This is a genomic window from Nonomuraea sp. H19, from assembly GCF_052068215.1.
Lineage (GTDB): Bacteria > Actinomycetota > Actinomycetes > Streptosporangiales > Streptosporangiaceae > Nonomuraea.
In genome coordinates this window covers 1-55602 of the sequence record NZ_JBQHCV010000009.1, presented here as the reverse complement: position 1 = coordinate 55602, position 55602 = coordinate 1, and the positions used below count along the sequence as shown (strand labels likewise).

The window sequence follows — 55602 nt, the reverse complement described above, 5'->3', positions numbered from 1 at the left end:
CATCCGTTCGTGACTGGTCGGGTGCCGACCACTGAACGGATCGTCAGCCAGGGTTCCTGATCGCTCCGGCAACTTCGTCCCCTTCCTGTGACTGATCTCGCCACCTCGGGCGTGGCACGCCCCGGCCTTGACCATTCCTCGGCGAAGCGTGACCTCGTGACGTGGAGCGAGGGATCCGCCGCCCGCGGACGCGGGGAAGGCATGCCTCCGTCACGCCGATCGAGCGCGAGGTGTGCCGGCCATGAGGGGGACGCTACGCGCCGCCCGCTTTGACCTCACCCGTGGCGGAGCCCGTTCTCCTTGGAATCATCAGATGCTGATCCTTGCCGCGGCCATAGGTGTGGCAGAACGACCGGCCCGGCGAGGTGGACACACCGGGCCGCAGCCAGGAGCTGGCATCGACGGCCACCACCCTTCTCCTCGAAGCGTTCCCGCGACGAAGATGAGGGTGATGGCCGCCCCACGCTAGGCGACATGCCGTACCGAAACAGTGGCAATCCCGGGAACCTAACGCCTGTCTCGCTCACCGCGACCGATGTGGCCGCGCCAGCGCGTGGAATCGGTGATCGAAACGCTCAATGACCGGCTCGGTATCGAGCGTCCCGGGGCTCACTTCGCGCCGCGCAACCGCGGCTCACTGCTCAGGCGCCAGCACCGGGCTGTTGTGATAGGCGGCGATCAGCCACTGGCCGTCCCGCTTCTCGAAAACCCAGGTCGCGTTCACCTTACGCAGGTCGTCCGGAACCTCGGTCTCGCCGGCGAACAGGATGGCGGATTCGCTGACGACGATCGCGCCGTCCCTGCCGACGAAGCGGATGCTGAGCTGCTTGTTGTAGGTCGAGCTGCCCTTGAGCGGCCCCTCGAAGCCCAGAGCCATGTTCTGACGGATCACATCCCGGCTGTCGCGGAGCGAGCCGGTCATGATGGCGGTCGCGTCCGCGGTGTAGTTGGCGACCATGCCGTCGGCGTCGCCGGCCTCCCACGCCTTGTAGGAATCAACCAGCACGGCCTGGATTGCGGCCTCGTCCTCCACACGACTGTTCGACATCAGATTCTCCCTTGTGATCGGCTCGCCCGGGGTATTCCGGCGAACTCGCTAGTACATACCGGCGGCGGAGTCGGAACTCATCGCGCCCGCGGTCAAGAGATGTTGAGGCGTGCTCGGGTCCGCCGGCTGAAGGGTGACGCTCCCGCGCGAGCGCGCGCGCCGGGCCACCGCCATGACCCCGAACACGATGCTGCCGTCGGCATCCTTGCGCAGCTCCGGGAAGTGGTGCGCCAGGTCGAAGCGGTTGACCATCGATGGACGCCCGAGCAGGTCGTGCGCAGCACGACCTGCTCGGGCGACGCGCCCTCGTTCTACCAGCCGGCCGTCCACGACGACGCCGACCGCCCGGCCGCGCGGATCGCTATCCGCTCCACGTGGCTGTCGGGCGAAAGACGTCGAGGCCGGCCCTGTCCCGCGCCGGCCCGATCTCCCGTCCCATCAGCCCGGACCAACCCATAGTCCAAGCGTCACGGCCACGTTCGACGAGCCGTCCCCCACCCTCGCCCGGCTAGGCGTCGGCGATGGCAAGTCCCTGGTCGTCGAGCCTGGCCGCCAGGCGGAAAGTCGCGTAGACGTTGGAGTCCTGGAACACCGAATTCCGGCTGATGCCCTCGTCGGTGACGGTGAAGATCTGGAGCGTGTGCAGGGCGTACCCGTCGCCGACGCGCTGATAGGCGGCGAATCCGGGCTGGCCGCCGTTGGCCGCGACCTCCTTGAGAAGCCAGTCCTTCCCGGCCGCCCCGAAGACCCATTCCATGAACAGGCCGTAGTTGCTGCGGCCGGAGAACCAGTTGAGCATCGGCGGCATCTCCATGAGCACGTCCTCGGTGAGCAGCCGTTTGAGGCCCTCGACGTCGGCGCGCTCGAACGCCTTCATGTAGCGTTCGACCCAGGCGCGCTGCTCGGCCGCGGACGGCTCGCTGACCCGTTCCTGCTGGACCCCGACCTCCTTCACGCGGGTACGCGCCCGCTGCAGGGCACTGTTCACCGACACGACGGTGGTGCCGAGGATTTCCGCCGTCTCGGACCCGGAGAAGCTGAGCACGTCACGCAGGATCAGCGCACCGCGCTGACGCGCCGACAGGTGCTGCAGGGCGGCGGCGAACGCCAAGCGCAGGCTGCTGCGGTCGATCACGGCCCCAGCCGGATCGCCCGCGTCCAGCAACGAGTCCGGCAAGGGCTGGAGCCAGGCGGCGTGCTCTCCCTGGACGAGCGGCCCGAGCGGATCCGACGCGGCCACCAGCCCCGACGGCAGCGGGCGGCGGCCGTGCACCTCCAGGGCGGTCAGGCAGGCGTTCGTCGCGATCCGGTAGAGCCAGGTGCGTAGCGAGCTGCGAGTATCGTCGTACTGCTCCCGCGCCCGCCACGCCCTCAGGTACGTGTCCTGGACCAAGTCCTCTGCGTCGTGGGCCGAGCCGAGCATCCGGTAGCAGTACGCCAGCAGCTCCGTCCGGAACGGTTCGATCCGACGATCGAAGCCTTCTTCCCCCGCCATCACGCCACGCCCCATCTCCACTGCCGCCACAAACACCGTACCTGTCGACTCCAGTGACAATCCGCTATGGGCGGATAGATCACCACGCGGTCGGCAACGGCCTGGCCACGGCATACGTCCCGGATTTTGGATAAAGAACAAGAAGGGCCTGCAGATTATCAACACGCGGGTTTGATCTTGTTGGCAGCGTGGGTGTCTTCGTCGAGGACTCGTGCGTGCACGACGCGCAGCAGACCTGGCGGGGTGGGCGCGGAGGTGATGTGCGTGCCGTGCTGGTCGAGCAGGCCCGTAAGGGGACACAAGGCCCAGTGAGGGCATCCCGGAGCTCCTGGCGGCGGGAAGAAGATCCCGGTGTTCGGCGAAGGATGGATGTAAGCACTGTTCACCATTCCGGAAGGCACACTCATGACGGAGACGGGCACGTGACCGCCGACGTGGGCGAGCAGGCGACCGACCGCCAAGGTGGCCGCGTCCGCGCACGGTCGCGGCCGTCCGGCTGCGCGCCGCGCGCTGCTCATCGGTCAGCCGACCATCCTGCCCCGTCATGGCGGCCTGGTCAGCGAGGGTCATCGTTACTGAGTATCCGTCGACGCGGCGTATCGGTGTGGTAGATCTGGCGCACCGGCTGAAACATCAGCCAGGCAGATTGCGAGGTTCCACCGGAGCGCTGGAGCGCTCGACCACGTCGATCGCGGCGGCCGCCAGGGCCAGCACGGGGAAGATCACGTGTGGCGGCACCCGGTAGACTCCCCGCTCGGGCTGCTCGACCAGCCCGGCCGAGGCCAGCGTCTTGAGGTGGTGGTACAGCTGGCCCGGGGAGGCGAGGGCCAGCTCGGCCTGAAGGTCGGCGACCGGCTTGGGCCCGACGACCAGCAACTGCAGGATTTCGAAGCGCGCCGGGTGCCCGGCGGCGGCCAGTACGGCGGCCAACGGCCCCGTCGGCTGCTGAAGCAACCAGCCGGGGCTGCGGTTTATCTCCCATAGCCACTGGTGGTCGCCGAGTTTGGCCTGGCCGCCGTAGGTGATCAGGCCGGTGTCGTCGCCGACCGCCGGTGCCTTAGGGGCGATGAGCGCGGCCTCGAGGGCGGCGACTCGCGCCTCGAGGTCCTGGAGCCGGTCGTTGGCACTGGTCAGGGTTGCCTCACTTCAACGCTGTGCGGACTTTCTCGAAAAAGACCGAATCGGTCGCCATCCGCACGATGAACTGCTGATGAGCATAGCTGCGCATCCCGGAGAACCAGGTCGCCTCAGGCAGTCGCCGCAGTGCGAGGACGGTCTCGCGCGGCTTCTCACCTGGCCGGATTGTGTACATGGCCTCGCTGATGACGCCGGGCAGCGCGCCGCCCTTGGTGCCGATGAGGAGTGTGCGGGGGTCGGCTCCGGGCTGGCGCATCGGCCACTCCAGGTGCTTGCTCGCCGTCTTGTCCTTCCTGAGTTCGGCGAGCACTCTGCGCAGAACGCCAGGTTCGACGCGGGTCACGGTTTCGGCCCAGGTAGCTTGCTGGGCAAAGCTGGGGAGCGTGGGCTGCACCTGCTTACCAGCCTTGACGTAGTTCTTCAGACAGACGTCGGCGGGCAGCGTGCAGCCGCCGACGGCGCGTAGCATCTCGCCGTTGATGGTACCGACGCGAGTCTGCGCGATCTTGCGCAGCACGCCGGGGCCGAGGCGGTCGCGCAGCAGGTCGGCGGCGGCGTTGTCACTCTCCTCGATCATGGCGGAGACGACCTGGTCGAGCGTGACGGTCGCACCGGGCTTGAGCCGTTTGAGCGCCGCCTCGTGGGCACCACCATCGGTGCCGGGCAGGTGGTAGGCGTTCCACAGGGCCACGGAGACGGGCTCGCCCGGCTTGGCCCTCCCCTTGCGGACGGCGTCGGCGTAGGCGGCGAGATGGATGATCTTGATGGCTGACGCCACAGGGGTGAGGCGATCGGCGTTGTGACTGATGCCCTGTGTCACCAGCGCGACGTCGTCGGGATGAGCGCGGATGTAGGCGAGTACGGCCTCAACGTCCTTGAGGTCGGCGGGGGCGGCGACGGCGCCGGTCATCGGGGCCGCCAGCACGGTGGTCAGCAGCATGCTGAGGATGGATTGCATTCCTCGATTCAACCATAAAACCGAAATTTCGGAATATTGAATTTTGAGGTTGACGGCTGATCACGTGTCGCTACCAAGCATGATCCAGCCCCGCAGCGCCAAGTCCCCTGGCCCGAAGGATCAGCAGCGATCAGACCCCACCGTCCGGGCCCTGGCCGCCGGGGGCGCGGTGACGGCCAGGGCGGGTGGAGCGGCCGGGTCTCAGCTGCGGTTGATGCTCGGCGCCAGTTCGGTGGGGGCCTCCTGTGTGTCGATCGGTTCCGGGCGCCGGCCAGCGGCCCGGATCCGGCGGAACACCATGCCGGCGGCCACGGCGGAGGCGATGCCCAGCAGTGCGAGCGCCAACGGAACGATGGTCTCCGGCCACGGCCAGGCGTTGCCGGTCAACTGGACGTTCATCACCGGATACTCCAGCGTCTTGGCGGTGAACCGGGCCGTCTGCACGTCGTGGGTACGGGCGATGTCGCGCAGCACCGGATCGAACGCGAACTCCTCGCCGAGGTGGAGATACTCGGGCCGGAGACCTCCGGTGTCCGCGGCCGGCCCGGTGCCCGCCACGTGGCGGCGCGCCGCGTCCAGACCAGGCACGAGCAGGCGGTCGAGGTCGTCCGCGGCTGCCGCGACCGTCGAGCGGGGGATGAACGTCAGGCCGTGCCGGGAGCGGACCGGACCGTCGCCGACCGCGACCGTGCGGCCGATCATGGACTGCTCGGTGTAGGAGACGAACGCGGAGGCGAGTTCCAGTTCGCCGACGCCCTCGATCAGCCGGACACCGATGGTCGACGGCCCGACCTGGTAGGAGGCGTTGAGTGCGGCGACCACGTCCGGCGCCGCCCAACCGGACCTGGGGATCTGCGCGGCGCTGCCGGGCGAGTAGTGACGCCAGTGGACTCTGGCCGCCGCCGCGCGAGCGGTGTCCACGTCGGTCAGCCGTTCGACGATCCGCAGGGCGCCGTCGATGCCGGACAGCACACCGGCGGTGGTGATCAGGTTTCCGTCGTCGACGTACCGCAGGCCGCTCGTCCACTGGACGTTGCGGAAATCCGCCCGCAGACCGGGTAGCCGTGTCCAGTGGGAGGTCGCGGGCCTGCCGTCCAGCAGCCCGGTGGCGGCGAGGGCGCGTGCCCCGTTGCAGACACTGACCACCAGCGCGCCGGCGGCTGACTGCTGCCGCACCCATGTGGTGATCGCACCGGCCTCGGCGGGAACCGGCTGCTGGAGGGCCGGGATCACCACGGCGTCGAGGCTGTCGTGCCGCTCGCCGAGCAGCCGGGCCAGCTCGGCGAAGGTCAGGTCCGGCACGACGTCCAGGCCACCGGTCAGAGGCGCAGGTCCAGGGCGGGCCGAGACGACGTAGGTGTTCACCCGGCCGGTGCCCGCCAGCACCTCGTACGGCCCGAGCAGGTCGGCGGCGTTGGCGCCGCTGCCGTTGACCAGCAAGGCGACTGTGGGCTTGGCCGGATCATGGTCGGCGGCCTTCGGCGCGGGCTCGGCCGTCACCGCGTCCGGGCGCGGCTCGTACAGGTCGCCGAACTTGCCCATGGTGTTCACCGCGGAGACCGCACCTGGGATCAGCAACGCGGCCAGCACGACGGCCGCCCTCCCGATCCACTTCGACCGAAGGATGCCGAGGCGGTGCCGGTGCCGTACGTACTCCTCGCGCCGCCTCAGCATGACCGCGGCCATGAGAACGAACATGAGCACGTGCCCGATCGACATCACCAGGTGGCCCGGTAACACCCCGAACCCGTACGGGACGAGGAGAACGAGGAAAGGCGCGAACATCGCCACGCTCATCTCGGCGATGCCGGGCCAGCCGTGGCGGCGGACACGCATACAGACGGCCATGCCGATGGTCATGTCGGCGGCCGTGATCAACATGTTGACGTCGATCCGGGTGATCTCCGGCAGGACCGCGTCCCGCACCAGATCGAGCAGCAGCATCCCCAGCATCATCGCGATGACCATCTCGATGTAGTGCCAGAGGAACCGGCCGACCAGGCGCGTACGTGACGTGTGGACTGTCATTGCTGTGCTCCTGACACGAAGGACGTGACATCGCCGGCGTTGCCGTCATGGCAGGTGGTGGGCGCCCTGGCCGGACGATGCCAGTCCAGCTGTCTCGGCGGGCGCGGGCAAGCGATCAGCGGTCGGGTTGTCCGGATAGGAGGGCTGTGTGTCCGTTGCGGTGTGGTTCATGACAACTTCCGGGGAACGCTCGGCACGGCGCAGGCCCGTCTCTCTGCTGCCGGGTGTGTGCCGATCACGGCGGAGGCAACCAGTACCTGGGGCACGAGCTCGGAGACATGCGCAACCTGTGCGACACGCTGGTCACCCTGCAGAGCTGGAAGACGACCTCGAGGTCGTCGCCGAGCCGGCCTCCGGCGATCACATCGTGCCGGCGGCGCTCCGCCACCGCACCGACGTGGCGGTGATCGACGTCGGCTTGCCGGCGTGAGCGCTATGGGAGCAGGCTCGCGGCCGTGTCGATCCCCTCTCTACGCTGGCCGGATGACGTGGCGTTCCGCTCCCAGAATCGGACACCCGAGGAGTCGACCGAGCAGGGGCAAAGGGAAGGCACCGGGTAGCAAACAAGCCCCTGAGCAGCGCAAAGGCCCGTCCGATTACCCGGACGGGCCTTGTTTACCTCTGGTGGGGTGTTCACAAGTGCGGCTGGCTTGGGGCGGAGCAGGCACTCGGAAGATCGTTTCCCAGACCGGATTCGGCGCACGTCTCGGTACCGCACGCCCACAAGTCGCCGTTGGCGAGGCTGACGAGTACTCGGGGATGCGGCACAGCTTTGTCTCGCTGCTCTCCGATTCCGGAATGCCACTCGAGGCCATCTCACGCCTGGTCGGACACCGCAACACCACTGTCACCGAGATCCGGGGCGGCCTTCATCCTGGGTGACTTCAGAGGACAGGACTCCTACGTGCGCAGGGCACGCGGCTCGCCTGACGGACGTCCCCCTACGGCCAGCACATCGGCCAACAGCTCCGCAAGTCCCACAGGCCGCAGAGTCTCCGTGGTCTCGGCCGCGACAAGCTCAGCCAAGGACCACCATCGGTGGTCAATGATCGCCTGCTGTTCGCCCGGCTCCAGGTAGGCGCGGGTGATGGTCTGCGTACCGCGCGCCCGCGCAAGGAAGTACCGCTCGTGCATGTGCACGGGTTCGCCGCCCCATCGGACGTCCGCATCCAGAGTCCACAGGCACGGCCCCCACTCGACCTCCGTCAGTCCGGTCTCCTCCAGCAGCTCTCTGCGAGCGGCCTGAAGGAAATCCTCGTCCTCCTTCAATCCTCCGCCTGGCGGCACCCAGAACAACTCCCGGACCGGAAACCCCGGGACGACGATGGCGCCGTCATCCCTGTGCCGGATCATCAAAATCCGATCGTCCTGGTCCAGCAGCACAATCCGGGCACCTCGTCGGGTCCGCATCGCCTGCTCCCATCCGGCGTGGTCACTCAGTTAGTCACCCAGCAACGCAGAAGGCCGCCTCCCATAACCAGGAAATGGCCTTTGACCTGAGTGGGGTGTTCACGAGTAGGGCTGGCCTGGGGCGCGAGAAGGGTTGAGAAGATCGCTTCCCGAAGGGAGAATCATCGCACATGCCGCTGCGGGCCCTGCCCGGAAGGAGATCCAGTGGCACCCCGCCCTCCGACCGCAACGTGGTCTGGTCGGTCGACGTCGGATCCCTGGGGCTCAATCGCCTGGGTCGGGACGATTCCGCCGCGGTGAGGGATCATGCTCGGGAAGCCAATCGCGGGTGGGATCGTATTCCAACCAGCGGTTGCGCTTCGCCTGCGCCGTGAAGGCGCTCGTCAAGGCTTCCAGCAGTGGATGGCCGCCGTTGTCACGCCACAGCAATGACCAGGCGTACAGGGGTGTCGGGTCCACCAGCGGGACCGAGCGGATCGCCGGGCCGGACGGGAGCGGCACGTCCGCGGGCAGCAGGCAGAAGCGGCGCGGATCCGCTGCCAGATCCACCAGGAAGTGGTCCAGCCCCAGATTGGTGCCCTCGGCCTGATCGCGGATGCCGAAGTGCTCGGCGAAGCGGTGCAGGAAGTCCAGCCGATGGAGCGGCCCGGGGGTCCACAGCACGCCGTCGTGCAGTTGCTCGGGCCGGATGGCCGGGGCGTGCGCCAGTGGGTGGTCGGCGCTGAGGATCGCATCCACCGGCTCCAGTCGCACCAGGCGATGCGTCAGCCCGGCGGGCAGAGGCGCGTGAACGCGGCCGAAGGCGGCGTCGATCGCGCCGTGCAGCAGCGCGGCTGCCACCGCAGGAAGGTCACGGCCATGCCCGAGTTCCAGCCGCGGCTCGTGGGATGCCACTTGCGCCAGCGTGCGCATGGGCGCATACAGGTGGCCCCACACGTCGATCCGCAGCGGACGGTACGCATCCAGCACCGTCGCCACGGCCAGGTCGGCGGCGGCCAAGGCCTGTCGGGCAGGCTCCAGGAAACGTTGCCCGGCCTCGGTGAGCCGTACCCCGTGGCCACCACGTTCGAATAGGCGCCTGCCGAGCATGGACTCCAGGCGGGCGATCCGCTTGGACAGCGCCTGCTGGGAGATCGACAGTTCCTCGGCCGCGTGACCGAAGTGCAGCTCTTCGGCGGCCAGGACGAACGCGCGCACCTGCGCCAGGTCGAGGTCCACGTCTTTCACCTTAGGTGACAACCGGTGGTTGTCGGCTTGTCCCGTACGTTGTTGGATCCCGCGGCTCGTGCGCCGGTTTCATGGCTGCATGCGAAGATTGATCCCCACGGGAGATCCAGCGCGTCCGGTGGAGTTCGCCCAGGACGTTCAGCCCGTACCCACCGCAGGGGAAGCGCTGATCAAGGTCGAGGCCTTCTCCCCGAACCGAGGTGAGACCTTCCTTCTGGAAGAGCCGAAACCCGGCCTGCTGCCCGGCAAGGACGTCGCCGGCCTGGTCGTGCAGGCCGCCGCCGACGGCTCGGGACCGCCGGCCGGCACCCGCGTGGTGGGCCATCCGCCGATGGGCGGCTGGGCCGAGTACGTGGCCGTGCCCACTCACTCGCTGGCCGTGCTGCCCGACGAGATCAGCGCCGTCCAGGCGGCCGCGCTGCCGCTGGCCGGGATCACCGCGCTTCGATTGCTCCGTACGGTCGGCGCCCTGGCGGGCAGGCGGGTGCTGGTCACCGGCGCCTCTGGCGGGGTGGGCCACTACTTCACCGAGATGGCGGCCGCGGCCGGGGCGGAGGTGAGTGCGGTCACCGCCACTGTGGAGCGTGGTGCACGCCTGCGCGAGCTGGGTGCCGCGGCGATCGTGCACGACGTGGCCGACGCGGGCGGGCCGTTCGACGTGGTGCTGGAGTCCACCGGCGGAAGCGCGTTCGCGACCGCGCTGGCCAGGCTGGTCCCCGGCGGCACGCTGGTCTGGTTCGGCCAGGCCAGCCGTACCCCGGCGACGATGAACTTCTTCGACCTGCTCGCCGGGCCGGAGAACGCCGTGATCCGGCACTTCCACTATGCGGGCGCGCCATACGGTCCCGATCTGGCCACCTTGGTACGTCTGATGTCCGGAGGCCGGCTTCACCCGGAGATCGGCCGTACCGCCGATTGGAGCCAGACCGCCGATGTGCTGGTCGACCTGCGGGAACGCCGGATCCGCGGTAACGCGGTCCTGACGATCGGAGCACCACGATGAGCGCCGCCGACTTCGCCGCCGCCAACCTGACGCGGGCCACGGGAGCCGGGCTGGACCCGCACGAATACCAGCGGGTCACCGGTGAGCTGGCCGACCTGGGCCAATGGGGCGAGGTCTTGATGCGCGCCGCACACGGACACCTTGCGCGCGCCGAGCAGGCGGGCACGGCGATTTCCGCGGGCGAGCACTGTCAGGTCGCAGCGCGCTGGTTCCACTTCGCCACCCTGGGGCCGAATCCTGAACACGCACTCGCCGCCGCCAAAGCCGACTCCGCCATGGGCCGCGCCCTGCAACTGCTGGAGCCCGGCGCGCGCCGGATCGAGGGATCGGGCTTCGCCGGCTGGCTGCGCGGCCCGACCGACGCGGCGGCCACGGCCGTGGTGGTGCCTGGGCTGGACTCCAGCAAGGAGGAGTTCCACGACGTGACCACCGCTTTGCTGCGCCGGGGCCTGGCCGTGTTCGCCATGGACGGGCCGGGCCAGGGGGCGCTCGCGGCCACCTCCACGATCACTGCGGCCTACCACCAGGTGATCAGCCGGGTCATCGACGCACTCGGCGTCGAGAGCGTCGGACTGGTCGGGCTCAGCCTCGGCGGCTACTACGTCGCCGAAAGCGCCGCCCATGAACCGCGCGTCGCGGCCGCGGTCACCGTCAGCGGTCCCTTCCGCCTGGATTGGAACACCCTGCCGTCCCCCGTACAGGAGATTCTCATCCAGCGCGCCGGCGGAGAGGAAGCCGCCCGCCACTTCGCCCGCCAGGTGGACCTGTCCACCCTCGCTCCGCGCATCACCTGCCCTCTCATGGTGGTGGACGGCGGCCAGGACCTCATCCCCGGCGTGACCAACGGCGAACCCCTCGCCCGCCTGGCGCCACGCGGACAGTACTTGCACATCCCTCACGGCGACCACCTGCTCGGCAACGCCCGCCCCGACTGGCTGCCGGCGGCCGCCGACCGACTTTCCGGAGCACTCACATAATGCGCTTCATCGACAAAACCGCGTTGATCACCGGCGGCACGAGCGGCATGGGACTGGCCACCGCACACCGCCTCGTCGCCGAAGGCGCCCACGTGATCGTCACCGGCCGCACCCAGCGGCGTGTGGACCAGGCCGCAGCCGTGCTCGGCTCGCACGCCCTCGGCGTGGTGGCGGACGCGGCCGACCTCAACGATCTGGTGGCCCTCATGGATATGATCAAGACTCGGTACGGCCGGCTGGACGTCGTCTTCGCCAACGCCGGCGTGGGCACGTTCGCGCCCTTCGCCGACATCACCGAAGCCGACTTCGATCAGGCCATCGGCGTGAACGTCAAAGGCGTGTTCTTCACGATCCAGAAGGCGCTGCCGCTGCTGGCCGATGGCGGCTCCATCGTCATCAACGCCTCCTGGACCCTGCATCGCGGCAACGGCATCCTCACGCTCTATTCGGCCACCAAGGCGGCCGCGCACAACCTGGCCCGTACCTTGGCGGCGGAACTCGCGCCGCGTGGAATCCGCGTCAACTCCATCAGCCCGGGGTACATCGACACGCCGATGTACCCGGCCGCGGCGTTGAGCGAGACAGAGTCGACGGCCATCACCGGCCGGGTGGCGGCCGGCCGATTCGGCCGGGCGGAGGAGGTCGCCGCGGCGGTGACGTTCCTGGCCTCCTCAGAGGCGTCCTACATCAACGGCCAGGACCTCGTCATCGATGGCGGCCTGGTGACCGCGATCCCCGCCTGACCATGCCCGCCCATGCCCGCCCATGCACGAGAGACGGGCACCCGCAGCCCAGCGGCCGATCTCTCACGTCTCCCAGCGGCCCGGCACCACGAGCGCCCAGAAGATCGCTTCCCGGCTGGTCCGAGATGGTTTCCCAATTCCTCGGACTTCAGGCGAGGTCGAGAACCGGGATCAGTTGCTCCTCCTCATACGTCAGGTGCGCTTCGAGCTCATCGACGAGCCGTTCGATCTCGGCCCGCACCTTTAGCGGATCCCCACCGGAAAGGGCCTGCTTCAGCTCTTCCAGGAGTACGGTGATGCGCTCGTGCTCCTTGGCCAGCCGCTCCAAGGTCGGAGCGAGCGAGGGATGCTGCTCGGCCAGGCCGGGGAACATCATGGTGTCCTCGCCCGTGTGGTGATGGTGCAGCCCCTGGCAGACGGTCAGGCAATTGATCCTGAGCTGTACGCCCAGGTCTGGCCGTCCTGAATCGGACAGCTCCTTGCGGATCAGCGCGAGTTCGCGGCGGAAGCCGTCGTGCACCAGCTTGAGGTACGCACCGCCCGACGGTGCGCTATCCCGGGGCGGACCAGTCACGCGAAGTGCGACGACCGGGATGGTGCGCGTCGTCTTGGCCTGATAGTCGGCCCAGCCGGGGTCGCCTTCCACCGCGCGGGCGAACGCCGTGTCACGCTCGGTGCCCTCCAGGACCTCCGCCTCGACATCGAAGATGAGGACGCCAGTCTCGACGGTGGCGCGCGGGCTGGCCTTCAGATTGTGGTACCAGGCCGGGTTGTTCGGCGCTTCCCCGGCGAAGGCGATGACCAGCATGCGCTCGACGCCGTCGGGCAGGTAGGCGAGCGGGGTCGTGTGTGGCTCGCCCGAGCGGGCGCCCGTGGTGGTGAGCAGGAGCAGCCTCGCTCCCTCGAAATGGCCACCGACTTGGCCGTTGTTGGCGCGGAACTCGTCGATGACCTGCTTGTTGAAATCCATTCTTCTCCATTGGTGGTTCCTGATGTGCCGTACTGAATGGAGAAGAAGACGGCGGGCCACGGGCCCGCCCGGCGATCAAGCGTCAGCCGGGCTGCTCTCTGGTGCGTGGCCCAAGGCCGACCCGGCAGTCAGGCAGATCACGCTACTTCATCAAGATATTTTCCGCAAAAGTGGCATACCTGCGTGCCGGCAATTTTCAAAAGGGCGGGCATCCCGCCGATGATCACGTGGGAGACCATGGAGAAGATCTTGGGCGAGTCGGCTCAACTGGCCCAAGAGCCCGCATGTGATCAGTGAGGTCGTCGATGTGATTGCGGCCGACGCGGCCTGGAACGATCGAATATGGGTTCGCAGACAGGACCGGAGATCCCTCAGCAGGGCCCATCGATCCGGACAAATCCGGCCATATGTTGAGGCCGAATGCACTGACAACCTTACACACAGTTGACTATCGTGACTAAAGGGGAATACTGGGTTTCCCGTTCGGCCGTCGTTCCACTGAGACCGAGGATGCTCATGTCGCTTGGCCTCGCCATGCCTCAGGCAGAGCCGCAGCAGGCACACAACCGTGCCGACGTCGCGGCAGGGCGTGTGCCACGCCGGCGTGATCCTCGCCAGCCGCCGTGCGAGGCCGACACGCGCCGTTAGCGGGCTCTTCGGCGGTCGACATCTCCCCGCCGGCTCTTCTCGACCCCCAGGACTGTCATGCCGCCAGACTCCTTCAGCGTCCCCATAGTGATCGGCGCCGCCGTTCTCGCCCTCGCCCTCGCGGGCGTCCTGATCCTCCACTTCCGCGTACGCAACGACCTCACCCGGGCCCGTGGGCAGCTGGTTCAGGCCCGTCAGGCGCAGGAGCACCTGACGCGCGAGACCAGCGCCAGGGACCAGCGGCAGGTGCAGGCGGAGCGCCAGACCCAGGAGAGCGAGGCACTGCTGCGCGAGGCGCGCGCCCAGCAGGACCTCGTGCGCGCCGAGACCGAGCACCTGATCTCGAAGCGGATTCCCGCCCTGCTGTCCCACCTGCGCGCGCCGCATGTGATCGTCCCCGGCGTGCACAACCCGGCACTCGCCGGCACGGACGTCGACAGGCAGCACCGCGCCATCCTCGACGCGCTCACCCGCGGCGTCCGCGCGGAAGGCGAGCGCATCGACGAGGCGGCCCAGTCGATCATCAGGGGCGCGATGTCCCGCGTGCAGACCCAGGCACTGCGCGCCCAGGACCTGCTCTCCGGCGTACAACAGCGCTACAGCGGCGACGAGCACACGGCGCTGCTGCGCGAGGTGCTGGGACTCGACATGTTCAACGAACTGATCATCCGTCGTGCGCAGGTCACCGGCATCGCCTGTGGCGCCACGCCCGGCCTGTCGCGTGACGACACCTATCTGGTGGACCTGATGGTGGGCGCGATCTCCCGGGTGGAGAACTTCGAGCAGCGCATCGAGGGCCCGGCCAACCACCTGCGCCGCCGGATCGGGGTCGCCGCCCGCGCCGCCGAGTCGATCCTGTTCGTCACCGCCGAGCTGCTGGCCAACGCGGTCCACCACTCCCATGGCACGCTCAAGGTGACCATCGCCGTGCACGAGACCAACAACGGCGCCGCCATCGTCATCGACGACGCCGGTGTCGGCCTGAACGAGGACCAGTACGCCCGCGCGAGCCGCCTGCTGAGTGGCACCCACCCGGTCCGCCTGGTCGATTTGGGCAACCCGCCGCACACCGGCTGGGCCGCGATCGGCCGTCAGGTCGCCCACTACGGCATGCAGGTCACGGTCAAGAAGAGCGCCTTCGGCGGCGTCCAGGCCGTGCTGAGCATTCCCACCGCCCTGCTGGTGGAGATGCCGGAGGACAGCCGACCGTCGGTGCTGGCACCTGAGCCGGTCCGCGTCACTGTCCCGGCCGCAGCCATAGGCATCCGGCCGGATCTTGCTGCCGCCGTCCCAGCCTCCACCACAGCCATCCGGCCGGAGCCTGTGGCCTCCGTCCCAGCCTCCACCACAGCCATCCGCTCGGAGCCCGCGGCAGCGCTCCGTCCGGAACCCGCGACGGCGTCCGAGCAACGACGTCCCCCTGCGGAGAATCTGGCGCCGCTACCGCAGCGCCGCCGCCAGTCGTCGCCTGCCGGGTCTGGCTCTGGGCCCACCGGCGGATCGAGCGGCTCTGGCGGTTCTGCCGACTCGGGCGGCAGGTCGCTCACCACCCCGGAGGAGGCCCAGAAGCGGTGGGGAGATTTCCAGGTCGGGGCCGAAGCGGGCCGCCGCGAAGCGCTCCCGCCGCAGCAGCATGACATCACCGAAGGGAATTGACCGCTCCATGGACACTCGCAGCGCTTCCAACCGTGTTCAGGCCAAGGGTCGCCCGCTGTCCCTCGACGTGTCCTGGGTCCTGTCGCCCCTGCTGGCACTGCCTGGTGTCGCCCGCGGCGTGGTGTTGAGCCGTGACGGGCTCATCCTCGGCGGCTCGGCCGACGTGACCGCCGAGAGCGGCGAGCGCGCCGCCGCCATGACGAGCTCTGTGCTGGGAGCCGCCCGCGCCCTGTGCGACGGTCTCAGCAACGGCGTCGACGGCGAGGTCGTGGACATTGTCATCTCCGCCGGCAGCGGCTACTACTACATCGCCCCGGCCGGCGACCGCGCCGCCATCGTCGTCGCCGCCACCGGGGCAGTCAACGTCGGCGCGCTGGCCTACGAGGTGCAGCTCCAGGTGCAGAAGCTGATCAAAGCTCTCGACGAGGCCAGTGCGGCCAGGGTGCCGGGCGTCCGGGCATGACCTCCGGACGGCAGCGGCGGCGCGTCGTCCCGGATTACATGGCCGCCGCGAGGTTGACCGTGCCCGAGTACATCAGCGTCGAGCGCACGACCCTGGTCTACATCGCGCCCGACGCCGCCACCAACGGGCTGGACCCTCCGGGATCGTACCTGCTGGCCCTGCTGCGGGATGGGCCGTTGTCGGTGTATGAGTGCGCCGCGCATCTGGGCCTGCCGTACTGCGTGGTGCGGTTGCTGGTCGCCGGGCTGGTCGGTGGCGGAACGCTGCTGACCCGCGATCCGCCGGCCGCCGACCTGCCCGACATCGAGATCTTGGAGTTGGTACTCAGTGGCCTCCGCGCTCTCTGACAGCCGTATCAGTACCGAACACATCCCGGTCAAGCTGGTCATCGCCGGGCCGTTCGGCGTGGGCAAGACGACCATCGTGAGCGCGCTCTCGGAGATCAAGCCCCTCAACACCGAGGAGGTGCTCACCCAGGCAGGCACGCTGGTGGACGACCTCTCCGGCGTGAACGAGAAGACGACCACGACCACCGCGATCGACTTCGGCCGCCTCACCCTGCCAGGCGTGGTGCTCTACCTGTTCGGAGCGCCGGGCCAGACCCGATTCCAGGTCCTGTGGGACGAGCTGGTCCGCGGCGCGCTGGGAGTCCTGGTGCTGGCCGACACCCGCCGCATCGACGACAGCTTCGCCGTCCTCGATTTGGTGGAGAACGCCGGCATCCGCTACGCGGTGGCCGTCAACCACTTCCCCGACTCGCCGGATTACCCGCCGGATGCCCTGCGCAAGGCGCTCGACCTGGACCCGCGCACGCCGCTGGTGGTGTGCGACGCCCGCGACCCCGCCTCCGCCCGCGCCTCGCTGATCGCGCTGGTGGAGCACATCAGAGAGCTGGTGTTGTCATGACCCTGCGCTATATGCCCGACTCCGGGCGCCTGTACGGGCCCGAGTACGCCAGGGACCCGCAGGCGGTCTATGCGGAGCTGCGCCGTCGGCACGGCGCGGTCGCGCCCGTCGAGATCGCCCCGGGCATCGAGGCCCACCTGGTGATCGCCTACCAGGCCGCCGTGGACGTGCTCACGAACGCCGGCGGCGTCTGGAGCAAGAACCCCACCGCCTGGCAGGCGCGGCTCCCCGACACCCCGGAGGCCACGGGGATGATCGCCATGCTCGGCTACCGGCCCAACGCGCTGTTCTCCGACGGGGCCGAGCACGCCCGCTACCGGAAGGTGATCTCCGACTGCTTCCATCTGGTCCAGCCGCACAAGCTGCGCCAGATGGTGATCGAGGTGTGCGACTCGCTCATCAGCCAGTTCGCCGCAAAGGGCGAGGCCGACCTGGTCGCCGATTTCGCCAGGGCCATCCCGGCGCGCGTCTTCAACCTGCTCTTCGGGCGGCCCGACTCCGACAGCGCCGGCCTGACCCAGGCCCTGTCGGACATGATGGAGGCGGACGGCGAGACGGGCGCGCGGGGCAGCGACGCGTTCAGCCGCTACATCGGCGAGCTGATCCAGGGCAAGTACACCCAGCGGGGCGATGACCTGACCTCCTGGTTCATCGACCATCCGGCCGGGCTGGGGAGCGACGAGCTGGCGCAGACCATCGTGCTTGTGGTGGCCGCCAGCTACGAGCCCACGGCCAACCTGATCTCCAACACGATCTCCCGGATGGTCAGCGACGACCGCTACTACAGCTCGCTCAGCAATGGAGCGCTCAGCACGTACGACGCCCTGATGGAAGCCCTGCGCGCCGAGCCCGCCATGGCGAACTACGGCCCGTACTTCGTGCGCCAGCCCGTGCACTTCCACGGCACCTGGATCCAGCCCGCCGAGCTGGTCCTCGTCTCCTATGCCGCGGCCAACACCGAGCCCAGCAACGTACCCGAGGAGATGCGCTCCGACGGCGGCGCGTACCTGGGCTTCGGCGCCGGGCCACACCGCTGCCCGGCCAGCGACCCGGCTGTGCTCATCGCCATGACCGCGATCGAGCGCCTGACCTCTCACCTGTGCGACCTCGAACTGACCGTGCCGCGCGATGGACTGCTGTGGCGGCCCGGCCCGTTCCACCGTGCGCTGGCGCACCTGCCGGTGCGCTTCACCCCCATCCGCCCCGATCAGCCGGGAGAATCCCCTTGGGCAGTACAACCCCCGTCGTCCTCGATCCCTTCGGAGCCGACCTCCCCGGCGAGGTCCGCCGGTTACGTGACCTCGGCCCCCTGGTCCTCGTAGAGCTCGCGGGTGGCATCCCGGCCTGGGCCGTCACCCGGCACGACCTGCTCAAGCAGCTCATCCTCGATCCGCTGGTGAGCAAGGACAAGCGGCACTGGCGGCTGCTGCCTCAGGTGGCCGACGAGCCCGGCTGGACCTGGATCATGACCTGGATCGGCGTGTCCAACATGCTCAGCGCCTACGGCGAGGAGCACCGGCGACTGCGCAAGCTGATCGCCCCGAGCTTCACCGCGCGCCGTACCAAGGCCATGCAGCCGATCGTCGAGGGTATCGTCGCGGACCTGCTGGACGCCATGGCTGCGCTGCCGCCGGGCCAGGTCATCGATCTGCGCAGCGCCTATGCCCACCCGCTGCCGATGCGGGTGATCTGTGAGCTGTTCGGCGTTCCCGCGGACATGCGGGTGGAGATGGCCCAGATGATGGAGGCCATCATGGACACCACCGCCACCCCGGAGCAGGCAACGGCCACGGCGGTCCAGATCGGCACCGTGCTGCCCGCCTTGGTCACCTACAAGCGCGAGCACCCGGGCGATGATCTGACCACGGAGCTGATCAACGTCCGCGACAGCGGCGACTCGCTCAGCGACGACGAGCTGCGCGACACCCTGCTCCTCCTTATCGCGGCCGGACACGAGACCACCGTCAACCTGATCGGCAACGCCGTGCACGCCCTGCTCACCCATCCGCACTACCTCCGGCGTGTCCTGCTGGGAGAGATCTCCTGGGAGGCGGTGATCGAGGAGACGCTGCGCTGGGCGCCGTCGATCGCCAACCTGCCACTGCGGTTCGCCATCGAGCCGATCGAGATCGGCGGCGTACGCATCGAGGCGGGCGACGCGATCATCGCCAGCTACCTGGCGGCCGGGCACGACCCCGACCAGCACGGCCCGGACGCCGACCGGTTCGACCCGACCAAGGAACGCGACGAGCACCTGGCCTTCGGCATCGGCGTGCACCGCTGCATCGGCGCTCCACTCGCCCGTCAGGAGGCGCTCACCGCCCTGCCTGCGTTGTTCGCCCGGTTCCCGGACCTGCGGCTGGCCGAGGACGAGACCGAGCTGGCGCACGTCCCATCCTTTATCGCGCACGGCTGGGGCAGGCTGCCGCTCCTGCTGCACCGGTGACCCTCACAGGCGACACGCGTTTCCCGTGAGGGGATGTGGAGGAGGTTCCGGCCGGTGCCGTCAAGGCTGACCACAGGGTCGGCATGGCCGCCTGGCCGGAACACGGAGTCCCGCGACGGTGGATCAAGGCGCTGGCCGGACATCCGGTCCTCGTCCAGAGGCCGATACAAGCGCCGGCACCCAAACGGCGTCCTCAACGGTGCCGAGCGTGGCCCGGTCGACCGCGGCGTGGTCGACCGGGCCGGGCAGGTTCGAGAAGTACAGCCGCCACGCCGGGACCGTGGCCATGCCGCGTAGGGTCCGCAAACGCATGGTGGTGAAAGTGGCAGCGGTCATCTTGTACGCCCGATCGTCCTGGGCGGACGCCTCTTGGCATCCGAAGATTATCGAGGGTCACGTGGGACCGTCAGAGCACCACATAGTGAACGCAACGCCAGCTCGGCGTACTGGTGGGCGATCTCGTCGGCGGTGAGTCTGCCGCCTGGGTCGTACCACTGGTACACGGTGTCGGCCATGGTGACCAGCGCGTAGGTGGCGACTGTCACGTCGGTCACCTGGAAGTCCCCACTATCTCGGCCGGCTGCGATGATCCGCCGCGGGATGTCCACGATCCTGTTCTGCAGTTCAGCCAGTTCGGCGCGCTGGGCCGGGCTGAGGTTGTCGCGGTAGCCGGTGGTGCGCAGCGCGTCGTAGCTGGCGGCGCGCGTTCGGTCGGTGAGTTGCGCCCGTACATGCGCGGTGATGTAGGACGTGAGCCGCTCCACGGGTGTGTTGCCGTGTACCTGGCCTTGCATGGTCTGGAGGAAGTCCTCGAGGCAGTTGCGCAGGAATTCGACCAGGATCGCCTGCTTGTTCTCGTAGAACCAGTAGATCGACGGGGCTGCGATCCCCACGCGTTCGGCGATGGCTTTGACGCTGGTCCTGGCGTAGCCGCGCTCTACGAACAGGGCGGCGGCATGCTTCAGGATCTCGGCGCGGGTGCCCGGGTCTCCGATTTTCCGGTCGAGACTGGACGCGGGAGCCATAGGGCGGATGTTACCAAGCGGCCCAAGCCGTCCCTTGCACGGACACGACCTTGACAGGTGTGGGGTGAGAACACCTAGATTCTCCCTAATGACGTTAGGGAGATGTTGAGCTCTCGGGACTGGGTGGGTCAGCGCGTGCGTGGTGCTCGCCCCCGTCGCCGACGCGGTGTCGCCGCCGTACGAGTGCCGCGTTTGCCCGAACGTTCGGCTCGGTCGTCGCCGGCCGCGGATGAAGGGGAACGATGGGGCGGATAGTGGTCTTTGGAGGCTCTGGCCGGATCGGCCAGGAGATCGTCGCGGGCCCGGAGAGGACCGGGCCATGACGGTCCCAGTGACCTGTGTGGAACTGATCGAAGCTCACCGGGACCGAGTAGGCGGCGATTTGGAATACCTCGTCGACGGGACACAGCGGCTCACCGTGTCGCAGTTTTCCGTGGAGGTGGCGCCGATTGTCACCCGCCTCACCGCGGAGACCGAGCGCGGGGACCGGGTCGCCGTGGTGATCCCGAATCGGTGGGAGATCCTCGCCGTCTTCGAGGCGGTCTGGCGTTCTGATGCGGTCGTCGTGCCGCTCCTGCCGTCGTCGCCACCGGACCAGGTCGCCCGGGCTCTGCGGCACGCAGGGCCGCGCGCGGTCGTTGCAGACGCATCCACCCGGCCGCTGGTCCAAGAGGCGGTCTCCCAGGCGGGCGTACACGTGCCAGTCATCGACATTGACGCGGACCGGCCGCTCGCCAGCGGCGACGGCGACGAAGGTGACGAACGGGCTCCCGCGCCGGGCGACCTCGTGGCGATCCTCGGCCACGGCGACGTCTGCCGAGACGAACTCAGAGCCTGGTGCGCCGCCCACCTGACCGGCGCGAGAACGGTTGACGAGGTGTACCTCGTCGAATACATCCCGCTGACCCCGATCGGCAAACCCGACCGGCACCGGCTGGCCGGTCTCCTCGACAAGGAACAGGACGCATGGACGTAACCGCCACCTATATCGGCACCGCCACGGTCTTGCTGCGGATCGGCGACCTGACCGTCCTGACCGACCCGGCGCTCGACCCGGCCGGCACGGTCTACGACTATCCCGTCCCGGTGCGCCGCACGAAGGATCCCGCCGTCGGCGCCGCCGACCTTCCCCCTGTCGACGTGGTGCTGCTCAGCCACGACCAGCACCCGGACAACCTCGACCACGCCGGGCGGGCGCTGCTCGCCTCGACGGGCACCGTGATCACCACGGGCTCGGGCGCGACCCGGATCCCCGGAGCCGTCGGACTTGACCCCTGGCAGAGTTTCGAGCTCTCCGGGGGCCACCAAACCGCCCGGGTCACCGCGACCCCGGCGCGGCACGGCCCCGAAGGGATTGAACCGCTCGCCGGTGACGTGATCGGATTCGTGCTGGAGATCCCGGGGGCATCGGCCGCCCTGTACGTCTCCGGTGACACCGTCTACTACGACGAGCTCGACCGGATCGGCGAGCGCTTCACCATCGGCACCGCCTTCCTGCACCTCGGTGACGCCCGCGTCCCTGCCCTCGGCGACTTCTCCTTCACCTTGGACAGCTCCGAAGGCGCCCGACTCGCGCGATCGCTGGACGCCGCGACGGTCGTCCCAGTGCACTTCGACTCATGGGAGCACTTCAACGAGGACCCCGGGCGGATCTCCGACACATTCGCCGACGCCGGGCTCGCCGACCGTCTGCACTGGCTGCCGCCCGGTGAGCCCTATCGACTCGCCTGGCCATCTCTCAACGTCAGCGGATGATGCCGACCACGCCCAAGTGCCGCTGAGCAGGCCGACGAACAGGACGTGCTGGCGGCCGCGCTGGACAGCGGCGTCAAGGCGATCCTGACCAGCTGCGGCACCTCGCCCGGTCGGCGCGCCATCGCCGACCTGGCGAGGTGGCTGCGCCGGCGGATCGGCCGGGCCGAGGTCACGGCTGATCCGCGCAGAGCGTGAGCGCGGGGTTGCGGTACACGATGGCGTGCGGCAGTTCATCAGGAGTCTTGGTCCAGTTGGGAATGCCCTCGCCGCAGACCGAGGCGTCAGCGGCTCCGTCCCACACTTTGGTGACCCGGTAGGTCGCCGAGGGCCCGCAGGGCACCTTGGACACCTTGCCGGTGGGGAAGCCGATCTCCTGGTAGAAGCAGTCGCCCTCCTTCGCGTTCAACATCAGGCACAGCTGGCCGCGTGATCGGCGGCCGCCGATCACGGCGTATCCGTTGGTGACGTCGTCACAGCGGTTCGCCTTCTTGATCACCTTGTAGGCGGCCCGCGGGGTGGTGCACCCGACGATGTGGAAGTCGTCCCGGAGGGTCTTGCCGCCCTTTCCGAGCGCTTCGAGGCAGGAGCCGACCTGGGCGTTGGTCGGATCGTCCGCGGCGGCGCACCCCGCGCCCACCGCGATCAGGAGCACACAGGCGAGGCCCGTGGTGAGGCAGGCAACGGTACGGCGGCGATCACTCGAGGCGCCCATCATGGCACGGCAGCCTAACCGGGTAGCCGGACGCTTCCGCTCATTTACGGAATCGCCGAAGCGGGTGAAGTCCTCTGCACGTCACTGCTTTACGGGCAAAGAGGTGGCTACACGCCCGCTGAGCAGGAACGCCGTGAGCGTGTACGGCTGCAGGCGGGCGAGTGGTTCGAGGCCGGAGAGTCGATCAGGACGGTCGCCGCACGGTTACGGGTGCACGAGCAATCGGTGACGCGCTGGCGCAAAGCCTGGCGCGAGGGCGCAAGGCACGGCTGTTCCAGCTGACCGTTCAGCAGACGGTTGAGTGGCTGTTGAAGGCGTGGACGGCCCAATAGCCGGTCCCGGGTCCCGGTGCGGGTCCGCGTTATCGCCGCGCTAACCGCCCGCTAACGCCCGCCCCGACAATCGCCACAACCGTCATCAGGTAGGGGATGCGAGGAGGCAGGACGTGAGAGTGCTCATCGACAGGGCTCTGGCGCTGGTGGTCCCGGAAGTGAGGGCGTCGGCGGTGTGCGGATACCAGTACAGGTGCGTCTCGAACGGCTGGTACAGGAGGCTGTGCTGCTCGTCTTCCGGCGACAACTGCGGGCCCTGGCAGCGGATCGGTTCCGCCTGCCCGTAGGGAGAAGGCCCGCCGCGGCCGTACCGTCAGAGGTGGGAAAGCCATCGCCGCGCTGCCGATTCCGGACGCGCCGGTGGTCCGATCTGACGGTTATTGATCGCTGACGGGCCGGGCTCCGGGGAGCAGGGGCCCGGCCCGTCAGCTGCCACGGGTTTGGCAGGCAGGTCCGTTGGCACTGGGTGCGGCAGACCGTTCCCGGGTCCTGGACTGGACGGAAATTCCGCCAGGGATGGCCCAGTGCGGTCCCGACGAGTGGCGGGTCGTTGTCGAGGTGCCAGCTCTGGCCATACCTGACCCCAGCGTGCCGAACGGCGACGCCCCAGAGAACCTGCCCTACCCCGCGTGCTTCCGCGATGCGACCGAGATTCGCGCCGTCAGCATGCACGCGTGGCTGCGGGTACGGAACGAGGCAGAGCACGGCTGACCTCGACTAACAGGCCACCGCCGCCCGTCGGCGGTGACCACGCTGAGGTTCGTGAGAGCCGGTCAGGCGTTCGTGCGAGATAGGTGGTCGGGGAGGTCGGTGAGCCGTTCGATGCGGAACACCGTCTCGTCTGCCGTCGGCGATGGTCCACCGGTGATGAAGTCGACGCCGCGATCCAGCCAGATGCCGGTGAGCCCGGCGAGGGCGGCCGCGTTCACGTCGCTTTCCAGCATGTCGCCCACGTTGACCGCCTGCGCGGGGTCCGTCCGCATCCACCGGCAGGCGGTGGCGTAGGCGACGGGCTTGGCCACACCGAGCTCGGTCGGGGTCAGGACGGCTTCGAAGTATTCCAGGAGGCCGAAGCGGGCCAGCTTGGCGCGCTGCTGCTCGGGGTCCCCGTTGGTGAGAACGGCCAGACGCGGTCCTCGGGGAAGCCGTCTCAGGTTCTCCAGGCAGGGCTGGACATCGGGATAGCACCGCCAACACTCCTCGAACACGGTGAGGTAGCGCTCGGCGATCCAGGCGTCCAGAAGGCCGGGACTTTCCGGAACCGGCTCGCCGAGCATCGGCAGGAAGGAACGGAGCCTGCGTCGGTGGTGCTCAGCGAAGGAGCACTGACCGGCCAGGTATTCCCGCATGTGGCGCCCCTCAAGCGTCCACCACAACGTCACCAGTTCCTCCGGCGGAGCTGTCGCGTTCGGCGCGGCCTGGACGATCTGGCCGATCGCTTCCCAGACCGCGCTTCGATGATCGACCAGGGTGCCGTCCAGATCGAAGAAGACCACATCCGCCATAGAATGATCATCTCGTGGCGCTTGTCCCTGACGCCAGAGGGGTCCCAGCACCTTGGCGCCCGGTCTGGCGGACCACGCCACCTGAAGTGCTCAATCCGCCAGCGCCTGCCCTGAGAGGGTGTCGGGATTAGACGATTTCCCGACAGGCCGCCGCCCCGGCTCCAAACAGCCCTAAAAACCAGACAACAGGGGATGAAAAACCGCTCCAGGCGACTGGTTTCGGGCTCATCTTGACGACAAGTAGGTTGCCGGGGACCGACAGCGCAAGAAGGACGACCAGGTGAAGGCTGCAGACCATGGCGGTGTGACGTACCTCCAGGTCGGTCGAGGTCAGCTCTGAGGGAAGATCTCGGTCTCGGGGCGCTGCATGTACTCCATCGCGGCGGTGAACACCGGGTCACCGAAGCGTCGCTCCATCTCCTCGGGCGTCACGTCCTCGATGCGGGTCTGGATCCACCACACATTGCCGAACGGGTCGCGCACCCGCCCGACCAGGTCGCCGAAGGCCAGGTGGGTGACCTCCGAGATGGAGACGCCTCCCGCCTCGACAGCCTTGCGGTGTACGGCGCGGGCGTCCTCGACGTACAGCCGGAGGAACGCGGGCGTCGCGGGCCAACTCGGGTCGCCGTCGAACAGCATCACGATCGCATCCCCGATGCGGACCTCCGCGTGCCCGATCACTCCGCGGGCGTCGATCACCCGGCCCAGTTCCTCAGCGCCGAACGCTTTCCGGATGTAGTCGATGACCGCGGCCGTGTCGCGGGAGATGATCCACGGTGTGACGGTCGTGTAGCCCTCGGGGATCGCCTTGACAGACATCTTGGGGTGCCTCCCTTGCGTGCCGGAATGTGCCGCCGACACTAGACCTCGTATAGGCCAGTTTCTGTCCTACACGGCACGGAGCGTCCGCTCGATGTGCTCGCGCGCGGCGCGCGTGAGTTCTCCGAACTCCACGCCTACGTGGTGATCAGCCTCACCACGGAGTCCGCACCGAGGAGGCACGCGCGCGCTGCGCTGGGATCACGTCGTCGCCTGGATACCGAGCCTCAAGACCTGGCATCCGGTGGGGTGTTCACGAAATGGGCGCGACCTGGCCGGACTGAACGCCTCAGAAGATCGCTTCCCGCACGAAGAATGATCGCTTCCCGGACGTCGCGGGTGAGTACTGATGACTGCGCAGAGGTGACGACGAGAAGTTGCAAACCAACCGACCGGTAGGTAGTCTCCAATCTCGACCAGCCGACCGACCGGTCGGTAGAGCGAGATGAGAGGACTGCCATGGATGTCACCGAAGTCAACGGGACCGTCGCCAACGGCTTCGAGGCGGTGAGGGACGTCTTTCGACGCAATCTCGCCCTGGGTGCCGACGTGGGCGCCGGGCTGGCCATCTACCAGAACGGAGAGCCGGTCGTAGACCTGTGGGGTGGCTACGCCGATCCCGACACCCATCGGCCGTGGGAGCGCGACACGATCGCCGCCCTGGCCTCGACCACCAAAACCTTCGCGGCGGGAGCATTACTGCTGCTGATCGAGCGTGGCCAGGTGGACCTGGACGCGCCGGTGGCACGCTACTGGCCGGAGTTCGCCCAGAACGGCAAGGGTGAGATCACCGTGCGGGTGCTACTCAGCCACCGCGCGGGGCTGCCGTCGATGGAGGCCAGGCCGGTTACGTGGGAAGACCTTAGGGACTGGACGCCGATCACCGACACCCTGGCCGCCGCGGCGCCCGAATGGCCGCCCGGGACCGCCCACGGCTACCACGGTGTGACGTTCGGCCATCTGACCGGTGAGATCGTCCGGCGGGTGTCCGGAACAAGCCTCAGCGAGTTCTTCGCCCGCCACATCGCCGCGCCACTCGGCGGCCTCGACTGCTACATCCGCGTACCCGACGCCGAGCTGCCCCGGATGGCCACCATGGTGGTCCCCGACGCCGAACAGATCATGCTGGGGATGGAGGTGCCCGAGCTGGCCGACATGGTCGAAGCGCTGAACGACCCGACCACGCTGACGTACCGTTCCATGTTCGGCAGCGTCACCATCGACTGGGACGCCACCAACGACCCCAAGACCTACCAGGTGGAGAGCCCGTCCATGGACGGCGTCGCCTCCGCCCCGTCGCTGGCGCGCTACTACGCCGCGCTGGCCGGCGAGGTGGACGGCGTGCGGCTCCTCAGCCCTCAGCTCGTGGACCAGGTGCGTCGATCCTACGGCGATGGCATCGACGAAATCCTGCGGGTGCGAACGTCGTGGGGGCTGGGGTTCGCGCTGCCCGGTGGTCCGATGTGGCCCGCGCCGGAACAGGCCACCGGGTTGTTCGGACACAGCGGCGCCAGCGGCTCGTTCGCCTTCGCCGACCCCCAACGTGGCCTGGCCTTCGCCTACGTCCCCAACCGCGGCTCCGAGCTGCTCGAAGGCGGCGACTTCCGGGTCCGCGGCCTGATCGAGGCGCTGTACGCAGGGAGGCTCTGACCATGCTGGAACCGCGTTTCTCCGCCGTTGCCGAGGCGTTCTCGCGGGTTGTCGGCAAGGGCGACGACCGTGGCGCGGCGCTGTGCGTCTACCACCGGGGTGTCCCCGTCGTGGACATCTGGGCGGGCACCGCCGATGTCAAGACACGGAGGCCGTGGAACGAGAACACGATCGCCCCGGTCACCGGTGCCACCAAAGGGCTGCTGGCCGTCGCAGTGCTGCTCTTGGTCCAGGACGGCACGCTCAGCCTGGACACACCCGTGGCGGAGTGCTGGCAGGAGTTCGCTGCCGAAGGCAAGCAGGACATCACCGTACGGTGGCTGCTGTCGCACCGAGCGGGAGTGCCCGCACTCGACAAGCCGATCTCGTCGCGCGGTCTGATCGCGGGAGACAGCCCCATCGAGGCGCTCGCCGCTCAAGCCCCGGCCTGGCGGCCCGGCACCGCACACGGCTACCACCCCAACACCGGCGCCTGGATCCTGCAGGAGGTCGTGCGCCGCGTCAGCGGGCACACCATCGGCGAAGTCCTGTCCAGGCGCGTCGCGGCCGCGATGGGCAAAGACGTGTTCGTCGGACTTGGCGAAGGCGGGGCCGGACGGCTGGCGCCCCTGATCTTTCCGATCATGGAACTGATGCGAGCACGGCCCAAGGAGCCGGAGTTCGCCGAGTTCAGCAAGGCGGTCTTCGCCTCCAGGACCCTGCTGGCCAGATCGCTCAACACACTGTCCATGTCGAGGACCGACCAGTTCAACGACCCCGCCTTCCTGGCCGTCGGAGAGCCGTCGATGAGCGGTGTGGCCAGCGCCTCTGCCCTTGCCTGGCTGTACGCCTCACTCATCGGCGAGGTCGACGGGCACCGGTTGATCGACCCCCGATTGCTGGACGCCGCCGTACACGAAGAATCCCAGGGCTGCGACCAGGTCATGCTCATGAACACCCGGTTCGGTCTAGGGTTCATGCTGCCGGGCGGGCCACTGTGGCCCGGTGATACCCGCACACAGTTCGGGCACGGTGGTACCAGCGGAGCCCTCGCCTTCGCCGACCCCGCGCATGATCTCGCGTTCGCGTACGTGCCCAACCGCATGTCCGGCTACATCGAAGGCGCGGATGCCAACGCCAGGCGGCTGGCGGCACTGGTGTACGGCGCTCTCCCGTAACTACCGATCCAGCACGCTGAGCTGTGGATAGGCTGTGATCAGCTGAGAACCGAGTACAGAGGACAGCAGTTGCCGCGTACCGAGCAGGGCGACACCCGAAGTCGCATCATTGAGACAGCACGGGAACTGTTCACCACGCAAACCTACCGGGCCGCCTCGATGCGCGACATCGCAGAGCGGGTAGGCATCACCAAGCCCTCCCTGTATCACCATTTCCGCAGCAAGAGTGAGATTTTGGCCAGCCTGGTGGGTCCCCCCATCGACCAGCTCGAGTCGACGGTCGACGCCGCGGCGACTCGCTCCACGCAGGCGGAGATCAGGCAGCACGTGCTCGGCGGTTGTCTCGACGTCATGCTGGCCCACCGCGAGACCATGGCCCTGCTCCTGCGCGACGCCTCTGTATACAGCGACGAGACGACCGATGTCATGTCGAGGATGGTGACCATCGTCAACCGGGCCATCGAGTTGCTCGCCGGGCCCGATCCTGACTGGCGCCGACGCATACGCGCGGCCCAGGCGTTCGCCGCGGCCACCGATCCCATCAGCCAACTCACAGACGTGCCGGTGGACGACCTACGTGCTGAACTCCTTCGCGGCGCGAGCGCGATCCTCGATCCCCAACCGATCGCCGAGCCTTAGACGGTGAGATAGTCGGTCCGCGTCCCAGACGCGCGCAACGCTGCCCGCCCGCACGGTCGTGGACTTTTCCGAACGATCTTAGTGTCAACATCGTGCCGAGCTGCCAGTTCACATCGCGGTCATGTACTTGATGTGAGCGCCGAGGTGTAAGTTCGTCAAGCTGACCTTGCCGTCACGAAACGTCCAGCCCTTTTCGAAACGATGCTGCCGGGATCGGATCAAGGTGATCGTGGGAGGCGATCGTCTTCTCGTCCCGCACGCAGCCGGTATGAACACACCGGGACCCCTGAATGTTTCCCCGGGACGACCGGTCCAGCAGGGGCGCTGGCCTGGGAAGACCTGGGCGAGCAGATCATTGCTGGTGCGTGAACGAGGGCCGTCGAAGCAGGCCCGGTGTGACGCCGGCCAGTACGCAGGCGGCCAGAATCGCGAAGCCGGTCAGTGCGGTGCGTGCGTCGGTGTGCTGGGTGGCCACGCCGAGTCCGAGCACTGGGATGGACATGCCGATGTAGGCGGCCAGGAACAGCGTGGCAAGTCCGCCGGCCCGATCGCGTCCGCCGGACGACAGCGCCGTTCCCGCGGCCAGGCTGACCTTCAACAGCACGCCCGCGCCGCCCCCGCACAACGCGCCGCCGAGCAGGAACGCGGCCAGATGGGACGTCCAGACGGCGAGGGTGCCCAGCGTCAGCCCGCACACCAGCAGGGCCAGGGAGACGGCGACCAGGCGCGGATGATCCAGCCGGGCCAGGAAGAGCTGGGCCGCCGCGCCCGCGGCCAGGACCGCCGATACCATCGCGCCTGAGAGCGCCGGTGACCGACCGTGGCCGAGGGCGGTCAGGAAGGCGGGCGCCATGCCCACGAAGAGGCCGAGCACCGCGAATGCCAGTAGGTTTCCCCACGCCGCCGACCAGAACGCGGCCCGGCCCGCGTCCGGCAGTGTCGGCCGCTGCGGGCGGTAGCGCCATCCGGGTGCCGCGGTCCTGGTCTCCGGGACCAGGCGCAGCCCCGCCAGAGCCAGCACCAGCAGCGCCCCGTAGACCACATACGGCAGCACGAGCGGCGCGGGCGCCCACTGGGCCAGTGTCCCGGCCATGAGCGACCCGGCGGCGAGCCCGCCGAAGTTGGCCGCGGTGCCGGCCTGGGCCGCCCGATCCGGGCCCGCGTGCGCATACAGGTCGGCCAGATAGGCGCTCGCCGTCGGGGTGAGCACCCCCACCGCCGCACCGGACAGAACCCGCGCGACGACCAGCCCCGCCACGCCCGGCCAGAGCAGGAACGCCGCGACGCTGAGCGCCTGTATCGCGATCGAGGCCAGCAGTACCGGCCGTCGCCCGAGGTGATCGGACACGTGGCCGGCCAGCAGGAGGCTGGCCAGCACGCCCGCCGCGTACGTGGCGTACACCAGCGTCACGGCCGAGATGTCGAACCCGTCGCGTTGCTGGTAGAGCGGGTACAGCGGCGTCGGCACGGTGTTGGCGGCCATCCCGACCGCGTAGCACCAGCCGACGGCTCCCACCGAAAGCGACATTCTGGACATGGCTCCCACTGTGGAGGCACGATTGATCTCTGTCCAACATGAAAACCTGATAAGGTAAGCGGAATCACAGATGGATCTTCGTAAGCTGGAGCACTTCGTCGCCGTCGCCGAGGAGCGCAACTTCACCCGCGCCGCCGCCCGCCTGCACATCGTGCAGTCCGGCATCTCCTCCTCCGTCAAAGCGCTGGAGCGCGAGCTCGGCGTGCCGCTGTTCGAGCGCACCACCCAGCACGTCGGCCTCACCCCCGCCGGCCGCGCCCTGCTTCCCCAGGCGCGCCGCATCCTCGCCGAGGTCCGCACCGCCCGCCAGGAGATCGCCCGCGTACGCGGCGGCTTGGCCGGCACGCTCAACCTCGGCATCCTGTACGGCTACTCGCCGACCGGCCTGGCCACCCACCTGGTGCGCTTTCGCGCCGCACACCCCCAGGTCGCCCTCCATCTGCGCGGCACGGGCGCGCACGATGGCACCGACCACGCCCAGCGGCTGCACGACGGCGACCTCGACCTCGCCTTCCTCCTGGTCACCGGCGTCACGCCCGGCCTCGTCCGCCATCCGATCGGCACCGAGACCGTGTTGCTGGCCTGCCATCCCGACCACCCGCTGGCCGCACACGACACCGTGGCGCTCACCGACCTCGCCACCGAGACCACGATCGACTTCCCGCCCACCTGGGGCGTGCGATCCGCGGTGGACGCGGCCTACGCCGCCGCCGGCGTCGGGCGGCAGGTCAGCTTCGAGATGAACGACATCTCCACCATCCTCGACCTGGTCCGGCACGGGCTGGGGGTCGCTTTCGTGCCCGGCTTCCTGACCCGCCACGCCGCCGGCCTCACCTTCTTGCGGGTACGCGAGCTGCCGGGCGAGTTCGAGGTCGCCCTGGCCGCCTCCGCCGCACGCCCGCTCAGCCCCGTGAGCCACGCCTTCCTCGACACGATCCTGAAGCCAGGCGGCTGATGTGCTCGCGTTGGTTGCCGATCTCGGTGTAGGCCGCCTTCAGTGCGTCCTCGGCGTTGAGCGCACGGTCCTTCCAGGGAACGGCCTGGTCGGCAGATCGTGGTCGGCTGCTGGCGGGCTTGGTCGGGCTGCTGGCCCTGTCGTCGGCGAGGAGCTGCTTGGCCTGGTGATTTTGATACAGGAAGGTGCGGGAGACCTCGGCTCGGCGCGCCTGAGCCTCCTCGCGGGTCAGCGGGGTGAGGTCGGTGGAGAGCAGTTGCCCGGGTTCGGCGGACCCGGGGCCGGTGACCCAGACGCGCTGGAGGACGTCGTCGATCTCTGACAGCGCGACGTGGGCGTAATGCTCAGCCATTCGCTCGGACAACTGGCCGAGGTATCGCTTGATGTGCGGGAGAGCTGCGCCGTTGGCCAGGAGTTTGGTGGCCAGCGTGTGTCGGGCCTGGTGGGCTACCAGCGCGCCGAGGTCGAGTTCGGCGATTGCCGACGCCTCTGGAGTTTAACCGGCCGGTCGCCGGGTCCGCCCGAGCGCCGAACACCTTCAACGTCTACTGCGAACACCCGGTGATCGACTGCCCGATCGCGTACACCGACACGCTCCCGGCCAGCACCTCCGCCAGGGCCAACCCGAGCACCGTCGGTAGCCCGTGCCGGATACCCCGCGCGTCCCGAGGATCAGGTACCTCCGACAGGGCCCTGAGCAGGCTTTCCTGCCCGTTACGACCGAGCAGGACAGGTCGTGTCTGGCTGTCCGGCTCGATCACCGGAGCCGTGCCCGCCCGTCAAATCCACTCTGGACATCAATACAGAGTCCCCGCCGCGCACTCACCGACTTTGCCGTGCCCGTGCCTGAACAACCCGCCCACGCTCACCAGCAACGACGCCATCCCGCTCACGCCGAAAGTCGCGCAGCAATCCCGCTGTTGGCCGGCCTGGCCGACGGAACAGCGACGACCAGCAGACCTGCGGACCTGGATCGCCGCCCAAGACCTGCGGCTGATCTGCCGGGCCCGCGACCGAGACGACGCCGAGCAGCGGCCGCACCGCTGGCTGGTGCACTGCCGACTCCGCCGTCCCCGAGCTGACCCGCCTGGCCCGCACCATGGATGCGTTGCGAGAAGCGCTTGTTGGCCCGTTTCGACACCGGCGGATTCAGCAACGGCCCGCGCCAGGCGATGAACTGCTGACCAAGAAGAAGCCACCAAATGGGCTCGATCTACTCGCTTGAACTACCTCCGATACGACCGGCGTTGAGTGCCCGTGCGTACGTCTCCCGATCCAGCAGAGGGAGCTCGCCAGTGGCGTCCGTGGTGGCGATATATTCAAGCATCCGCCGCTGAGCTTCCTTTGATTGATCCCTGACCAGGAACTCGGCGTGCTCAAGCTGCAAGCCCTGTTCGAGCGACAGAGAGCCGCCAAAGTATATGGATCGCTTGATTGCTCCGAGAGACTTCTTTGATCTCAGGCTCAGGTATTCTGCGCGCTCTATCGAACGCGCGAGCACCTTTTCCTGCGGCACCACTTCGTCGACTGCGCCGAGCGAGAGAGCCTCCGCTGGCGTAAATGGCCTGCCTTCGAGAACGGCAACCAACGCTTGCTGGGTACCAATCAGACGAGGCAGTCGTTGAGAGCCTCCACCACCCGGCGTAAGTGCGAGCAGGACTTCTGACAAGCCGAGGACGAAGTCCCCGTCTGCCATGATGCGCAGATCACATGCCCATGCCAATTCCGCGCCGACGGCAAATGCCGAACCATTGAGTGCCGCAATGAAGATGGTGCCGCTTGCATTCATCTTCAGGAAGGTCGCGTGGAAGCTGTCGAGCTCCAAGAGTGTCTTGAGCCGGGTCATCCCAGCGAGCGTTCTGACAATTGGCAATCTATTTATGAGTCTCGCCGTGCGCGCGACGAGCCCGGCGATGCGTGTATTGATGGGCGGGAATCCAGTGCCACCTTTTTGTAGCCAGCGAACATCAGAATGACTCAGGAAGCGATCAGGATGCGTGCCGGTGAAGACGACCGCGTGGATGTCCGGATCCCGGTCTGCGCGATCAACCAGTTCTTTCAATTGTTTGGAGATCGCGGCATCGAACAACGCATGCGGGCCTCCGTCGATACGGGCGACGAGTACCCCGGCGTGGCCTTCAACGGCAATGTGCCCTGCGGGCTGCGAGCTGCTTCGGGAACTTCGTGACGTGTCCATGTGATCCTCCGGCGAGTCGGCTGTGGTCGACGATTTCGGGCGCTCGCGCGGGTCACGCTCCCGCGTGAAAACGGCGACGCAGTCCGCCCAGGAACCGCCGTGAAGCGGACTCGTGGGCGCCCGGGTGAGGGCTGTACGCGATTCGCGGCGGCCCCGGCCGGTGTCAGAACATCGTGTTGTCGTTGGCGGCGGTCTCGGGTACGGCCTGTTCGGCGTTCCAGTGCTCGACGATCTTTCCGTCGCGTACCCGGAAGAGGTCGATGACCGCCCGGCCGCGGTCGCCGGGTGTGTCGATGTAGTGGCTGTGCACGGCGACCAGGTCACCCTGCGCGATGACCCGTTTCGGTGTCACGCTCAGCTGCGGGAACTGCTCGAAGTAGAAGCCCAGCCCGGCCTTCAGACCGGCCGCGCCGTCGGGGATGTTCGGGTTGTGCTCGTGGTACTCGGTGTCAACATAGGTGTCGATGGCGGCCAGGTCCTTGCGGACCAGCAACTCGTCGACGAACGCGGTGACCAGCTTCTTGTGGTACGCGGTGAACCACCGCTGCCCCGGCGCCTCGCTCCGCGGCTCGCTGAGCGTGGCGAACATGTCATTGCCGCTGGCGGTGGTGGCGGGCACTTCCTGCAGGACGTCCCAGTGCTCGGCGATCCTCCCGTCCTGGAAGCGGAAGAGGTCGAACACGGCCATACCCGGGGTGCCCGGCACGAGTACGTTGCGGGAGTGCAGCAGCACCAGGTTGCCGTCGGAGATGACCCGTCGAGGCTCGAAGGCGACCTGCGGGAACTGCTGCCGCGTCGTGGCGACGAAGTATTTGAGGGCGTCGGGGCCGTCGGGCGCCAGGGGGTTGTGCTGGATGTAGTCGGGCCGCAGGAGCCGGTCGACAATGGCCGTGTCGCCGCGGGTGAACAGGTCCTGCATGAGTTGCTGGGCAAGTTGCGCCTGGCCGCCGTCTCGTACGGTCAGCACGATCTTGCCGGTGGTGCGGCCGGTCTCGCCGAGCGCGTGCGCCTTCGCCGCCTCAGCGAGCGGGAACGTGGCCTCGATGTGCGCACGCAGCGTCCCGGTCTCGACGAGGGCGGCGATGGCCCGCATACCTCCGTGGTCGGCCTCGACCAGCAGCGACTCGTAGCGGATACCCCGCTCGGCGATCGCCGCCAGTTCGGCGGGGTCGATGGGTACCGGAAGGATCGAGACGAGGGTGCCACCCGGGCGCAGCACGGCCACGGAGCGGGCCCTGGCGGCGGAGTCGAGCGAGATCGGGTCGAGGACCACGTCGATGTCGCTGAGCACCTCGGCGAAATCGACGCTGTGGTAGTCGATCACCTCGTCGGCGCCCACCGACCGCAGGAAGTCGTGCTTGGCGGCGCTGGCGGTGCCGATCACGTACGCGCCGCGGGACTTGGCGATCTGCACAGCGAGGTGACCCACGCCGCCGGCCGCCGCATGAATCAGGACCCGCTGCCCGGCCCGGACGCCGGCGGTGTCGACCAGCGCCTGGTAGGCGGTGAGCGCGGCCAGCGGCAGCGCACCGGCCTGGACGTGGTCGATACCGGCGGGCTTGTGCGTGAAGACGCGGGCCGGTGCGGTCACGTACTCGGCGTGCGCACCCACCCCGCCCGGATAGGGCAGCATTCCGAAGACTTCGTCGCCGGGCTTGAACAGGGTGACGCCCATGCCGACGGCCTCGACGACGCCGGAGACGTCCCAGCCGAGTACCAGCGGCATCTGGGCGACGGTCATGGACTGGGCCCGGTTCCACCAGTCGGTCGGGTTGACCCCGGCCGCGTGGACGGCTACAAGGATTTCACTCACCCCTGGCGCCGGTTTGGGTAGCAGGGTCTCCTGCAGCACGTCGGGGGTTCCGTAGGTGTCCTGGCTGATGGCTCGCATGGTCTCGGTGTTCGTCATGGGTCCAGCCTGTCCGCCGTCACGGCCCGCTACAATGGCATGGTCGCCAACTTTCGACGGGATCCTGCCATGGCACAGGTGCACCGCGTCGTCGTTCTCGCCCCGAACGGCGTGTACCCCTTCGATCTGGGCATCCCCAGGCGGGTCTTCGGCACCGCCGACGGCCGCTACGAAGTCCTGACCTGCACCGCCGACGGCCGCCCGGTCCGCACCAACGCGGACTTCTCGATCACCGTCGACCACGGCCCGGAGGTTTTGCGTACCGCCGACACCGTCATCATCCCGCCCTTCGGCACCACCGACTTCAGCCGTCAAACGCCGGTCGACGTGGCGCAAGCCCTCGCGTTCGTGTCCCCCGGCACCCGGATCGTGTCGATCTGCACCGGTGCCTTTGTGCTAGCCGCGGCGGGGCTGCTCGACGGACGGCGGGCCACCACGCACTGGGCCGCCACGGAGGTCTTCCGTCAGTGGTATCCGCAGGTGGAACTGGACCCGAACGTGCTGTTCGTCGACGAGGGCGACGTGCTGACCTCGGCCGGCGCCGCCTCCGGCATCGACGTCTGCCTGCACCTGGTGCGCAAGGACCACGGCAGCGAGATCGCCAACCATGTGGCCCGCATGTGCGTCGTCCCCCCGTGGCGCGACGGGGGCCAAGCGCAGTACATCGAGCGCCCGGTCCCCGACACCGTGGCGAACGACACGTCCGCCACCCGCCAATGGGCGCTGCAGAACCTGGACAAGCCGCTGACCCTAAGCGACCTTGCCGAGCAGTCAAACATGAGCCTGCGCACCTTCGCCCGCCGCTTCAACGAGGAAGTCGGCATGAGCCCAGGACGCTGGCTCATCCAGCAACGCGTCGACCGGGCCCGGCACCTGCTGGAATCCACCGACCTCGCGGTCGACGAGATCGCCGGCCAGGTCGGCTTCGCCGGCGGCACCTCGCTGCGCGAACACCTGCACGCCGCCATCGGCGTCTCGCCACTCGCCTACCGACGCACCTTCCGAGGCGTGCCGGCCCAAAACCACTGACCGAACGTCACCCCATGAAATTATGTACGTCATACCAGTGGGGTGCCCCCCAGATTAGGCCCTCGGCGGCACCCGAGGTTGCGCGAGCACCCCTCCAGGATCTAACTGACAGTGTCTCACGCACTCCGGAGAGTAACCCGGATGGGATGTCTTGGGGAGAGGCGTCGAGCCTGGATTTCGCCTGCCCTGCTGGCGGCAGGGACGGGGCGGGAAGGATCGGCGATGCCCTCACCAGGGGTGTTCGCGAATGGGCCTGACCTGGCGAGTGCTGGAGCTCTGAAGATCGCTTCCCGGACTCTGATTGATCGTTTCCCAGGGTTGCGCCATGTCGTCCGAGACCGGGCTGAGCGAGCCGACCGTATCGACCACGACCTGGACCTGGCGCGGTCATCGGCGCCCTGCACGCGGCCCAACTCCACCGACGGTTTCGGCAGCGGCCTGGCCGACGCCATCTTCGACATGCTGCTCGGTCTGACCGGCACAATCCCGGGCGGCCTATTCTCGTCCCGCTTCACCACCTGGCCCAGCCACGGAGAACGCGGCTCTTGCGCAGGGATCCCGGAAGAGGAGGGCCAGGCTGGCCAGGTGGAGGAGGAGAAGGGTGAGGCCGGTGGTCGATACCGCGGGCACGTGCCACCAGGGTGTGATGATTCCCGTGCCCACGTAATTGTGGAAGTAACTTGTGTCGCTGTAATGCAGGGCAGAGTCCAGCAGACCGCCCGCGTAGGGAATTCCGATGAGACCGGCGAGCAAACCGGCCGCCAGCCGTTCCCGGGCGTGGTGCCGCCAAAGGATCAGGCCCGCCACCACGACAGGGGCCGCGGTGATCCCGAAAAACGCGACGTGGACCTCCATGTCGAGGAGGAAGGAACTGGGGAGGAAGTCGGGTTCGCCGCGTTCGATGGCCAGACCGACCACGGCGCCGGGATAGTTCGCCACGGCGTAGACCAGTAACAACGCGGGGGTGAGCAGCATCAGCAAGGCCGCCTGGCGGGGTGGGCTCATCCACAGGGGTGGGGAGCCCGCCCCGGCGGGCCACTTCTGGTGAGCGGTCCACCATTCCACTCCGTGCCTACCGGTCAGCAGAATGAGACCCCATACCTGTGCGACCGCACCGGCCAGGACCAGGAGCCCGCGGAGCGGGGCGTACCAACCGGGCAGCTCCAGTTCGACGAGGTGACTTTCTTGTCCGCCGTCGGACACGGGCAGGAGTCCCGACGGCTCCATGACGAATACCTGCCAGAGCATGGCCACATAGACAGCGGTCAGCCCGGCGGCAGCCGCGAACAGAAAGGTGGGCCGGCGCGTGCCACACCGCACCTGCCACGCCAGCACCCCGAACACGACGGTGGCCACCGCAGTGAATATGCCGAGGCCGAGCAATTGGTCGCGGAACTCCTTATCGGATTGGCTCGCCGCAGAACGCCACATCGCCGCCGAAATATCCTGCGGATTCTCGTAGTACGGCAAACGGAGCGAGCTCTGCGCCTGGGCAAGCAACGTGATCAGCACCAGCGCGATCCCGGCCGGAGCCGGGGAAAGCAGCAAGGCGGTCGCTTTCCTGATTTTTCCTGGGACGGCCTCCATGCGATCTTCGACGCGCCTGAACTCCGCGACGTTCCCAGGATCCCCTGCTCTGGCCGCCCGCTCTCACCGTCGCCAACGAGCTCATCCTCTGAACGCCTGTGACCAGGTCAAACTCGTACACCACTCCCGCGGACGCAACCGGATGGTCCGGTGTCGGCTCCTCAGCAGGTGCCGTCGTCCCGGTCGGCCCCGCGCCCGCGGGGATGGTCCGCGTGACCTGGAGGAGGTGCTGTTCCCGCGCCTGTCGGCCCGGCGCCCGCCGGGATGGTCCCAGCGTGCTCACCTTCAGCCCGGTCAGCGGCTAATTGTCGCCGCAGAATAGCTCCTCCTGCCACGACGTCGAAGGGTCTCGTGCTGTTCGTGGTGCTGGTCGCCGTGATCCGCATCGAGGACCGCCGGCACGCCCCGGCCGGAACCCTGAGTCGCCGCCTGCTGGGCACCTACGCCCACCACTGCCCGCCCGCCACGCTGGGACTGCCCAAGCTGGTGGCTCAGACCCTCCGGCAGCACCACGTAGGCCAAGCCGCACAGAAGCTCAAGGCAGGCGAGGCATGGCAAGATCACAACCTGGTGTTCTGCACGAGCGTCGGCACCCAACTGGACGCATCCAACGTCCGACGGGCATTCCGCAAGATCACCAAGGAAGCGGGGATCGGAACCGCCTGGAGTCCCCGCGAACTGCGTCACTCGTTCGTCTCCATCATGAGTGACCAAGGCGTACCCATCGAGACCATCGCCGATCTCGTCGGGCACGCAGGCACCAGCGTCACCGAAGCGGTGTACCGCCACCAGCTCAGGCCGGTGATCACCAAGGTGCCCACACGATGAACACCATCTTCGGCGACAGCCGACACGGGTAGAGAGTCCGAGTGAGATGGCTCCCCGATTGGCTCCCATCGACTTCCAGACATGAGAAAAGGGCCTCCGGATTACTCCGAAGACCCTTCTCACCTGCATCTTCCTGGTGGAGATGAGGGGATTCGAACCCCTGACCCCTTCGATGCGAACGAAGTGCGCTACCGGACTGCGCTACATCCCCAAGGACTCGATTAGATTAGCAAACTCCTGAGGGTCCTCGCGCCACCGTTCAGTCGCCCACCGCTCGTTTGGGCGGTTCCGCGTACTGATCGAACAGGACATCGGCGTGCTGCGCGAGCTCGATCACCTCGGCTCGCGCCTCGTCGGCGGCCCGGCGAGCCCGCTCCCGTGCCCGCCGCAGCCGCTCAGCGCGCGCCTGGCGGGCTCGTTCGCGGCGTTCCCTGTCCACCTGTACGGCGATGCGGAGAAACGCCATGTAGGCCAGCATGATGACGACGGAGGGCGCCACCCCCCACCATGGGATCATCTTGACGGCGGCCGTGACGATGGAGGCCAGCACCAGCAGGGCTGTGAAGAACAGCAGGCGGCGCCGGCGGGCCACGATGATGGCGCGGCGCCGCAGGCGGAACTGACGGACGTCGACCTTCTCGAACTCCGCCGACGCGGGGCCGTCCTCCTCGTCGCCGTCCGAAGGGGCCAGGCTGTCGAGGTCGGGGAGTTGGTGTTCGCCGGTGTAGTGCTCTTCGAGCTCGGCCAGCTCGGCGAGGTTGGACTTGTCCCTGCGCAGCCACATCGGGATCAGGACGCAAAGCCACATCACGACGATGGCGAGGTAGAGGAGGACGCCGCTCACGACCACCTCCGGGCAGCACGAAGACGCGTGTGGGTTCGTTGCGTCTTCAATCTGCTCACGTCACGCACCGTAAGACCGCATGTCACTGATTGACGAGCATTCGGTGCGGTGTGTCGCGAGATCGTCAAACCTCTTCGACGGGAGACCCCCCGTGAGCTGCTGACTCACGCGCGCGACGCCATTGCACGAGCAGCCCGCCGGGAACGTCCTCAACGGTCAGCGCGTAGCAAATGTGGTCGCGCCAGGCTCCGTCGATGTGGAGTTGGCGACGCCGAATGCCTTCTTCCCTGAATCCGAGCTTCTCAACCACCCTACGGCTCGCGTGATTCTCGGGGCGGATGTTCGCCTCTAGTCGATGCAATCCGGTAGTGAAGAAGCAATGGTCAACGGCCATGGCGAGGGCGGTCGGGGTGATCCCCCGGCCGGCGAGGGCGCCGTCGACCCAATAACCGACCTGGGCAGAACGGGCAGATCCCCACACGATGGCGCCCACGGTCAGCTGCCCCGCGAACCGCCCCCCGTACGTGACCACCCAAGGCAGGGCCAGCCCCTGCCGCGCCTCGCGGCGCAGGGTGCCGACCATGGAGATGTAGGGCCCGAGCCCCGTCCTGAACAGCGGCGTCTCGGGATTGCTGGGCTCCCAGGGGCGGAGCCAGTTGGCGTTGCGCAGCCGGGTCTCGCGCCACACGCGTACGTCGCTCAGCCGCAGCGGCCGGAGGCCTACCGGGCCTTCGTTCAGGCTCGCCGGCCAGCCACGAAGTCGATCCACACCTCTTATCATCCCTCTATCGGGCACGATGCCGCCACGTGTGATTCGAATCGTGCTCAGCGCGGGTGGTCGCCGCCCCCCATCTGATCGACCGCGTGCCGGAGGATCGGGGCGAGTACGGCGACGCCATCGCGTACGCCACCGGACGATCCGGGCAAATTCACGATCAAGGTGTTGCCTGCCTGCCCCGCCAGCCCCCTGGACAGTACGGACGTAGGCACCTTTTCCCGGTTCGCCAGCCTGATCGCCTCGGCGATGCCGGGAATCTCCCGCGTGATCACCCGGGCGGTCATCTCCGGCGTGAGATCCATCGGCGTCAGCCCGGTCCCTCCGGTGGTCACGATGACGTCGTAGCCGCTCGCGACCCCTTCGCGGAGGGCAGCTTCGACCGCCTCGCCGTCCGGCACCACCACGGGCCCGTCGACCGCCTCGCACCCGGCATCGTCACGCAGCAGCTCGGCCAGCAGCGGCCCTGATTTATCGGCATAAATCCCAGCCGACGCCCGGTTCGACACCGTGATCACCAGTGCCCGCATCACGCCTCGTCCCTGGTCCAGCGGCCGGTCTTCCCGCCCAGTTTCTCCTCCACTCGCACGTCCGTGATCACCGCGGCCGGATCCACCGCCTTGACCATGTCGATCAGGGCCAGCGCCGCCACCGAGACCGCCGTCAGCGCCTCCATCTCCACGCCCGTGCGGTCGGCCGTCTTGACCCGGCACGTGATCGCCACGCCCCAGTCCTCGACGTCGAGCGTGACCTTCACTCCGTGCAGCGCGATCGGATGACAGAGCGGGATCAGATCGGGGGTCCGTTTCGCCCCCATGATCCCGGCGATCCGCGCCACTCCGAGCGCATCGCCCTTGGGCACCTCACCCGACCTCAGCAGCGCCACGACCTCGGCCGACAGCAGCACCCGCCCGGTGGCCACGGCGGTGCGGGCCGAGACGTCCTTGGCGGAGACGTCCACCATGCGAGCCGCGCCGGTCTCGTCGATGTGGGTCAGTTCGCTCATAGCCGGATCACCTCCACTGCGGACCCGCCGGGCACCTCGGTCACGTCCTCGGGCACCATGATCAGCGCGTTCGCCGAGGCCAGGGCGGCCAGTTGGTGGGAGCCCTGCCCGTGCACCGGCGACACCGTGCCATCGGAGGCGAGCACGCCGCGCAGGTAGGACCGCTTTCCCGCGGGCGAGCGCAGCGACGCGGTGACGTACGCGGTGACCGTCTCCGGCAGGCCGCTGGGGAGCCCGCGCATCTTGTCGAGCGCGGGACGTACGAACAGCCTGAAAGACACGAAGGACGACACAGGATTGCCGGGAAGGGCGAAGATCGGCACCTGGTCCTCCCCCAGGACGCCGAACCCCTGCGGCATCCCCGGCTGCATGGCGACCTTCTCGAAGCGTACGGTGCCGAGCGGCGACAGGGCTTCCTTGACCGGCTCGTACGCCCCCATCGACACCCCGCCGCTGGTGATGATCGCGTCAGCGCGTACCAGCTGGGTGTCGAGCTGGTCGAGCAGAGCGGCCGGGTCGTCCCCTACGGAACCCGCGCGGAAGCCCTCCGCGCCCGCCTCGCGCACGGCGGCCGTCAACGTGAAACTGTTGGAATCCCAGATCTGCCCGGGCGCGAGCTGCCCGCCGGGCTCGACCAGTTCGGCGCCCGTGGAGATGACGACGACCCGGGGCCGCGGCCGCGCCAACACGCGCCGCCGCCCGACCCCCGCGATGATCCCCAGCTGGGCGGGCCCGATCACGGTGCCCGGCTTGAGCACCACCTCGCCGGCCTGGACGTCCTCCCCGGCCCGGCGGATGGCGTTGCCCGCCGTGACGGGGCGGTCGATGCGTACGGAGACCGTCCCGCCGTCCGTCCACTCCACCGGCACCACGGCATCGGCCCCGGCCGGCATGGGGGCGCCGGTCATGATGCGTACGGCGTGCCCGGGCCCCACGGCCCGCAGCTCGCTGGACCCGGCCGCCACGTCGTCGATCACCGGCAACGTCACCGGAACATCCGAAATATCAGCAGAACGCACCGCGTAGCCATCCATGGCCGAGTTGTCGAACGGCGGCAGCGGTACCGGCGACGACACCTCCTCGGCCAGCGTCGTCCCCAGCGTCTGTTCCAGATCGAGCTCCAGCGGCGCGAGCGGACGCACGGTGGCCAGGATCTCGGCCAGATGCGCGTCAACCGATTTCATCGAGGAACTCCCGCAGCCACGGCACGAACTCGCCCGCCAAATCCTCGCGATTCGCCGCAAACTTCACCACGGTCCGCAAATAGTCCAGCTTGTCGCCGGTGTCGTAGCGCCGTCCCCTGAACAGCACCCCGTGTACGGGCCCGCCCGCCTCCGAGCCGCGACCGGCGAGCGTGCGCAGCGCGTCGGTGAGCTGGATCTCGCCCCCGCGCCCCGGCGGAGTGTTCTCCAGCACCTCGAACACCGCCGGGTCGATGACGTAACGCCCGATGATCGCCCAGTTGGACGGCGCCTCGTCGGCCGCCGGCTTCTCCACCAGGTCGGTCACGCGTACGACGTCGTCCTCGGAGGTGGGCTCGATGGTGGCGACGCCGTAGAGCGAGACCTGCTCCTTGGGCACCTCCATCAGCGCGATCACGCTTCCGCCGAACGTCTCCCGCACTTCGATCATGCGTTTGAGCAGCTGGTCGCGCTGGTCGATCAGGTCGTCGCCGAGCAGGCAGGCGAACGGATGATCGCCCACATGGTGCTTGGCGCAGAGCACCGCGTGGCCGAGCCCCTTGGGCTCGCCCTGGCGTACGTAGTGGAGCGTCGCGAGGGACGCCGGCTCGCGAACCTGCGACAGCCGATGTTCATCACCCTTGGCCTCGAGGGCCTCCTCCAGCTCGAACGCGCGGTCGAAGTGATCCTCGATGGAGCGCTTATTCTTGCCGGTGACCATGAGGACGTCGAGCAGCCCAGCGGAGGCGGCCTCCTCGACGACATACTGGATCGCGGGCTTGTCGACGATGGGCAACATCTCCTTGGGTGTCGCCTTGGTCGCCGGAAGGAACCGGGTGCCCAGACCCGCGGCGGGCACGACGGCTTTCGTCACAGGGTCGAAGTCAGCCATAAGTAGACCCTAGTGGAGGGACCTGTGGACAAGCTGAACCTGCGCCGCGAGCTGAACGCGGCACGTACCTGCCTCTCCCCCGAACAACTACGGGCAAACGCCATCAAAGTCCGCGAAACGCTGCTCGATCAGCCGTGGGTGCAGATGGCCGGTCTGGTGGCCTGCTACTGGTCGAAGGGGTCGGAGCCGGATACGCACGGGCTCGTGTTCGCTCTGTGGAAACACGGCGCCACGGTGATCCTTCCGGTCCTCTGTGAGGACAATGATCTGGATTGGGCAGTGTACGACGGGCCCGGCACGCTCGCGCCCGGCCGCTACGGCATCATGGAGCCCGTCGACACGCGCCGCGGCGTCGACACCGTCCGCACCGCCGCGCTCGTGATCGTTCCCGCGCTGGCGGTGGACCGGCAGACGGGGGTGCGCCTCGGGCGCGGCGGCGGCTCGTACGATCGTGCCCTGGCCAGGGTGGGTCCCAACGTCCCAACAGTGGCCCTGCTGCACGACGGCGAGTTGATCGACGGCATCCCCGCGGAGCCGCATGACCGGCACGTCCGATATGCGGTGACACCTCAGGGACTTACTAGTCTTATGTGAACGCAGGTACGAGAGGGGGCCAGATGACGCTGGATGTCTGGCTCCTCCTTGGTGCCGTCATTGTCATCGCGGCCATCGCGTCCGTACGCATCGCGCACCGCCTCGGCCTCCCGAGCCTGTTGGTGTACCTCGGCTTCGGGCTGATCCTTGGGGATGCCGGCGTCGGGATCCCCTTCAACGACCCGCACGTCGCGCAGCAGATCGGGCTGACCGCGCTGGCGGTGATCCTGGCCGAGGGCGGTCTCACCACGAACTGGTCCCATGTGCGGCGTTCCGTCCCCATGGCCTTGCTGATGGCGACCGTGGGCGTGGCGGTCAGCATCATCGTGGTGGCGGTGGCTGTACAGGCGCTTTTGGGGTTCGACACGACCACGGCGCTGATCCTCGGCGCGGTGCTGGCCTCCACGGACGCGGCCGCCGTCTTCTCCGTGCTGCGCAGGCTGCCGCTGCCGCCGCGGCTGGCGGGCATCCTGGAGGCGGAGTCCGGCTTCAACGACGCGCCTACGGTCATCGCCGTGGTGCTGCTCAGCAGTGCGGCCAACGACTCGGCGACCGTGGGAACGTTCCTGCTGGAAACCTCGACCGAGCTGATCATCGGCGCCGCGGTGGGCCTGGCCGTCGGCCCCGCGGGCGCTTACGCGCTGCGCCGGGTCGCCCTGCCCGCCTCCGGCCTCTACCCGATCGCCGTCCTCGCCCTCACCTTCGTCTCGTACGGCGGCGCGGTGCTGCTCCACGGCTCCGGCTTCCTGGCCGTCTACCTGACGGCGTTGATTCTGGGCAATTCGCGGCTGCCGCACCGCGCAGCGACCCGGGGTTTCGCGGAAGGCGCAGCCTGGCTGGCGCAAATCGGGCTGTTCGTCATGCTGGGCCTGCTGGCCAGCCCCAAGGAGATGCCGTCGGCCATCATTCCCGGCCTGGTCACCGGCACCATTCTGGTGCTCCTGGCGCGGCCCCTGTCCCTGATGGTGAGCTCCCTGGCGGCGCGGGCGGCGCGGCTGGGGCCGGTGAGCTGGCGCGAGCAGGCGTTCCTGTCGTGGGCCGGGCTGCGCGGCGCGATCCCGATCGTGCTCGCCACCATCCCCTGGGCCGCCGGAGTCGAGGGCTCCAAAGAGATCTTCAACCAGGTTTTCGTGATCGTCATCGTGTTCACCCTGCTCCAGGGGCCGACGCTGCCGTTCGCGGCCCGGCTGCTCGGGGTGAGCGCTCCCGCGGAGGCGCACGACCTCTCCGTGGAGTCGGCGCCGCTGGAGGAGCTCAAGGCGGACCTGCTGCAGGTCAAGGTGCCCCCCGGCTCGCGCCTGCACGGCGTGGAGATCTTCGAGCTGCGCCTCCCCACCGGCGCCCAGGTGACCCTGATCGTCCGCGACGGCAAATCCTTCGTGCCCACCAGCACGACCAGGGTCAGGGTGGACGACCAGCTTTTGCTGGTCACCACCGCCGCCTGCCGCGACCAGGTGGAACGCCGCCTGCGCGCCGTGAGCCGCAGCGGGAAGCTGGCCGGTTGGTACGGAGAGCGGGGGTTGGAATAGGCGTTTGACCTAATCGGTTACCATTAGCAGTCGCAACGCTCGAGTGCCAGCATCTGAAGGAGGAGCCGCGTGCCGACTTACCAGTACGCCTGTAACGACTGCGGTGAGCAGCTCGAGGTCGTTCAGAAGTTCAGCGACGATGCGTTGACGGTTTGCCCGGAGTGCGAGGGCAACCTGCGGAAGGTGTTCTCCGCGGTCGGCATCGTCTTCAAGGGCTCCGGCTTCTACCGGACCGACAACCGGACGTCCTCTTCTTCCTCTTCTTCCTCTAATGGGTCGTCTGGCTCGTCGAAGCCTGCGGAGAGCAAGTCCGCGGACTCGGGCTCGTCCACCCCGGCCGCTGCCCCCGCGCCGGCCGCTGCCTCCAACTGATCGTCCTCCGGGCATATCGGGTAGTTGACGCGAGCGCCTGCCACGGCTCTGAGCCGTTGGACGGCGCTTGCCGTACCGCCACGCGTCAAGCGCTGATGCTCTGGGGCAGGAGCGCGTCGCCGAGCATGCGCCAGTACGGCATCGCGGACCGGCCAGGCTCGATCCCGATCACCTGCACGCCGACATGGTCGGCTCCGGCCTCGACATGGGCGTGGAGCTTCTCGACGATGGTGTCCAGGTCGCCCCAGAACACGAGGTCGTCGACGATTCGGTCGCTGCCGCCGTTGGCGATCTCCTCCTCCGAATAGCCGAGCCGGCGGAACTTCGCGATGTTGTACTTGGTATTCAGGTAGACGTGCAGGTGCTCGCGCGCGATCGCGCGAGCCTTGTCAGGGTCGGACTCGAACAGCACCGCGTGTTCGACACCCAGGAACGCGTCCGGCCCGAGGATCTCCCGCGCCTGCGCGGTGTGTGCCACATTGACGTGGTACGCGTGGGCGCCGGCAGAGCGGTCACGAGCCAGCTCCAGCATTTTGGGGCCGTACGCGGCCAGGATGCGGTGCATCGGGGCCTTGGGCGTGGGGTTGGGCGTCTCGAGCGCGTCCATTTCGTCGAGATACTCGATCATGGCCGCCAGGGGCTTGGTCGCCGGGCGGTCGACACCGCCGAACCCCAGACCGAGCACGTGCCGGTTGGGGTAGGCGTCGGCCAAGAGAAGGCCGGCGCCGTACGTCCACTGGGCCCCGCGCGACCAGATCTGTGCGATGCCGTTGATGATGTGCATCCGCTCGGTGCAGGAGAGCAGATAGCCGGCGTGCGTGAGCGCCTCGCGCCCGAAAAGCTCGGGGATCCAGAACGCCCGCCATCCCTGCTCCTCGAGCTCCTGAATCGACTCGCGCATCTGCGCGGCCGGCTGGTTCTCGAAGTCAAAGGTCCAGACCCCGAAGGTCCCAAGATCCAGACCATTGATGCCACCCATCGCACATCTCCTCGCGTATGTCGCCGATTACAACATATCGGACTATCGCAGAATGACGATGTGATGTGCAACCCGGCGTGATGCGCAACCCGGTCTCCTCCGCGCCGGCCGGGATCCGCCTACGAGCTCTCGCCTGCCGCCGTCCACCTCGACCGCTGCATCGCGTACCCGCGGTTCCATCACTCAACCGTGGCGACATCATCGTCACCGGCGCTCCGCCGGGAGCCGGATACTTCCGCATGTCACCAGAGCCGATGGCCCGGTCGACAAGGTGACGATGACCGCCCTGGAGCTCAGTGGTCGCGGCCGGCCACGAGTCCATGGCGGCGCCGTGCTGCCTGAACCGCCCTATCGCCACGGCCTGGCGAATCCCGCGCAGCACCGAGGAAGCCAGCGGCCGATCCCCTGCGCATCCGCCATGGGAAGCCTCGCCCTAGAGCGTCCAACCTTGTCTGACATAGAGGGTCCGACCTAGAGGGTCCGACCTAGAGCGTCTTCCCGAGCACGGCGACGAGCTCGGCAATGCGCTGCTCATCCCGCTTGTAGTGGGTCCACTTGCCCACTCGCGTCGCCCGCACCAAGCCTGCCCGCTGCAGTTCGGCCATGTACGCCGACACCGTCGACTGAGCCAGCCCCACCTTGGCGTGGATGTGGCTCACACACACCCCCACCTCAACCGGGTCGGCGATCGCTCCCTCCAGCGAGAAGTGACGCTCGGGCTCGCGCAACCACGACAGCAGCTGCAATCTCATCGGGTTCGACAGCGCCCGCAACGCGCCGACCACGTCGAGATCCGATGAACCCACAGTCTCCGCCATAGACCCAGAATATAGGTCATTATCGACGTTTCGCATGACTTCGATATGAACGAGAACGCGCACGCCGAACGCCAAGAGCACCCCGGAAACCGCATGACCCCGCCCTGTCCGCCCCATTCCCGGACTCCTGCAACCGAGGAAGTTATCCACAGAACCCAATTCGGCCGACTCCAGATCATCTCCGATCCGGCTACCCTCAGCGCCATGGTCACTCGCGCAGACATCGGCGTCATTGGCGGTTCGGGCTTCTACTCCCTGCTCGACGACGCGGAGGAGATCCAACTCGCCACTCCCTACGGCCCGCCGAGCGATGCCGTCACGATTGGACGCATCGGCTCGCGTTCGGTGGCGTTCATCCCCAGACATGGGCGAGACCACCGTTTCCCACCGCACCGCATCCCCTACCGCGCCAACCTCTGGGCGCTGCGCTCCCTCGGTGTCCGCCAAGTGCTCGCGCCGAGCGCCGTGGGCTCGCTGCAAGCCGAATACGGCCCGGGCGCCATGGTCATCCCCGACCAATTGATAGACCGCACCTCAGGACGCGTCCAGACTTACTACGACATAGACGGCGCGGTCCACGTCTCCTTCGCGGATCCGTACTGCCCGTCGGGCCGAGCCGTGGCCGTGCAGACCGCCCGAGCCGGCGAATGGGAAACCGTCGACGGCGGCACCCTGGTCATCATCGAAGGCCCGCGCTTCTCGACGCGAGCAGAGTCGCAGTGGTACGCGAGCAACGGCTGGTCGATCATCGGCATGACCGGCCACCCGGAGGCGGTCCTGGCCCGCGAGCTGGCCCTGTGTTACACGTCGCTCTGCCTGGTGACCGATCATGACGCCGGGGTGGAGGCCGGCCAGGGCGTCACCCACGACGAGGTCCTGGAGTTCTTCGCCCAAAACGTCACCCGCATGCGCACCCTGGTGGCCGACACCGTGCAGGCCCTCCCCGAGGAGCGCACCTGCGCCTGCGGCGCGGCCCTGGACGGCATCAAGCTCCCCTTCGAGCTACCGTGATCCAGGCCTGGCTCAGCCGGTACGGCCGTCGCCGCCGCCTCATCGCGGCGACGCTGGCGGCCATCGCCGTCATATCCGCATACTTCGCCATCCGCCCCACCCCGCCCGCCTCGGTCCTGGTGGCAACCCGCGACCTGCCACCCGGCCCCCTCGCCCCGGCAGACCTCCACCCGACGCCGCTCAACCACCCACCGGACGGAGCACTACGTACGATCACGGCCGCGACCGGCCGATTCCTGACCTCCCCCATGCGCAAGGGCGAGCCCTTGACAGACGCCCGTCTCCTCACCTCTTACCGCCTGCCCCCAGGCATGGTGGCAACCCCGGTACGCATCTCCGACCCGGAAGCCGTAAGCCTCATGACCCCCGGCTCCACCATCGACGTCCTGGCCGCCTGGGAAGAGTCCCACCCGGCCCGCTCGATCGCGGAAGACGTAACCGTCATCACCATCCCGCCGAGAACCGGGAGATCATCCGACAACCACGGCGCCCTGCTGGTACTCGCGACCACCCCGACCCAAGCAACCGAATTGGCAGCAGCCCAAGCAAGCGCCCGCCTGTCGATAACCATCGACCCCACCGCGAAGTAAGCGGTCCGGCTACTACCTGTCGGATATCGCCAAAGCCGCCTACCGCTGAGCGTTCTACCGCATCCAGCAGCAGAACGCCGGGCCCAATGAGCAGGAGGAAGACTACAGAAGCGAATCGATCTTGGGATCGTACTCCCAATGCCAGGGCTCGAACGGGCTGCTGTAGGCCCAGGAGGGATGGAACCACCCATACCGCTTGGAGTTCCGTTCCATCCACACGAACTCGGCGGACCCCGCTCTCTCCACCCCGCCGCACAGGTCCACAGCCAGCCCCAGCCCGTGATTGCTCCGGCCAGGCACGGCGGCGAACCCCGGCCGCCGATAGTAGATCGACTGCTGCTCGGCAAGGTTCCGGTACGCGTCGGTCACGCACATGGGCTTCCCGAACCGCTTGCGATAGGCCTCGTTGAGGCTCACGAACGCGATGGTGGCGTCAGCCCTCAGGCTGAACCCCTTCTGCTGCAACGGGCAGAGCATGGCCTTGGGAATCAGCCCGTTGGGGTAACTGCCGGCCGTCGCCGCCCGCAGCGGATCGCACGCCAGCGCCGCCCGCCCCACCTTGTCGACCTTGATCCCCAGCTTCACCAGCGCCGTGGTCAGCGACCTCACGATCTTGTCCGATCGCTGCCGCAACGTATCAACCTCGGCCGAGAGCTGCGCCTCAGCCAGCAGGTTCCCCGCCCGGAGCTCCTGCGCCTCACCGGCCAGCCGCTCGGTCTCCTTGTAGAGCGCAGCGGTCTGCTCGACCGCCTGCTGCCGTACTGCCACGATCTGTCCCGTATCGGCCAGTGCCCGCAAGGTCTTCTCATTCGCGGTCCCGGACAGGAACGGCGCGATCCCGTCGATCGGGTGCTCGTACAGCAACTCCGCCATCTGCGACACGGGCTTCCGCATGACGGCGAGCCGCTGCTCCAGCTGCTCCATAGCCGTCAGCTTGGTCTTGAGCTCCTTCTCGGAGGCGGCGATGGTGGCCCGCCGCTTCTCCAGGGCCTTGGTGGCCTCCTCGAGCTCCTTGGCCGACTTCTCGGCCTCTTTCCGCAGCTCAGTCAGGTTCCCTGGATCCCGCCGGTCCTGCACCTGCGCCTGAACGCTCACCTGCGCCTGCCCTTGCCCAGGAGGCACCAAAAAAGAAGCCATCGCCACGACGACCGCGATCAGACCCGCTGATCGAGGGGCTGGCACGTTCGACTCCTCCGTATGCAAACTCGTTACCTGGGTCAGGCACGCACGTTACTACAGCACCCCGAGTGTCCGGACCGAACTCCGGAGAGCTGTTATGAGACAAAAAACCCACTTTGCCCACCCAGCCCCCACAACCAGCCACAACCCCGCCCCACCCCATCACCTGGACTCCCCTGACCACTCCAGCTCCGATGGCCTCACATCCCCAGGCGGCGCCCAACTGTCCGCGGCCCCCAGAAACCTCCCTCGCTCCTGCTCCTCATCCCTGCACAACTCCCACAACCAGGTGTCCTCCCACTCCCCTGGACACCCGGCCCGAGGCCGCACAGGAGCCGGCGTATAAGGCTCCTCGGCAACAGGAGCCGGATCACCGACCTCATCAACCCCCACAGCCTGCGGCCCGCTCGAAACCGCCTGCACGGGCGCAGGAACGTGGCCTTCGTACCAGCGATCAGGATGAGCAGGCACAGGCACCAGCACCGGCTCGAACGCCAGCAGCCGCCCACCCCCACCGCCGCCCGCCGTACCAGCAGCCGCGGCCCCATCCTCAAACCCTCGCATCTCACCCACCAGCAACCCCCCGGCAAGGATCGCCGGCGCCAGCAACGCCGCCACCAACACAACGGGCCGCCGACGCGCCTGCCTGCATCGCCTTCTGGTCACACGCAGACGCTATCCACGAGCGATGAGCGCGAATCTGATCACTTGTCATGCCTTTACCGCAGCTCAGAGCACCCATAACCAAGCCCGCCAAAGTCGTCCGGCCGGACGTACCACGCAGTGCCAGACTTTCGCTAGGCTTACGGGAGTCCGCCTCCGTAGCTCAGGGGATAGAGCACCGCTCTCCTAAAGCGGGTGCCGCAGGTTCGAATCCTGCCGGGGGCACTCTTCTCCACCAGGCATTTTGGTCTCCGACCTGCGGTTTCTCGACCGCAGGTCTTTGCTTGTCAGGCCCTTGGTAGGTCGCCGAGGGCACCCGTATGCAGCCGTAGGACCTTGATCACGGGATATATGCGGGATGATCTTGGCGGTGTTTCACCAGGTCAGATCTCAATTCTGGGCCATCCAGGGTCTCCAGCGAGAAGGTCGTGGATGTGGTTGGGCTGGACGCAACCCGGCCGTGCGCGGTAGTGCTGGTCGTGGATGAGAAGTCCCATGCGCCACGAGGCGCTGATGGAAGCCGTGCGGAAGGAAGTCCTCGCCGGCGGTCATCGCAGTGACTGGTTGAAGTCGAAGGCAAGTCGAGGCCTCCCGGGGGCAAGACCGGGAGGCCTCGACAGCATGGGCGGGGGCCGAACTACCAGACGGCTCATGCTCGCAGGCACACCCAGCAATCGTGCCCCGCAAGATGGTTGCGCCAGCAAATATCTCAACAAATGCTGTGTTAGCGCGATGAAGCCGGGTTGCGTGAACAGCTCCGGCTGCGAGGCCAACCGGACTGGACACCGCCAGGCCGGGTCCATGCGCGAGCCGACTGGGCCTACAACGGACTTGCGCCCACGGATGTGCCCGACACGGGTGGGTGCCATCATTTCACGACGGGGGAACGTCGGTGCGAGTGATGGCGGTGTATAGCTCGCGCAGGGCGGCCACCACAGGTAGAAAGGCGCGCAGAAGGTCGGCCAAGGCTCGCGGAAGGCGGGTGGCGGTGTGGAGGATGAGCACGGCGGCGCCGATAGCGGCCAGGATCGTGGAGGTCATGTCTCTACGGTCCAGCAACGAACCGTTCGGCTTCATCCGGTCGCCGCGAAGTCGCGCAAAAGCCCCGCTTGAGGGAGATGACGGGTTTTAGGCTCCGAACAGGAACCGAACACCGGAGGTCACGTGACATGAGGGGGAGGATTATCAATCCTCATCAGATCCACACTAGGGCTGACCTGAGCATGATGCTGCAGCGGCTGTTCGCTTCCGCCGAATCGGGCTATCTAAAGGTCGCCATTGATGCCGGAATCGGGAACGCGACGCTGCATGGCATGGTCAACGGGCGTACGTTCCCTCGCTGGCGCACCTTGAAGGCTGTCCTGATCGCTTTAGGTATCCGGCAGGAGCGCCAGTTGGCAGCCTGGCAGGCTGCCCATGGCCGAGCCAGGGATGATAAGCCCCCAGCATGCGGCCCCGCTACTAAGCTGGGGTGGCTTCTTGCCGAGGTGAGCGACCCGTTCATGTTGGAGGTTCATCGGCCAATCCGCGTGGACGAGCACGGTGGGCCTGCCTTGCCACTCCTCCCGCCCTACCTGCTCAGAAAACATGACCAAGAACTGGCCCAGGTCGTTGCACGGGCAGCCGGCGGGGAAAGCGTAATGGCGGTGCTGGTCGGCGGCTCTTCTACGGGCAAGACACGCGCCTGCTGGGAAGCTCTGGCACCGCTACGCGCGCTTCCAGGCTGGCGGCTGTGGCATCCCTTCGACCCCACCCGGCCCGAAGCCGCGCTGGCGGGGTTGGCTCAGGTCGGTCCACGTACGGTGGTGTGGCTGAACGAGACCCAGTTGTACCTAGAGACCTCAGGCGATGTGGGAGAACGGGTCGCCGCCGCACTCCATACCCTGCTCACCGACCCTGCTCGCCGCCCGGCCCTAGTACTGGGCACGATCTGGCCCCGGGAATGGAACACTCTCACCACGCGTGCCAACCTTGATCGGCACTCCCAGGCCCGTACCCTTCTTACTAACCTGGCCGCCCCTGACATCGCCGTGCCTGAAGCCTTCACCGACAAGGAGCTAAGCGCCTTGCGCGATGTCTTCGGTACCGACCCACGGTTAGCTCGCGCCCGTGCCGAAGCTGTCAACGGCCACATCACCCAGTACCTCGCCGGTGTCCCCGAGCTTCTAAAGAGTTACCAGCACGCACCCCCCACGGCCAAAGCCATCATCGACGCAGCTATGGATGCTCGGCGACTCGGCTTTGGCCCGGCAATACCACTCGCGCTACTGGAGGAAGTGGCCCAGTCTTATCTCTCCGACCTCGAATTGGAGGCTGCTGGCGACAACTGGCTGAAAGAAGCCCTGGACTACACCGCCAAGCCTTGCAAAGGCGTCCCCGGCCCTCTCACTCGCATCCGCCCTCGCGCCACCTCGGAGTCCGCCACAGTTCCCTACCCAGGGCCGCTGTACCGTCTGGCTGAGTACCTCTACCAGTACGGCCGCCGCATCCGCAGCGATTTGCTACCCCCTGCCGCATTCTGGACGGCCCTCAGCCGCTATGCGGCTCCTCCTGACCTGATGCTGTTGGCTAACGCTGCGCTCGATCGTGGCCTGGACTGCCACGCGGCTCAACTCGTGAAACGCGCCGCCACCATCACCACCCCCCTCGACACGCACTGCGCGTATCGGCTGGTGAAGGAACTGCAAAGGTGGGGCGCGACCGACCAGGCCGCCGTACTGGCCAAGCGCGCGGCCGCCCACGGTTCCCTTGACCACCCACACGACGTGGTCGAGTTGATCACAATCCTGCGGGAGTTGGGCGCAACCGACCGAGTCACTGCGCTAATCGCCCGGAACCCCGCCAGTCACGTTCGCCTCGACGACCCGCGCAGTGTGGCTAGGTTGGTGAGAATACTGCAAGGGTCGGGCGCGACCGGCCAGGCACTCACACTGGCCAAGCGCGCCGCCACCCATGTTCTTCATCTTGGCTGGCCTGGCCATGTGGGCCTCATCCTGAGAGTGCTACGAGACCTGGGCGCGACCGACCAGTTCACCGCACTGGCCAAGAATGCCGCTGCTCACGCTTGCCTCGACGATCCAACCAGCGTGAGCGGTCTCCTGAGGAGTCTGCAAGAGCTCGGCGCGCCCGACCAGGCACTGGCACTGGCCAAGCGCGCCGCCACCCGTGTCGGCCTTGGCTCGCCGATCCACGTGGTCATGCTGTTGGAGGAATTGCTAGACATGGGCGCGACCGACCAAGCCACCGCACTGGTCCAGCACGCCGCCACCAACATTCCCCTCAGCGACGCGTATGCCGTAGCCACGCTGCTGGAGGCACTGCGAAGGCTGAGCGCGACCGACCAAGCCCTGGCATTGGCCAAGCGTGCCGCCACTCCTACTGTGCTCGACCACCAGTACGGCGTGCCCGCGCTGCTGGAGACGATGCGAGAGGTGGGCGCGACCGACCAAGTCAACGCACTGGCCCACTATGCCCGCCTCGACAACCCGAATGGCGTCGCCGCGCTGCTGGAAGCGCTGCAAAAGGCGGGGGCAACCGACCATGTGACCGCACTAATCGCCCGCAACCCCGCCGCTCATGCCCACCTCGGCGACGTTTATGGCGTCGCCGCGCTGCTAAGGGCGATGCGAGAGGTGGGCGCGACCGACCAAGTCACCGCACTGGCTCAGCGCGCAGCCACCAACGCCCCGCTCGACCACCTGCACGGTGTGGCGGCACTACTGAAGGAATTGCGAAAGCTGGGCACGACCGAACACGCCAGCGTCCTAGCTCAGCGCGCAGCCACCCACGCTCCCCTCGACGACCCTAGAGGCACGGCCGTACTACTGAAGGAATTGCGAAAGCTGGGCACGACCGAACACGCCAGCGTCCTAGCTCAGCGCGCAGCCACCCACGCTCCCCTCGACGACCCTAGAGGCACGGCCGTACTACTGAGGGAGCTGCGAGAGTCGTCCGACACCAACCAAGCATTCACACTGGCCCGTCGCGCCGCCACTGACATTTGCCTCGAGGATTCGACCAGAGTGGAAGAGCTGCTAGGAGCGCTCCGAGAGCTGGGGATGACCGACCAGATCAGCATTCTCATTGATCGGCTACCTGCTGCTGGCCACTTCTTTCTGTTCTTGAAGCAGCAGGGAACCAGCACAACGCGCTTTCGATTTGGCCGCAACCCTGATGGCAGTCCCGCTGGACAATGGAGCTGGAACGAGCTCGAGTGATCTCGGATGGGAGCATCGTAAACCTCAGTGGATAGGCTTCCTAATTGTTTCGTGACACTCGTTTGCCCGTGATAGCGACACTGGCTGCGAGCATGCGGATTCTGACAATTCGGCAGAGGTTGGAGGTCGCGTCCGAGATGCGGTGTAAATAGATCACGAGCGTAGGTTCCGTGTTGAACCGCCAAGTTCGCACGAAGAAAG

At 67.8% G+C, this 55602-nt stretch carries 55 protein-coding genes, 2 tRNA genes and 2 pseudogenes (1 of these 59 only partly in view); 27 read left to right on the top strand and 32 right to left on the bottom strand.

Annotated elements, in window-relative coordinates:
- The 7 genes from ACTMTI_RS21110 to ACTMTI_RS21080 form a co-directional block, all read right to left on the bottom strand.
- Positions 1-72, bottom strand: the 5' end (the start) of a protein-coding gene (locus ACTMTI_RS21110; protein ID WP_441122155.1) for a class I SAM-dependent methyltransferase. It extends 654 nt beyond the left edge of the window; the window shows 72 of its 726 coding nt (coding positions 1-72); it begins with the start codon at positions 70-72; its stop codon lies beyond the left edge, outside the window.
- Between the two features lie 562 nt (positions 73-634).
- Positions 635-1048, bottom strand: coding sequence for an SgcJ/EcaC family oxidoreductase (locus ACTMTI_RS21105; RefSeq protein ID WP_441122154.1), 414 nt, complete (start codon positions 1046-1048; stop codon positions 635-637).
- A 48-nt stretch (positions 1049-1096) separates the two neighbouring features.
- Positions 1097-1300 carry a hypothetical protein gene (locus ACTMTI_RS21100; RefSeq protein WP_441122153.1) on the bottom strand — a complete coding sequence of 68 codons (204 nt, stop codon included), beginning with the start codon at positions 1298-1300 and terminating at the stop codon, positions 1097-1099.
- A gap of 256 nt (positions 1301-1556) precedes the next feature.
- On the bottom strand, positions 1557-2573 hold the full coding sequence (locus tag ACTMTI_RS21095) for a sigma-70 family RNA polymerase sigma factor (RefSeq protein ID WP_441122152.1): 1017 nt from the start codon (positions 2571-2573) through the stop codon (positions 1557-1559).
- A 603-nt stretch (positions 2574-3176) separates the two neighbouring features.
- Complete coding sequence (locus tag ACTMTI_RS21090; protein WP_441122151.1) at positions 3177-3497, bottom strand: ArsR/SmtB family transcription factor; 321 nt, start codon at positions 3495-3497, stop codon at positions 3177-3179.
- 187 nt (positions 3498-3684) lie between these two features.
- Positions 3685-4638: a serine hydrolase gene (locus tag ACTMTI_RS21085; RefSeq protein ID WP_441122150.1), complete on the bottom strand. Its 954-nt coding sequence runs from the start codon at positions 4636-4638 to the stop codon at positions 3685-3687.
- A gap of 201 nt (positions 4639-4839) precedes the next feature.
- Positions 4840-6666, bottom strand: a complete 1827-nt coding sequence (locus ACTMTI_RS21080) for a DJ-1/PfpI family protein (RefSeq protein WP_441122149.1) — start codon at positions 6664-6666, stop codon at positions 4840-4842.
- 289 nt (positions 6667-6955) lie between these two features.
- Between ACTMTI_RS21080 and ACTMTI_RS21075 the strand changes: the two genes are divergently transcribed.
- Positions 6956-7096 (top strand): hypothetical protein, encoded by a 141-nt coding sequence (locus tag ACTMTI_RS21075; protein ID WP_441122148.1) that lies wholly within the window; start codon positions 6956-6958, stop codon positions 7094-7096.
- Between the two features lie 470 nt (positions 7097-7566).
- Here the strand turns inward: ACTMTI_RS21075 and ACTMTI_RS21070 are convergent, their stop codons facing one another.
- A complete protein-coding gene (locus ACTMTI_RS21070) occupies positions 7567-8076 on the bottom strand; it encodes an NUDIX hydrolase (protein WP_441122147.1) in 510 nt (169 codons plus the stop codon).
- A 264-nt stretch (positions 8077-8340) separates the two neighbouring features.
- A complete protein-coding gene (locus tag ACTMTI_RS21065) occupies positions 8341-9294 on the bottom strand; it encodes a LysR family transcriptional regulator (RefSeq protein ID WP_441122146.1) in 954 nt (317 codons plus the stop codon).
- Positions 9295-9382: 88 nt separating this feature from the next.
- On the opposite strand from ACTMTI_RS21065, the gene ACTMTI_RS21060 reads away from it, so the two are divergent.
- Genes ACTMTI_RS21060 through ACTMTI_RS21050 form a run of 3 tightly spaced genes read left to right on the top strand, consistent with a single transcriptional unit; the run spans position 9383 to position 12026 of the window.
- The gene (locus ACTMTI_RS21060; RefSeq protein ID WP_441122145.1) at positions 9383-10306 is read left to right on the top strand and encodes a zinc-binding dehydrogenase; all 924 of its coding nucleotides are present in this window, start codon (positions 9383-9385) and stop codon (positions 10304-10306) included.
- Positions 10303-11283 (top strand): alpha/beta hydrolase family protein, encoded by a 981-nt coding sequence (locus ACTMTI_RS21055; RefSeq protein ID WP_441122144.1) that lies wholly within the window; start codon positions 10303-10305, stop codon positions 11281-11283. Before ACTMTI_RS21060 ends, ACTMTI_RS21055 begins: the two co-directional genes overlap by 4 nt.
- Complete coding sequence (locus tag ACTMTI_RS21050) at positions 11283-12026, top strand: glucose 1-dehydrogenase (protein WP_441122143.1); 744 nt, start codon at positions 11283-11285, stop codon at positions 12024-12026. Before ACTMTI_RS21055 ends, ACTMTI_RS21050 begins: the two co-directional genes overlap by 1 nt.
- Before the next feature lie 148 nt (positions 12027-12174).
- On the opposite strand, the gene ACTMTI_RS21045 is transcribed toward ACTMTI_RS21050, so the two are convergent.
- Positions 12175-12996 carry a nitroreductase/quinone reductase family protein gene (locus ACTMTI_RS21045; RefSeq protein WP_441122142.1) on the bottom strand — a complete coding sequence of 274 codons (822 nt, stop codon included), beginning with the start codon at positions 12994-12996 and terminating at the stop codon, positions 12175-12177.
- 705 nt (positions 12997-13701) lie between these two features.
- On the opposite strand from ACTMTI_RS21045, the gene ACTMTI_RS21040 reads away from it, so the two are divergent.
- Genes ACTMTI_RS21040 through ACTMTI_RS21015 form a run of 6 tightly spaced genes read left to right on the top strand, consistent with a single transcriptional unit; the run spans position 13702 to position 19115 of the window.
- Complete coding sequence (locus ACTMTI_RS21040) at positions 13702-15300, top strand: hypothetical protein (protein WP_441122141.1); 1599 nt, start codon at positions 13702-13704, stop codon at positions 15298-15300.
- A gap of 7 nt (positions 15301-15307) precedes the next feature.
- On the top strand, positions 15308-15763 hold the full coding sequence (locus tag ACTMTI_RS21035) for a roadblock/LC7 domain-containing protein (protein ID WP_441122140.1): 456 nt from the start codon (positions 15308-15310) through the stop codon (positions 15761-15763).
- The gene (locus ACTMTI_RS21030; RefSeq protein ID WP_441122139.1) at positions 15760-16110 is read left to right on the top strand and encodes a DUF742 domain-containing protein; all 351 of its coding nucleotides are present in this window, start codon (positions 15760-15762) and stop codon (positions 16108-16110) included. The genes ACTMTI_RS21035 and ACTMTI_RS21030 overlap by 4 nt, the downstream gene beginning before the upstream one ends.
- Positions 16091-16669 (top strand): GTP-binding protein, encoded by a 579-nt coding sequence (locus ACTMTI_RS21025; RefSeq protein WP_441122138.1) that lies wholly within the window; start codon positions 16091-16093, stop codon positions 16667-16669. The genes ACTMTI_RS21030 and ACTMTI_RS21025 overlap by 20 nt, the downstream gene beginning before the upstream one ends.
- Positions 16666-17991 (top strand): cytochrome P450, encoded by a 1326-nt coding sequence (locus ACTMTI_RS21020; protein ID WP_441122137.1) that lies wholly within the window; start codon positions 16666-16668, stop codon positions 17989-17991. Before ACTMTI_RS21025 ends, ACTMTI_RS21020 begins: the two co-directional genes overlap by 4 nt.
- Positions 17895-19115 (top strand): cytochrome P450 family protein, encoded by a 1221-nt coding sequence (locus tag ACTMTI_RS21015; RefSeq protein WP_441122136.1) that lies wholly within the window; start codon positions 17895-17897, stop codon positions 19113-19115. The genes ACTMTI_RS21020 and ACTMTI_RS21015 overlap by 97 nt, the downstream gene beginning before the upstream one ends.
- Before the next feature lie 383 nt (positions 19116-19498).
- On the opposite strand, the gene ACTMTI_RS21010 is transcribed toward ACTMTI_RS21015, so the two are convergent.
- Positions 19499-20140, bottom strand: a complete 642-nt coding sequence (locus ACTMTI_RS21010) for a TetR/AcrR family transcriptional regulator (protein ID WP_441122135.1) — start codon at positions 20138-20140, stop codon at positions 19499-19501.
- Positions 20141-20459: 319 nt separating this feature from the next.
- Between ACTMTI_RS21010 and ACTMTI_RS21005 the strand changes: the two genes are divergently transcribed.
- From ACTMTI_RS21005 to ACTMTI_RS20995, 3 genes are read left to right on the top strand one after another with little or no spacing between them, the layout of a single operon-like run.
- Entirely contained in the window at positions 20460-21116 is a 657-nt protein-coding gene (locus tag ACTMTI_RS21005; protein WP_441122134.1) for an AMP-binding protein, read from the top strand.
- Positions 21107-21895 (top strand): MBL fold metallo-hydrolase, encoded by a 789-nt coding sequence (locus ACTMTI_RS21000; RefSeq protein WP_441122133.1) that lies wholly within the window; start codon positions 21107-21109, stop codon positions 21893-21895. Before ACTMTI_RS21005 ends, ACTMTI_RS21000 begins: the two co-directional genes overlap by 10 nt.
- Before the next feature lie 45 nt (positions 21896-21940).
- The gene (locus ACTMTI_RS20995) at positions 21941-22090 is read left to right on the top strand and encodes a hypothetical protein (protein ID WP_441122132.1); all 150 of its coding nucleotides are present in this window, start codon (positions 21941-21943) and stop codon (positions 22088-22090) included.
- On the opposite strand, the gene ACTMTI_RS20990 is transcribed toward ACTMTI_RS20995, so the two are convergent.
- Positions 22065-22610 carry an LppU/SCO3897 family protein gene (locus tag ACTMTI_RS20990; protein ID WP_441122131.1) on the bottom strand — a complete coding sequence of 182 codons (546 nt, stop codon included), beginning with the start codon at positions 22608-22610 and terminating at the stop codon, positions 22065-22067. The two genes, ACTMTI_RS20995 and ACTMTI_RS20990, sit on opposite strands and share 26 nt — an antisense overlap.
- 39 nt (positions 22611-22649) lie before the next feature.
- On the opposite strand from ACTMTI_RS20990, the gene ACTMTI_RS20985 reads away from it, so the two are divergent.
- Entirely contained in the window at positions 22650-22889 is a 240-nt protein-coding gene (locus ACTMTI_RS20985) for a helix-turn-helix domain-containing protein (RefSeq protein WP_441122472.1), read from the top strand.
- A gap of 823 nt (positions 22890-23712) precedes the next feature.
- Here the strand turns inward: ACTMTI_RS20985 and ACTMTI_RS20980 are convergent.
- The gene (locus ACTMTI_RS20980) at positions 23713-24444 is read right to left on the bottom strand and encodes an HAD family hydrolase (protein WP_441122130.1); all 732 of its coding nucleotides are present in this window, start codon (positions 24442-24444) and stop codon (positions 23713-23715) included.
- Between the two features lie 330 nt (positions 24445-24774).
- Positions 24775-25263, bottom strand: coding sequence for a VOC family protein (locus ACTMTI_RS20975; RefSeq protein WP_441122129.1), 489 nt, complete (start codon positions 25261-25263; stop codon positions 24775-24777).
- Between the two features lie 459 nt (positions 25264-25722).
- Here ACTMTI_RS20975 and ACTMTI_RS20970 point away from each other — a divergent pair, with 459 nt between their 5' ends.
- From ACTMTI_RS20970 to ACTMTI_RS20960, 3 genes are all read left to right on the top strand, one after another.
- Entirely contained in the window at positions 25723-26913 is a 1191-nt protein-coding gene (locus tag ACTMTI_RS20970) for a serine hydrolase domain-containing protein (protein WP_441122128.1), read from the top strand.
- Positions 26914-26915: 2 nt separating this feature from the next.
- Positions 26916-28070, top strand: coding sequence for a serine hydrolase domain-containing protein (locus ACTMTI_RS20965; RefSeq protein WP_441122127.1), 1155 nt, complete (start codon positions 26916-26918; stop codon positions 28068-28070).
- Between the two features lie 69 nt (positions 28071-28139).
- Positions 28140-28709, top strand: a complete 570-nt coding sequence (locus ACTMTI_RS20960; RefSeq protein ID WP_441122126.1) for a TetR/AcrR family transcriptional regulator — start codon at positions 28140-28142, stop codon at positions 28707-28709.
- A 352-nt stretch (positions 28710-29061) separates the two neighbouring features.
- Here ACTMTI_RS20960 and ACTMTI_RS20955 read toward each other — a convergent pair whose 3' ends face one another.
- The gene (locus ACTMTI_RS20955) at positions 29062-30246 is read right to left on the bottom strand and encodes an MFS transporter (RefSeq protein ID WP_441122125.1); all 1185 of its coding nucleotides are present in this window, start codon (positions 30244-30246) and stop codon (positions 29062-29064) included.
- Positions 30247-30316: 70 nt separating this feature from the next.
- Between ACTMTI_RS20955 and ACTMTI_RS20950 the strand changes: the two genes are divergently transcribed.
- Positions 30317-31201, top strand: a complete 885-nt coding sequence (locus ACTMTI_RS20950) for a LysR family transcriptional regulator (RefSeq protein ID WP_441122124.1) — start codon at positions 30317-30319, stop codon at positions 31199-31201.
- On the opposite strand, the gene ACTMTI_RS20945 is transcribed toward ACTMTI_RS20950, so the two are convergent.
- From ACTMTI_RS20945 to ACTMTI_RS20925, 5 genes and pseudogenes are all read right to left on the bottom strand, one after another.
- Positions 31149-31655 carry a hypothetical protein gene (locus tag ACTMTI_RS20945; protein ID WP_441122470.1) on the bottom strand — a complete coding sequence of 169 codons (507 nt, stop codon included), beginning with the start codon at positions 31653-31655 and terminating at the stop codon, positions 31149-31151. The two genes, ACTMTI_RS20950 and ACTMTI_RS20945, sit on opposite strands and share 53 nt — an antisense overlap.
- A gap of 91 nt (positions 31656-31746) precedes the next feature.
- Positions 31747-31962: a transposase family protein gene (locus ACTMTI_RS20940; protein ID WP_441122123.1), complete on the bottom strand. Its 216-nt coding sequence runs from the start codon at positions 31960-31962 to the stop codon at positions 31747-31749.
- A gap of 452 nt (positions 31963-32414) precedes the next feature.
- Entirely contained in the window at positions 32415-33398 is a 984-nt protein-coding gene (locus ACTMTI_RS20935) for an enoyl-CoA hydratase/isomerase family protein (protein ID WP_441122122.1), read from the bottom strand.
- Between the two features lie 163 nt (positions 33399-33561).
- Positions 33562-34320 (bottom strand): annotated as a pseudogene (locus ACTMTI_RS20930) (nuclear transport factor 2 family protein); the annotation flags it as partial.
- A 27-nt stretch (positions 34321-34347) separates the two neighbouring features.
- Positions 34348-35289 (bottom strand): annotated as a pseudogene (locus tag ACTMTI_RS20925) (NADP-dependent oxidoreductase); the annotation flags it as partial.
- 87 nt (positions 35290-35376) lie between these two features.
- Between ACTMTI_RS20925 and ACTMTI_RS20920 the strand changes: the two are divergent.
- Complete coding sequence (locus ACTMTI_RS20920) at positions 35377-36336, top strand: GlxA family transcriptional regulator (protein ID WP_441122121.1); 960 nt, start codon at positions 35377-35379, stop codon at positions 36334-36336.
- A 495-nt stretch (positions 36337-36831) separates the two neighbouring features.
- Here the strand turns inward: ACTMTI_RS20920 and ACTMTI_RS20915 are convergent, their stop codons facing one another.
- Positions 36832-37923: a hypothetical protein gene (locus ACTMTI_RS20915; RefSeq protein WP_441122120.1), complete on the bottom strand. Its 1092-nt coding sequence runs from the start codon at positions 37921-37923 to the stop codon at positions 36832-36834.
- A gap of 360 nt (positions 37924-38283) precedes the next feature.
- Between ACTMTI_RS20915 and ACTMTI_RS20910 the strand changes: the two genes are divergently transcribed.
- Positions 38284-38751, top strand: a complete 468-nt coding sequence (locus ACTMTI_RS20910; protein WP_441122119.1) for a tyrosine-type recombinase/integrase — start codon at positions 38284-38286, stop codon at positions 38749-38751.
- A 134-nt stretch (positions 38752-38885) separates the two neighbouring features.
- Here ACTMTI_RS20910 and ACTMTI_RS20905 read toward each other — a convergent pair.
- The 7 genes from ACTMTI_RS20905 to galU all read right to left on the bottom strand — a co-directional run bounded on the left by ACTMTI_RS20905 (position 38886) and on the right by galU (position 43449).
- Positions 38886-38962, bottom strand: a tRNA-Ala gene (locus ACTMTI_RS20905).
- Positions 38963-39010: 48 nt separating this feature from the next.
- Positions 39011-39595: a divisome protein SepX/GlpR gene (sepX, locus tag ACTMTI_RS20900; protein WP_441122118.1), complete on the bottom strand. Its 585-nt coding sequence runs from the start codon at positions 39593-39595 to the stop codon at positions 39011-39013.
- Positions 39596-39719: 124 nt separating this feature from the next.
- Positions 39720-40364: a GNAT family N-acetyltransferase gene (locus ACTMTI_RS20895; protein WP_441122117.1), complete on the bottom strand. Its 645-nt coding sequence runs from the start codon at positions 40362-40364 to the stop codon at positions 39720-39722.
- 56 nt (positions 40365-40420) lie between these two features.
- The gene (locus tag ACTMTI_RS20890; protein WP_441122469.1) at positions 40421-40900 is read right to left on the bottom strand and encodes a MogA/MoaB family molybdenum cofactor biosynthesis protein; all 480 of its coding nucleotides are present in this window, start codon (positions 40898-40900) and stop codon (positions 40421-40423) included.
- Positions 40900-41376 carry a cyclic pyranopterin monophosphate synthase MoaC gene (gene moaC, locus ACTMTI_RS20885; RefSeq protein ID WP_441122116.1) on the bottom strand — a complete coding sequence of 159 codons (477 nt, stop codon included), beginning with the start codon at positions 41374-41376 and terminating at the stop codon, positions 40900-40902. Before moaC ends, ACTMTI_RS20890 begins: the two co-directional genes overlap by 1 nt.
- Positions 41373-42560, bottom strand: coding sequence for a molybdotransferase-like divisome protein Glp (glp, locus tag ACTMTI_RS20880; protein WP_441122115.1), 1188 nt, complete (start codon positions 42558-42560; stop codon positions 41373-41375). Before glp ends, moaC begins: the two co-directional genes overlap by 4 nt.
- On the bottom strand, positions 42547-43449 hold the full coding sequence (galU, locus tag ACTMTI_RS20875) for a UTP--glucose-1-phosphate uridylyltransferase GalU (RefSeq protein WP_441122114.1): 903 nt from the start codon (positions 43447-43449) through the stop codon (positions 42547-42549). The genes glp and galU overlap by 14 nt, the downstream gene beginning before the upstream one ends.
- Positions 43450-43473: 24 nt before the next feature.
- On the opposite strand from galU, the gene ACTMTI_RS20870 reads away from it, so the two are divergent.
- The 3 genes from ACTMTI_RS20870 to ACTMTI_RS20860 all read left to right on the top strand — a co-directional run bounded on the left by ACTMTI_RS20870 (position 43474) and on the right by ACTMTI_RS20860 (position 45944).
- Positions 43474-44043: a 5-formyltetrahydrofolate cyclo-ligase gene (locus ACTMTI_RS20870; protein ID WP_441122113.1), complete on the top strand. Its 570-nt coding sequence runs from the start codon at positions 43474-43476 to the stop codon at positions 44041-44043.
- Between the two features lie 23 nt (positions 44044-44066).
- A complete protein-coding gene (locus tag ACTMTI_RS20865) occupies positions 44067-45572 on the top strand; it encodes a potassium/proton antiporter (protein WP_441122112.1) in 1506 nt (501 codons plus the stop codon).
- A 69-nt stretch (positions 45573-45641) separates the two neighbouring features.
- Positions 45642-45944 (top strand): FmdB family zinc ribbon protein, encoded by a 303-nt coding sequence (locus ACTMTI_RS20860; protein WP_441122111.1) that lies wholly within the window; start codon positions 45642-45644, stop codon positions 45942-45944.
- 85 nt (positions 45945-46029) lie between these two features.
- On the opposite strand, the gene ACTMTI_RS20855 is transcribed toward ACTMTI_RS20860, so the two are convergent.
- Together ACTMTI_RS20855 and ACTMTI_RS20850 are read right to left on the bottom strand one after the other, a co-directional pair.
- On the bottom strand, positions 46030-46923 hold the full coding sequence (locus tag ACTMTI_RS20855; RefSeq protein WP_441122110.1) for a TIGR03620 family F420-dependent LLM class oxidoreductase: 894 nt from the start codon (positions 46921-46923) through the stop codon (positions 46030-46032).
- Positions 46924-47408: 485 nt separating this feature from the next.
- On the bottom strand, positions 47409-47741 hold the full coding sequence (locus tag ACTMTI_RS20850) for an ArsR/SmtB family transcription factor (protein ID WP_441122109.1): 333 nt from the start codon (positions 47739-47741) through the stop codon (positions 47409-47411).
- 204 nt (positions 47742-47945) lie between these two features.
- Here ACTMTI_RS20850 and ACTMTI_RS20845 point away from each other — a divergent pair, with 204 nt between their 5' ends.
- Positions 47946-48752 (top strand): S-methyl-5'-thioadenosine phosphorylase, encoded by an 807-nt coding sequence (locus ACTMTI_RS20845; protein ID WP_441122108.1) that lies wholly within the window; start codon positions 47946-47948, stop codon positions 48750-48752.
- Entirely contained in the window at positions 48749-49342 is a 594-nt protein-coding gene (cpaB, locus tag ACTMTI_RS20840) for a Flp pilus assembly protein CpaB (protein ID WP_441122107.1), read from the top strand. The genes ACTMTI_RS20845 and cpaB overlap by 4 nt, the downstream gene beginning before the upstream one ends.
- A gap of 102 nt (positions 49343-49444) precedes the next feature.
- Here cpaB and ACTMTI_RS20835 read toward each other — a convergent pair whose 3' ends face one another.
- On the bottom strand, positions 49445-50524 hold the full coding sequence (locus tag ACTMTI_RS20835; RefSeq protein WP_441122106.1) for a D-alanyl-D-alanine carboxypeptidase family protein: 1080 nt from the start codon (positions 50522-50524) through the stop codon (positions 49445-49447).
- A gap of 812 nt (positions 50525-51336) precedes the next feature.
- Between ACTMTI_RS20835 and ACTMTI_RS20830 the strand changes: the two genes are divergently transcribed.
- Positions 51337-51409 (top strand) — tRNA-Arg (locus ACTMTI_RS20830).
- A 648-nt stretch (positions 51410-52057) separates the two neighbouring features.
- On the opposite strand, the gene ACTMTI_RS20825 is transcribed toward ACTMTI_RS20830, so the two are convergent.
- Positions 52058-52225, bottom strand: coding sequence for a hypothetical protein (locus ACTMTI_RS20825; RefSeq protein ID WP_441122105.1), 168 nt, complete (start codon positions 52223-52225; stop codon positions 52058-52060).
- A gap of 182 nt (positions 52226-52407) precedes the next feature.
- On the opposite strand from ACTMTI_RS20825, the gene ACTMTI_RS20820 reads away from it, so the two are divergent.
- Entirely contained in the window at positions 52408-55401 is a 2994-nt protein-coding gene (locus tag ACTMTI_RS20820; RefSeq protein ID WP_441122104.1) for a hypothetical protein, read from the top strand.
- Positions 55402-55602 lie beyond the last annotated feature (201 nt).

What these genes read in the sequence shown, in the direction of transcription:
- ACTMTI_RS21105 (WP_441122154.1), bottom strand. Translation starts at nt 1,048, where the DNA reads ATGTCGAACAGTCGTGTGGAGGACGAGGCCGCAATCCAGGCCGTGCTG.
- ACTMTI_RS21100 (WP_441122153.1), bottom strand. Translation starts at nt 1,300, where the DNA reads ATGGTCAACCGCTTCGACCTGGCGCACCACTTCCCGGAGCTGCGCAAG.
- ACTMTI_RS21085 (WP_441122150.1), bottom strand. Translation starts at nt 4,638, where the DNA reads ATGCAATCCATCCTCAGCATGCTGCTGACCACCGTGCTGGCGGCCCCG.
- ACTMTI_RS21080 (WP_441122149.1), bottom strand. Translation starts at nt 6,666, where the DNA reads ATGACAGTCCACACGTCACGTACGCGCCTGGTCGGCCGGTTCCTCTGG.
- ACTMTI_RS21070 (WP_441122147.1), bottom strand. Translation starts at nt 8,076, where the DNA reads ATGCGGACCCGACGAGGTGCCCGGATTGTGCTGCTGGACCAGGACGAT.
- ACTMTI_RS21060 (WP_441122145.1), top strand. Translation starts at nt 9,383, where the DNA reads ATGCGAAGATTGATCCCCACGGGAGATCCAGCGCGTCCGGTGGAGTTC.
- ACTMTI_RS21055 (WP_441122144.1), top strand. Translation starts at nt 10,303, where the DNA reads ATGAGCGCCGCCGACTTCGCCGCCGCCAACCTGACGCGGGCCACGGGA.
- ACTMTI_RS21050 (WP_441122143.1), top strand. Translation starts at nt 11,283, where the DNA reads ATGCGCTTCATCGACAAAACCGCGTTGATCACCGGCGGCACGAGCGGC.
- ACTMTI_RS21045 (WP_441122142.1), bottom strand. Translation starts at nt 12,996, where the DNA reads ATGGATTTCAACAAGCAGGTCATCGACGAGTTCCGCGCCAACAACGGC.
- ACTMTI_RS21040 (WP_441122141.1), top strand. Translation starts at nt 13,702, where the DNA reads ATGCCGCCAGACTCCTTCAGCGTCCCCATAGTGATCGGCGCCGCCGTT.
- ACTMTI_RS21035 (WP_441122140.1), top strand. Translation starts at nt 15,308, where the DNA reads ATGGACACTCGCAGCGCTTCCAACCGTGTTCAGGCCAAGGGTCGCCCG.
- ACTMTI_RS21030 (WP_441122139.1), top strand. Translation starts at nt 15,760, where the DNA reads ATGACCTCCGGACGGCAGCGGCGGCGCGTCGTCCCGGATTACATGGCC.
- ACTMTI_RS21020 (WP_441122137.1), top strand. Translation starts at nt 16,666, where the DNA reads ATGACCCTGCGCTATATGCCCGACTCCGGGCGCCTGTACGGGCCCGAG.
- ACTMTI_RS21010 (WP_441122135.1), bottom strand. Translation starts at nt 20,140, where the DNA reads ATGGCTCCCGCGTCCAGTCTCGACCGGAAAATCGGAGACCCGGGCACC.
- ACTMTI_RS21005 (WP_441122134.1), top strand. Translation starts at nt 20,460, where the DNA reads ATGACGGTCCCAGTGACCTGTGTGGAACTGATCGAAGCTCACCGGGAC.
- ACTMTI_RS21000 (WP_441122133.1), top strand. Translation starts at nt 21,107, where the DNA reads ATGGACGTAACCGCCACCTATATCGGCACCGCCACGGTCTTGCTGCGG.
- ACTMTI_RS20990 (WP_441122131.1), bottom strand. Translation starts at nt 22,610, where the DNA reads ATGATGGGCGCCTCGAGTGATCGCCGCCGTACCGTTGCCTGCCTCACC.
- ACTMTI_RS20980 (WP_441122130.1), bottom strand. Translation starts at nt 24,444, where the DNA reads ATGGCGGATGTGGTCTTCTTCGATCTGGACGGCACCCTGGTCGATCAT.
- ACTMTI_RS20975 (WP_441122129.1), bottom strand. Translation starts at nt 25,263, where the DNA reads ATGTCTGTCAAGGCGATCCCCGAGGGCTACACGACCGTCACACCGTGG.
- ACTMTI_RS20970 (WP_441122128.1), top strand. Translation starts at nt 25,723, where the DNA reads ATGGATGTCACCGAAGTCAACGGGACCGTCGCCAACGGCTTCGAGGCG.
- ACTMTI_RS20965 (WP_441122127.1), top strand. Translation starts at nt 26,916, where the DNA reads ATGCTGGAACCGCGTTTCTCCGCCGTTGCCGAGGCGTTCTCGCGGGTT.
- ACTMTI_RS20955 (WP_441122125.1), bottom strand. Translation starts at nt 30,246, where the DNA reads ATGTCCAGAATGTCGCTTTCGGTGGGAGCCGTCGGCTGGTGCTACGCG.
- ACTMTI_RS20950 (WP_441122124.1), top strand. Translation starts at nt 30,317, where the DNA reads ATGGATCTTCGTAAGCTGGAGCACTTCGTCGCCGTCGCCGAGGAGCGC.
- ACTMTI_RS20935 (WP_441122122.1), bottom strand. Translation starts at nt 33,398, where the DNA reads ATGGACACGTCACGAAGTTCCCGAAGCAGCTCGCAGCCCGCAGGGCAC.
- ACTMTI_RS20920 (WP_441122121.1), top strand. Translation starts at nt 35,377, where the DNA reads ATGGCACAGGTGCACCGCGTCGTCGTTCTCGCCCCGAACGGCGTGTAC.
- ACTMTI_RS20915 (WP_441122120.1), bottom strand. Translation starts at nt 37,923, where the DNA reads ATGGAGGCCGTCCCAGGAAAAATCAGGAAAGCGACCGCCTTGCTGCTT.
- ACTMTI_RS20890 (WP_441122469.1), bottom strand. Translation starts at nt 40,900, where the DNA reads ATGCGGGCACTGGTGATCACGGTGTCGAACCGGGCGTCGGCTGGGATT.
- moaC (WP_441122116.1), bottom strand. Translation starts at nt 41,376, where the DNA reads ATGAGCGAACTGACCCACATCGACGAGACCGGCGCGGCTCGCATGGTG.
- glp (WP_441122115.1), bottom strand. Translation starts at nt 42,560, where the DNA reads ATGAAATCGGTTGACGCGCATCTGGCCGAGATCCTGGCCACCGTGCGT.
- galU (WP_441122114.1), bottom strand. Translation starts at nt 43,449, where the DNA reads ATGGCTGACTTCGACCCTGTGACGAAAGCCGTCGTGCCCGCCGCGGGT.
- ACTMTI_RS20865 (WP_441122112.1), top strand. Translation starts at nt 44,067, where the DNA reads ATGACGCTGGATGTCTGGCTCCTCCTTGGTGCCGTCATTGTCATCGCG.
- ACTMTI_RS20855 (WP_441122110.1), bottom strand. Translation starts at nt 46,923, where the DNA reads ATGGGTGGCATCAATGGTCTGGATCTTGGGACCTTCGGGGTCTGGACC.
- ACTMTI_RS20850 (WP_441122109.1), bottom strand. Translation starts at nt 47,741, where the DNA reads ATGGCGGAGACTGTGGGTTCATCGGATCTCGACGTGGTCGGCGCGTTG.
- ACTMTI_RS20845 (WP_441122108.1), top strand. Translation starts at nt 47,946, where the DNA reads ATGGTCACTCGCGCAGACATCGGCGTCATTGGCGGTTCGGGCTTCTAC.
- ACTMTI_RS20825 (WP_441122105.1), bottom strand. Translation starts at nt 52,225, where the DNA reads ATGACCTCCACGATCCTGGCCGCTATCGGCGCCGCCGTGCTCATCCTC.
- ACTMTI_RS20820 (WP_441122104.1), top strand. Translation starts at nt 52,408, where the DNA reads ATGATGCTGCAGCGGCTGTTCGCTTCCGCCGAATCGGGCTATCTAAAG.